The 57,671-nt window shown below is 71.7% G+C and carries 46 protein-coding genes and 3 pseudogenes (2 of these 49 cut by a window edge); 25 read left to right on the top strand and 24 right to left on the bottom strand.

The window, feature by feature from the left end; genetic code table 11:
- Positions 1-95, top strand: the end of a protein-coding gene (locus OV079_RS29010) for a hypothetical protein (RefSeq protein ID WP_267772200.1). The gene continues 577 nt to the left of window position 1, outside the view; only the last 95 of its 672 coding nucleotides appear in the window; its start codon lies beyond the left edge, outside the window; the stop codon is at positions 93-95.
- A 23-nt stretch (positions 96-118) separates the two neighbouring features.
- Positions 119-1,213, top strand: a complete 1,095-nt coding sequence (locus OV079_RS29005; RefSeq protein WP_267772199.1) for a WD40 repeat domain-containing protein — start codon at positions 119-121, stop codon at positions 1,211-1,213.
- 213 nt (positions 1,214-1,426) lie between these two features.
- Here OV079_RS29005 and OV079_RS29000 read toward each other — a convergent pair whose 3' ends face one another.
- Together OV079_RS29000 and OV079_RS28995 are read right to left on the bottom strand one after the other, a co-directional pair.
- Positions 1,427-1,621 (bottom strand): response regulator, encoded by a 195-nt coding sequence (locus OV079_RS29000; protein ID WP_267772198.1) that lies wholly within the window; start codon positions 1,619-1,621, stop codon positions 1,427-1,429.
- Between the two features lie 35 nt (positions 1,622-1,656).
- Positions 1,657-2,955, bottom strand: a complete 1,299-nt coding sequence (locus tag OV079_RS28995) for a hybrid sensor histidine kinase/response regulator (RefSeq protein ID WP_267772197.1) — start codon at positions 2,953-2,955, stop codon at positions 1,657-1,659.
- Between the two features lie 625 nt (positions 2,956-3,580).
- Here OV079_RS28995 and OV079_RS28990 point away from each other — a divergent pair.
- Together OV079_RS28990 and OV079_RS28985 are read left to right on the top strand one after the other, a co-directional pair.
- On the top strand, positions 3,581-4,186 hold the full coding sequence (locus OV079_RS28990) for a hypothetical protein (RefSeq protein WP_267772196.1): 606 nt from the start codon (positions 3,581-3,583) through the stop codon (positions 4,184-4,186).
- A gap of 353 nt (positions 4,187-4,539) precedes the next feature.
- On the top strand, positions 4,540-5,535 hold the full coding sequence (locus tag OV079_RS28985) for a sensor histidine kinase (protein ID WP_267772195.1): 996 nt from the start codon (positions 4,540-4,542) through the stop codon (positions 5,533-5,535).
- 312 nt (positions 5,536-5,847) lie between these two features.
- On the opposite strand, the gene OV079_RS28980 is transcribed toward OV079_RS28985, so the two are convergent.
- The 10 genes and pseudogenes from OV079_RS28980 to OV079_RS28935 form a co-directional block, all read right to left on the bottom strand.
- On the bottom strand, positions 5,848-7,890 hold the full coding sequence (locus OV079_RS28980; protein WP_267772194.1) for a hybrid sensor histidine kinase/response regulator: 2,043 nt from the start codon (positions 7,888-7,890) through the stop codon (positions 5,848-5,850).
- Between the two features lie 136 nt (positions 7,891-8,026).
- Positions 8,027-8,350: a circadian clock KaiB family protein gene (locus tag OV079_RS28975; RefSeq protein WP_267772193.1), complete on the bottom strand. Its 324-nt coding sequence runs from the start codon at positions 8,348-8,350 to the stop codon at positions 8,027-8,029.
- Complete coding sequence (gene kaiC / locus OV079_RS28970; RefSeq protein WP_267772192.1) at positions 8,347-10,071, bottom strand: circadian clock protein KaiC; 1,725 nt, start codon at positions 10,069-10,071, stop codon at positions 8,347-8,349. The genes OV079_RS28975 and kaiC overlap by 4 nt, the downstream gene beginning before the upstream one ends.
- Positions 10,072-10,450: 379 nt before the next feature.
- The gene (locus OV079_RS28965; protein WP_267778669.1) at positions 10,451-11,161 is read right to left on the bottom strand and encodes a sigma-70 family RNA polymerase sigma factor; all 711 of its coding nucleotides are present in this window, start codon (positions 11,159-11,161) and stop codon (positions 10,451-10,453) included.
- Positions 11,044-11,691 carry a hypothetical protein gene (locus tag OV079_RS28960; protein ID WP_267772191.1) on the bottom strand — a complete coding sequence of 216 codons (648 nt, stop codon included), beginning with the start codon at positions 11,689-11,691 and terminating at the stop codon, positions 11,044-11,046. Before OV079_RS28960 ends, OV079_RS28965 begins: the two co-directional genes overlap by 118 nt.
- Before the next feature lie 886 nt (positions 11,692-12,577).
- Complete coding sequence (locus OV079_RS28955) at positions 12,578-13,651, bottom strand: PAS domain-containing sensor histidine kinase (protein WP_267772190.1); 1,074 nt, start codon at positions 13,649-13,651, stop codon at positions 12,578-12,580.
- A gap of 10 nt (positions 13,652-13,661) precedes the next feature.
- Positions 13,662-14,270, bottom strand: coding sequence for a response regulator (locus OV079_RS28950; RefSeq protein WP_267772189.1), 609 nt, complete (start codon positions 14,268-14,270; stop codon positions 13,662-13,664).
- Positions 14,271-14,465: 195 nt separating this feature from the next.
- Complete coding sequence (locus OV079_RS28945) at positions 14,466-14,834, bottom strand: response regulator (RefSeq protein ID WP_267772188.1); 369 nt, start codon at positions 14,832-14,834, stop codon at positions 14,466-14,468.
- A gap of 141 nt (positions 14,835-14,975) precedes the next feature.
- Positions 14,976-16,222 (bottom strand): annotated as a pseudogene (locus OV079_RS28940) (hybrid sensor histidine kinase/response regulator); the annotation flags it as partial.
- 13 nt (positions 16,223-16,235) lie between these two features.
- Entirely contained in the window at positions 16,236-22,496 is a 6,261-nt protein-coding gene (locus tag OV079_RS28935) for a HAMP domain-containing protein (RefSeq protein ID WP_267772186.1), read from the bottom strand.
- A gap of 853 nt (positions 22,497-23,349) precedes the next feature.
- On the opposite strand from OV079_RS28935, the gene OV079_RS28930 reads away from it, so the two are divergent.
- From OV079_RS28930 to OV079_RS28915, 5 genes are all read left to right on the top strand, one after another.
- A complete protein-coding gene (locus OV079_RS28930) occupies positions 23,350-24,144 on the top strand; it encodes a tetratricopeptide repeat protein (RefSeq protein ID WP_267772185.1) in 795 nt (264 codons plus the stop codon).
- 26 nt (positions 24,145-24,170) lie between these two features.
- A complete protein-coding gene (locus tag OV079_RS56320) occupies positions 24,171-24,572 on the top strand; it encodes a hypothetical protein (protein WP_338088947.1) in 402 nt (133 codons plus the stop codon).
- 31 nt (positions 24,573-24,603) lie between these two features.
- Positions 24,604-25,830, top strand: coding sequence for a hypothetical protein (locus OV079_RS28925; RefSeq protein ID WP_267772184.1), 1,227 nt, complete (start codon positions 24,604-24,606; stop codon positions 25,828-25,830).
- A 30-nt stretch (positions 25,831-25,860) separates the two neighbouring features.
- Complete coding sequence (locus OV079_RS28920) at positions 25,861-26,949, top strand: hypothetical protein (protein WP_267772183.1); 1,089 nt, start codon at positions 25,861-25,863, stop codon at positions 26,947-26,949.
- A gap of 422 nt (positions 26,950-27,371) precedes the next feature.
- Positions 27,372-28,283: a hypothetical protein gene (locus OV079_RS28915; RefSeq protein ID WP_267772182.1), complete on the top strand. Its 912-nt coding sequence runs from the start codon at positions 27,372-27,374 to the stop codon at positions 28,281-28,283.
- A 52-nt stretch (positions 28,284-28,335) separates the two neighbouring features.
- Here OV079_RS28915 and OV079_RS28910 read toward each other — a convergent pair whose 3' ends face one another.
- A complete protein-coding gene (locus tag OV079_RS28910) occupies positions 28,336-29,229 on the bottom strand; it encodes a DUF481 domain-containing protein (RefSeq protein WP_267772181.1) in 894 nt (297 codons plus the stop codon).
- Between the two features lie 275 nt (positions 29,230-29,504).
- Entirely contained in the window at positions 29,505-30,242 is a 738-nt protein-coding gene (gene rpe / locus OV079_RS28905; protein WP_267772180.1) for a ribulose-phosphate 3-epimerase, read from the bottom strand.
- A gap of 77 nt (positions 30,243-30,319) precedes the next feature.
- Between rpe and OV079_RS28900 the strand changes: the two genes are divergently transcribed.
- Genes OV079_RS28900 through OV079_RS28890 form a run of 3 tightly spaced genes read left to right on the top strand, consistent with a single transcriptional unit; the run spans position 30,320 to position 33,152 of the window.
- A complete protein-coding gene (locus tag OV079_RS28900; RefSeq protein ID WP_267772179.1) occupies positions 30,320-31,351 on the top strand; it encodes an MFS transporter in 1,032 nt (343 codons plus the stop codon).
- Positions 31,240-31,584: an MFS transporter gene (locus tag OV079_RS28895; RefSeq protein WP_267778667.1), complete on the top strand. Its 345-nt coding sequence runs from the start codon at positions 31,240-31,242 to the stop codon at positions 31,582-31,584. Before OV079_RS28900 ends, OV079_RS28895 begins: the two co-directional genes overlap by 112 nt.
- Entirely contained in the window at positions 31,581-33,152 is a 1,572-nt protein-coding gene (locus OV079_RS28890; protein WP_267772178.1) for an Eco57I restriction-modification methylase domain-containing protein, read from the top strand. Before OV079_RS28895 ends, OV079_RS28890 begins: the two co-directional genes overlap by 4 nt.
- Before the next feature lie 54 nt (positions 33,153-33,206).
- Here OV079_RS28890 and OV079_RS58790 read toward each other — a convergent pair.
- The 5 genes and pseudogenes from OV079_RS58790 to OV079_RS28865 form a co-directional block, all read right to left on the bottom strand.
- A pseudogene (locus tag OV079_RS58790) lies at positions 33,207-33,870 on the bottom strand (glutathione S-transferase N-terminal domain-containing protein).
- A 208-nt stretch (positions 33,871-34,078) separates the two neighbouring features.
- Positions 34,079-35,353: a pectin acetylesterase-family hydrolase gene (locus tag OV079_RS28880; protein ID WP_267772177.1), complete on the bottom strand. Its 1,275-nt coding sequence runs from the start codon at positions 35,351-35,353 to the stop codon at positions 34,079-34,081.
- Between the two features lie 245 nt (positions 35,354-35,598).
- Positions 35,599-35,754 carry a hypothetical protein gene (locus OV079_RS28875; protein WP_267772176.1) on the bottom strand — a complete coding sequence of 52 codons (156 nt, stop codon included), beginning with the start codon at positions 35,752-35,754 and terminating at the stop codon, positions 35,599-35,601.
- A 251-nt stretch (positions 35,755-36,005) separates the two neighbouring features.
- Positions 36,006-37,106, bottom strand: coding sequence for an NADH:flavin oxidoreductase (locus tag OV079_RS28870; RefSeq protein WP_267772175.1), 1,101 nt, complete (start codon positions 37,104-37,106; stop codon positions 36,006-36,008).
- Positions 37,107-38,236: 1,130 nt separating this feature from the next.
- Positions 38,237-38,569 (bottom strand): DUF4180 domain-containing protein, encoded by a 333-nt coding sequence (locus OV079_RS28865; protein WP_267772174.1) that lies wholly within the window; start codon positions 38,567-38,569, stop codon positions 38,237-38,239.
- Positions 38,570-38,736: 167 nt separating this feature from the next.
- Between OV079_RS28865 and OV079_RS28860 the strand changes: the two genes are divergently transcribed.
- Complete coding sequence (locus OV079_RS28860; protein WP_267772173.1) at positions 38,737-39,282, top strand: hypothetical protein; 546 nt, start codon at positions 38,737-38,739, stop codon at positions 39,280-39,282.
- Positions 39,283-39,328: 46 nt separating this feature from the next.
- Here the strand turns inward: OV079_RS28860 and OV079_RS28855 are convergent, their stop codons facing one another.
- Together OV079_RS28855 and OV079_RS28850 are read right to left on the bottom strand one after the other, a co-directional pair.
- Positions 39,329-40,498: a ferritin-like domain-containing protein gene (locus OV079_RS28855; RefSeq protein ID WP_267772172.1), complete on the bottom strand. Its 1,170-nt coding sequence runs from the start codon at positions 40,496-40,498 to the stop codon at positions 39,329-39,331.
- 2 nt (positions 40,499-40,500) lie between these two features.
- Positions 40,501-41,103, bottom strand: coding sequence for a TetR/AcrR family transcriptional regulator (locus OV079_RS28850; protein WP_267772171.1), 603 nt, complete (start codon positions 41,101-41,103; stop codon positions 40,501-40,503).
- Between the two features lie 98 nt (positions 41,104-41,201).
- Here OV079_RS28850 and OV079_RS28845 point away from each other — a divergent pair, with 98 nt between their 5' ends.
- The 3 genes from OV079_RS28845 to OV079_RS28835 all read left to right on the top strand — a co-directional run bounded on the left by OV079_RS28845 (position 41,202) and on the right by OV079_RS28835 (position 43,155).
- Entirely contained in the window at positions 41,202-41,603 is a 402-nt protein-coding gene (locus OV079_RS28845; protein WP_267772170.1) for a hypothetical protein, read from the top strand.
- A complete protein-coding gene (locus OV079_RS28840; RefSeq protein ID WP_267772169.1) occupies positions 41,603-42,055 on the top strand; it encodes a DUF2062 domain-containing protein in 453 nt (150 codons plus the stop codon). The genes OV079_RS28845 and OV079_RS28840 overlap by 1 nt, the downstream gene beginning before the upstream one ends.
- Before the next feature lie 455 nt (positions 42,056-42,510).
- A complete protein-coding gene (locus OV079_RS28835; protein ID WP_267772168.1) occupies positions 42,511-43,155 on the top strand; it encodes a hydrolase in 645 nt (214 codons plus the stop codon).
- 70 nt (positions 43,156-43,225) lie between these two features.
- Here the strand turns inward: OV079_RS28835 and OV079_RS28830 are convergent, their stop codons facing one another.
- Complete coding sequence (locus tag OV079_RS28830) at positions 43,226-43,939, bottom strand: GTP-binding protein (protein ID WP_267772167.1); 714 nt, start codon at positions 43,937-43,939, stop codon at positions 43,226-43,228.
- A gap of 298 nt (positions 43,940-44,237) precedes the next feature.
- Here OV079_RS28830 and OV079_RS28825 point away from each other — a divergent pair, with 298 nt between their 5' ends.
- The 3 genes from OV079_RS28825 to OV079_RS28815 all read left to right on the top strand — a co-directional run bounded on the left by OV079_RS28825 (position 44,238) and on the right by OV079_RS28815 (position 47,580).
- Positions 44,238-44,492 (top strand): hypothetical protein, encoded by a 255-nt coding sequence (locus OV079_RS28825; RefSeq protein ID WP_267772166.1) that lies wholly within the window; start codon positions 44,238-44,240, stop codon positions 44,490-44,492.
- Positions 44,493-44,532: 40 nt separating this feature from the next.
- Positions 44,533-46,152 (top strand): lipoxygenase family protein, encoded by a 1,620-nt coding sequence (locus OV079_RS28820; RefSeq protein ID WP_267772165.1) that lies wholly within the window; start codon positions 44,533-44,535, stop codon positions 46,150-46,152.
- A 297-nt stretch (positions 46,153-46,449) separates the two neighbouring features.
- Positions 46,450-47,580: an LOG family protein gene (locus OV079_RS28815; protein WP_267772164.1), complete on the top strand. Its 1,131-nt coding sequence runs from the start codon at positions 46,450-46,452 to the stop codon at positions 47,578-47,580.
- A 177-nt stretch (positions 47,581-47,757) separates the two neighbouring features.
- On the opposite strand, the gene OV079_RS28810 is transcribed toward OV079_RS28815, so the two are convergent.
- On the bottom strand, positions 47,758-48,108 hold the full coding sequence (locus tag OV079_RS28810; RefSeq protein WP_267772163.1) for a hypothetical protein: 351 nt from the start codon (positions 48,106-48,108) through the stop codon (positions 47,758-47,760).
- Between the two features lie 409 nt (positions 48,109-48,517).
- Between OV079_RS28810 and OV079_RS28805 the strand changes: the two genes are divergently transcribed.
- Together OV079_RS28805 and OV079_RS28800 are read left to right on the top strand one after the other, a co-directional pair.
- Positions 48,518-49,816, top strand: coding sequence for a M28 family metallopeptidase (locus OV079_RS28805; protein ID WP_267772162.1), 1,299 nt, complete (start codon positions 48,518-48,520; stop codon positions 49,814-49,816).
- Positions 49,817-50,067: 251 nt separating this feature from the next.
- Entirely contained in the window at positions 50,068-52,698 is a 2,631-nt protein-coding gene (locus OV079_RS28800) for a M16 family metallopeptidase (protein WP_267772161.1), read from the top strand.
- An 81-nt stretch (positions 52,699-52,779) separates the two neighbouring features.
- On the opposite strand, the gene OV079_RS28795 is transcribed toward OV079_RS28800, so the two are convergent.
- The gene (locus OV079_RS28795; protein WP_267772160.1) at positions 52,780-52,998 is read right to left on the bottom strand and encodes a hypothetical protein; all 219 of its coding nucleotides are present in this window, start codon (positions 52,996-52,998) and stop codon (positions 52,780-52,782) included.
- On the opposite strand from OV079_RS28795, the gene OV079_RS28790 reads away from it, so the two are divergent.
- The 4 genes and pseudogenes from OV079_RS28790 to OV079_RS28775 all read left to right on the top strand — a co-directional run.
- The gene (locus OV079_RS28790; RefSeq protein ID WP_267772159.1) at positions 52,973-54,223 is read left to right on the top strand and encodes a hypothetical protein; all 1,251 of its coding nucleotides are present in this window, start codon (positions 52,973-52,975) and stop codon (positions 54,221-54,223) included. The genes OV079_RS28795 and OV079_RS28790 overlap by 26 nt on opposite strands.
- Before the next feature lie 145 nt (positions 54,224-54,368).
- Positions 54,369-55,250: a cation diffusion facilitator family transporter gene (locus OV079_RS28785; RefSeq protein WP_267772158.1), complete on the top strand. Its 882-nt coding sequence runs from the start codon at positions 54,369-54,371 to the stop codon at positions 55,248-55,250.
- A gap of 86 nt (positions 55,251-55,336) precedes the next feature.
- Positions 55,337-56,221, top strand: a pseudogene (locus OV079_RS58785) (SDR family NAD(P)-dependent oxidoreductase); the annotation flags it as partial.
- 1,292 nt (positions 56,222-57,513) lie between these two features.
- Positions 57,514-57,671: the start of a hypothetical protein gene (locus OV079_RS28775; protein ID WP_267772156.1), read on the top strand. Its footprint extends 376 nt past the window's final position; only the first 158 of its 534 coding nucleotides appear in the window; its start codon is at positions 57,514-57,516; its stop codon lies off the right edge, out of view.

The raw sequence follows: 57,671 nt of genomic DNA, 5'->3' as shown, positions 1-57,671 counted from the left end.
GGGAGCGCGTCGGCTTCAAGGACGGGGCGTTCGTCCACGCCCGCGAGCTGGGCTCGGCCAGGAGCGGGACCTCTCGCACGACCGCAGCCGGCTGACGTTTCACGGCGGCCTGGGCGACGTGCAGGTGTGGGACGTCGCGGCCGAGAGCACGGTCTTCGCGGTCACGCAGCCGAGCACGATCGGCGAGCATCCGGGCTGGCGCGGCCAGGCAGCGGCCTCCAGCGCGACCCACGCGGCGGCGATCGACTTCCACGACGCCGGCGTGACGATCTGGCAGATGGACCGCCCGGAGCAGCCGATCGCCAGAGTGACGGGCTACAGCCGCGGTCTGCGGCGCGTGATGGTGCACGGCGGGGCGCTGACGGTGCAGCGCACGCAGTCGGCGAACTACATCGATTCGGTGCAGGAGATCGAGCTGGCGAGCGGGGCGACGCGGACGCTGGCGCGCACGCTCGTCCGCGACGTGGCCCGCACGCGCGACGGGCAGCGCCTGCTGGTGCTGCACGAGCAGGGGCCGTCGATGCCGCTCGTGGTCGCGGTGCTCGACGCGGCCGGTGAAACGCTCGAGTCGGTCGAGGTCCAGCGGGCCGCCGGCGAGGTGACGGTGGCGCCGGGCGGAGCGACGTGGGGCGTCATCTCGCACTCGTATCCGGCCCAGTTGCGCGCCGAGCCGACCTGCCACGGGCAATGGCGCGCGTTCGGGGCGACGAAGTGGGCCAAGAACGTCAAGCTCAAGGGCCGCTTCCCGCGGCTGGCCCTGGCCGACACGGCGGCGGCGGTGATGGCCGACGAGCAGCTGGAGGTGGTCGGCATCCCCAAGGGGAAGGCGCTGCTGTCGACGCCGATCGCCAGGGGCGGGCGCGGAGTGGCGCTCAGCCCCGACGGTGCGTTCGTGGCGGTGGCCTCGTTCGGCGGGCCGCGGCTGATCCGCGTCGCCACGGGGGCGGTGCTCGAGCTGACGCCGGAGCTGCCGGGCGAGCGGAGCGCGGCGCTCAGCCTGTGTCTCACCGAGGAGTGGCTGTTCGTCGGCTACGACTCGGGCGCGATCACCCAGCACCGCGTGCCCACCGGCGAGCAAGTCGCGGCGCTCCACGGCCACACCGACGAGGTGCTGGCGCTGACGTGGGCCGACGGGGCGCTGTGGAGCGCGTCGGAGGACGGCACGGTGGTGCGCTGGGGCGAGCTCGGTTCTGCTGTCCTCGAGGACATGTGAGTGGCCGCCTCGCTCACGCTGGCGAGCGGCGAGGTTGGAAAGCCTCGCGGGCGGTCCGGCGGCGACATCGCCACGCATCACGGGTGAAGCGGCGGCGATCCTCGCAGGCCCGCCGAGTGGCGGCGACACGGGGAGGCATGCGCCCGCGAGCGTTCGTCGGAGCTCGAGGCCAAAGTCCGGCGCGTGCGAGCGGCGGCCCGACGCGGCCGGGGCTCATCCGCTGCCGAGGTCGTGGGCGTGGGCGTGGAACACCTTCGCCAGGTCCTTGAGGCCGACCGGCTTGGTGAGGTGGTGGTCGAAGCCGGCGGCGTAGGTGGCCTCGCGATCGGCCTCCAGCCCGTAGCCGGTGAGCGCGACGAGGATCGGCGGTCGCTCGCTCGACTGGCGCGCGCGGACCCGCCGCGCCACTTCATGACCGTCGAAGCCCGGCAGGCCGATGTCGATCAGCGCGATGCGCGGGGCGAATGCAAGATCCGCTCGACCCCCGACGGACCGTCGGCCGCCTCCTCCACCTCGTGGCCCGACAGCTCCAGCAGCTTGCGCAGCATCTCGCGCCCGTCCTTGTTGTCCTCGACGACGACGATCCGCTGCGGCGGCACCTTGGTGCGCGCGAGCTTCGGGGCCGGGCGCGCGGTCGGGCCGGCGGTGTAGCGCGGCAGGCGGACCAGCAGGCGGCTGCCCTGGTGCTCGCCCTGGCTGAAGGCCTCGACCGAGCCGTGGTGGAGCTCGACCAGCTGGCGCACGAGGGTGAGGCCGAGGCCGAGGCCGCCCTCGGCGCGGTGGGCGTCGCGGTGGCCCTGGACGAACAGGTCGAAGGCGTTGCGCAGCAGCTCGGGGCTCATGCCGATGCCGCTGTCGGTGACCTCGAGGGCGACGATGTCGTCGGAGGCGTCGACGTGGACGGCGATCGTGCCGTCGGTCGGGGTGAACTTGAGGGCGTTGCCGATCAGGTTGTCGAGGATCTGCCGCAGCCGCTGCGGGTCGGCCCGGACCAGGGCGGGCCGGGTCTCGCAGGTGACTCCGTGAAGGAGGAACTTGCCGGCGCTGCGCAGCGAGGCGACGTGTTCGCGCGCGAGCTCGCCGAGGTCGACGGTCTGGAGGTCGAGGCGGATCTTGCCGGCCACGACGCGGCCGACCTCGAGCAGGTCGTCGACCAGGTGCTTCAGGTGCGTGGCCTGCTGGGCGATGATGGCCCGCGCCCGCGCCGACTCGGACGGCTCCTGCTGGAGCACGTCGAGCGCCATGGTGATGACGTTGAGCGGGTTTCGCAGCTCGTGGCCGAGCATGGCCAGGAATTCGTCCTTGGCCTGGTTGGCGCGCTGGAGGTCGAGGAAGAGCTGGGCCCGCTCGCGCTCGGCGCGGGCGTTCTCGGTGATGTCGCGGGCGATCTTCGAGGCGCCGATGATGCGGCCGGTGCGGTCCTTGATCGGCGAGATGGTCAGCGAGATGGCGACGAGCTGGCCGTCCTTGCGCCGCCGCACCGTCTCGAAGTGCTCGACGAGCTGGCCGGCCCGGAGCTTGGACAGCACCATCTTCTCCTCTTCGATCCGGTCCTCGGGGATGATGAGGGTCACCGGCTGGCCGATCGCCTCCGCGGCCGTGTATCCGAAGATCCGCTCGGCCGCCGAGTTCCACGAGGTGATCATGCCGTCGAGCGTCTTGCTGACGATGGCGTCGTGCGAGTTGTCGACGATCGCGGCCAGACGGGCGCGCGATGCCTCCAGCTGCTCGAGCTGATCCATACTGCTGGGATCGTGCATGCTGATCGTCAGTGTCGTAGGTCCGGCGTCGGCTCGCAACGTCGTCGACTGCCGTCGTGAGTTCGTCGCCCACACGCGCGAGCCCTCGCGGTGAACGGTGGACGAACCACGCTTCGGGTGCTGCGGTGCGATGTGCGTCGCGAGGTCGCGTCGCGTCGCTGTGGCTGAGTCCGGTCATGCCGTCGGGCGTTGATGCCGCGCGCGCGCCGGGGCGGACGCAGCGCCGGCCGAGCACCCGCTCCCGCGCCGAACGAGCTCGTGCGGCCGGAGCGCGGCGCTCCGACGGGGACGTCGGCGAGGCTTGCCCAGGTGTCCGAAGGGACATGCGGGGGCCGCTGTCACAATCGCCGCGCCCTCACGACGATCGCAAGCGCACGCGCAGCGGGCCCAGGTGCGTGGGGTCGATCGCGCGAGGGGCCGGTGTACCTGCAACCTCGGGCGAGACGATTACGGCCGGACCCGCAGCCGGGGCCGAGCGTCACGACGACGGCGAGCCCGACGTGCGGGCGCCGGCACGCGTGGCCGACGACGTCGGTGGTGGGTACCTGCACGAGCGCGCGAGTCTGCGCGCGGCTGCGGCGGGCTCGGCTGCGGTATGGTGGAGGTCTTGAGCGAGGCGACCGCAGGCGATCCGTTTCGGCCCTTCGTCGTCGCGGTCGACGACGGGACGCGGCTGGTGCTGTCGCGCGGCCGGAGCCGCTCGGAGTGGGCGCTGCGCGTCGGCCTCTATTCGGCCGTGCTGCTGCTGGTCGGTCTGGAAGTGCTGATCGCGTACGTGGTGCTGACGCGGGCCGACTCGCTGGGCGTGGTGCTGCAGGGACTCTCGTATGGCGTCACCCTGTACATCATCCTGCGGGTGGTGCTGTTCTTGTTCCTCGTCGAGGGGCCGCGACGGATCGTGGTCGTCCGCGGCGAGCTCGAGCTGGTCTATCGCGGGGCGGTGCGCGTGATCAGCGAGCCGGTGCTGGGTCCGGTGGCGATCGTCGCGCGCACCACCGAGAAGATGACGAGGCACGGCGATGTCCGCTCACTCGTGCTGGAGGTGCGGACGTTCGCGCGGACGCTCGAGCTCGGGTCGCTGGAGCTGGACCCGGGCGGCGAGCCGACACGCGAGGCGGCCGCACGAGGCGCGGCCGCGCTGCTGGCGGCGCGGCTGGGCGTGCCGCTCGAGCTCGACGCGCCGCCGCCGGTTTGCAGCGAGACGGCCGGGTGATCCCTCCGGCCTCGGCGTGTTTTCGCCGCGACAGGGGTCACTCCGAGGACGTCGGAGTGCCTGGCTTTTGGGACATGTGCGACGAACGCGGCGCGTTGGCAGCGGATGACGACGATGCTCGGATGAAGACGACGAGGCGGGCGATCGGCGCGGCGTGGAGGTGGGGCTCTCGCGGATCGGCGCAGTCGAAGACGATCGCGTCGCGACGTGAGTCGGCGACGAACTCGACGATCGCGCGAAAATCACCCGCACAGACGCGTCGGGGCGGGCGAATTGACGGCCTGTGCGCGGCGCGGACGGCGGCGCGGAGCTTCACGCGCCAGTCGCGTCTGTGCCATATTGCGCGGCCGACGATGCCGGACCGGCAGTCTCCCCCTTCGTCTCGAGCCCACGCCGCGCGTCGCCTGCGCGAGCGCCTGCCCGCGTTCGTCGAGCTGTTCGACGGCGCCGAGCTGCTGGTGGAAGAGCTGGCCGAGCTGCTGGAAGCGACCGACGAGGCGGCCCCGGCCGACGCCGCCAGCGGGCACGGAGCCGGCCGGGCGCGCGAGGACGCCGGCCCCGAGGCGCTCGCCCGCGAGTTCGCGGCGCTGCGCCGGGCCGTCGCGGGCCACCTCGACCCGGCCGACCGCGAGGGCGCGGTCGGCGAGGCGCTGCACGAGCTGCTCGACTACCAGTACGCGGCCGCCACGGCGACGCTGCTGCGCGAGCGCGAGGCGCAGCTGCTGGAGATGGTGGCCCACGACATCAGCAACCCGCTGATGAACATCTGCCTGTGCCGCGATTACCTCACCGGGCTCGGCGGCGGCTCGCCGGAGCAGGAGATGGTGAGCGAGATGCTGCAGAGCGCGTCGCAACGCCTGCAGGACGTGACGCGCGGGCTGCACGAGGTGGCGGACCTGCGCGGGAGCCCGGAGCTGCTCGAGCGGACGCCGCTCGACGTGGTGGCGCTGGTGACGGAGGCGGTGGGCCGGGCGTCGTCGGCGTCGGCGCGAAAGGTCCGGATCGAGCAATCGCTGCAGCTGGGCGGGGCGTCGGTGCTGGGCGACCACGAGCGCCTGGTCCGGGCCATGGGGAGCGCGCTGCAGTCGGCGCTGCGGGCCGCCGGCGGGGACCGGGCGGTGACGCTGCGCGGCGAGGTGACCGGCGGCGAGGTCGTGCTGCGGATGAGCGACGTGATCGCCGACCTCGGCCGACCGTCCCTGGCCCGCCGCCGGACCACGACCGAGCTGTTCGTGGCCCGCAGCATCGTCGAAGCCCACGGGGGCCGGCTGTGGCACGAGCCGTCGCCGTCCGGCGGCGGCATGACCCTCGCCATCGGCCTGCCCGTCGCGGCCTCGCCGGGCGGTTGAGGTCGCTCGACCTGTCCGAAGGGGCAGGCCTCGCGGGCTCGGCGCTCGGCTGTCCGAAGGGGCAGGTCAGACCGCGGGCGAGGGCGCTCGGCTGTCCGAACGCGCAGGCCTGGCCGCGGGCGAGGCCGCTCGACCTGTCCGAAGGGTCATGTCGAGCGGGCGAGGCGGGCTCGGCTGTCCGAGAGGTCATGTCTGACCGTGGGCGAGGGCGCTCGGCTGTCCGAACGCGCAGGCCTGGCCGCGGCCGAGGCCGCCCGGCTGTTCGAGAGGGCGGGTCTCGCCGTGGCTCGGCGGGCTCGGCTGTCCGAACGGTCAGGTCTCGAATTCGCCGGCCTGGGGCGGGCGCAGCAGCGTCTTGAGCTTGGCGAGGCCGACCGGCTTGATCAGGTGGGCGTGGAAGCCGCTGGCTTGCGAGCGCTGGCGGTCCTCGGTGCGGCCGTAGCCGGTGAGGGCGATGAAGCGGGTCTCGGCGAACTCCGGCCGGGCGCGCAGGTCGGCGACCACGCCGTAGCCGTCGAGCAGCGGCAGGCCGATGTCGCACAGCACCAGCTGCGGCACGAAGGCGAGCGCGGTGGCGATCCCGCTCGGGCCGTCGGCGGCGGTCTGGACCTTGTGACCGAGCATGCCGAGCAAAGCGGCCAGAAGCTCGGCGGCGTCGCGGTTGTCGTCGATGACGAGCACGCGCAGGCTCGGCCCCGCGGCCGCGGCCTTGTCGACGCGCGGCGCCTCGGGCCCGACGCGCTCGCCGTCCCACAGCGGCAGGCGGACCACGAACTCGCTGCCGAGCCCGGGGCCGTCGCTGTGCGCCTCGACCTGGCCGCCGTGGATGGTGACCAGCCGCTTGACCAGCGCGAGGCCGATGCCGAGGCCGCCCTGCGAGCGGTCGAGCGAGCGGTGGACCTGCGTGAACAGGTCGAACACCTCGGCCAGCATCTCCTGCGGGATGCCGATCCCGCTGTCGCGCACGCGCACGACGGCGCGACCGCCCTCGCACTCGAGGCGCACGCCGATGTCGCCGCCGATCTCGGTGTACTTGGCGGCGTTGTTGACGAGGTTGCCGATGACCTGGGCGATCCGGGTGGAGTCGGCGCGCACCCACACCGGCTCGGGCGGACAGGCGAATTGGAGCCGGTGGCGCTTGGCGTCGACCGCCGGGCGGCTGGTCTCGATGCCGCGCAGCACCGCGGCGCCGAGGTCGATGCGCGCCATCTGCAGCTGGATCTTGCCGGTGTTGATGCGCGACACCTCGAGCAGGTCGTCGACGAGCCGCGTGAGCTGCTGGACCTGGCGCTCGATGACGTCGCGGCATTGATTGGCCAGCGGGTCGTCGAGCGCCTGCAGGTTCATGATCTCGAGCGACGACTGGATCGGCGACAGCGGGTTGCGCAGCTCGTGGGCCAGCATCGCCAGGAACTCGTCCTTGCGGCGGTCGACGGCCTGGAGCTCGCTCGCGCGCCGCCGCAGCTCGTCCTCGGCCTCGCGCAAAGAGGTGATGTCGGTCAGCGTGATCACCACCCCGAGCCGCTCGCCGCCGGCGACCACCAGCGGACCGGCGCCCAGCATCAGCTCGGCTCGCTTGCCCCCGGGCCGGTCGAAGCTGACCTCGAGGCCGCGCAGCGGCTCGCCGCGCCACACCGCGTCGAGGTCGACGCGCGTACCCGGAGCGTCGTGGCGCGCCAGCGCGAACACCCGCTCGAACCGCTGGAACAACGGGTTGGTGCCGCACAGGTCGTGCGCCGCCCGGCTCGCGCGCAGCACGGTGCCCTCGTTGTCGCACACGACCACCGCGTCGGCGACCTGCTCGAGGATCGCCCGCGCGGTCGCCTCGTCGGCGATCAGCCGCTCGCGCCGCTTCTGCTCGCTGAGGTCGACGACGAGGAGACACACGCCGGCGACGCCCTCGTGCAGGGCCCGCACGCCGAGGACGATCGGCAGGCGCTCGCCGTCGGCCCGCCGCAGCATCACTTCGCTCTCGGCCAGCGCGGCCAGACCGTCGCGCAGCAGCGCCTCGAACACCGGCAGGCCCGGCGGGTCGATGTGCTGCTGCAGCGGCTGGCCGAGGATCGCCTGCCGCTCGCGGCGCAAGAGGCGCTCGAACTGCGTGTTGCAGGCGAGCACGACGCCGTCGATCGTCAGCGCGGCGGAGGCGTGGTGCATCTGATCGACGAGCAGCCGGTAGGGCTTGTCGGCGGCGTCGAGCGTGAACACGCGCGGCGGCTCGCTGTCCTCGGCGTCGCTGATCACGAGCGCGTCGATCTCGCCGCCCTGGATCGCGCGGATGGTCTCCTGGGCCTCGGCGAGGCGGAGGCGCAGCTCCTCGAGCTCGCGCTGGGCGGCGGCGAGGGCGTCGCTCACGGCGTCACCCCCGCGACCGGCCGGCGGAGACGGAGGAGCTGGCCGAAGAGACAGGTGTTCGTGCCCGCGGCGGGGCGGGCGCGGCGTGCCTGGTCGGAGGGACAGGCGCGAGCGGCTGGGGCGGTGGGGCGGTCGGTCATGGCGTGGAAGCAGGCACCAGCTGCAGGCCGATCAGCGCTTTCTCGATGTTCGACAGGTCGCCGATGACGCGGCGGATCGGGTCGGGCAGCTTGCGGACGAGCGTCGGGATGGCGACGATCTCGTCTTGCTTGGCCAGCTTCGGGTGTTTGTGCAAGTCGATGACCTCGATCCGGTAGCGGCCGGCCAGGTGCTCCTCGCAGATCTTCTGGAGGTTCTGCAGCGCTTGCATCGACTTGGGGGTCTGACCGGCCACGTACAGCCGCAGCTCCCACACATCAGGGTCGGGGGACCCCGCGGGTACCTCGTGCTCGCTGTTCATGCGGTCTCCTCTTGTTCGGTGTGGGCGTCGGCGCGGCGGCTGAGGGCCATGCCGAGGCGGTCATCGGTGAGCCGGCGGTCGACGGCCTCCTCCGCGGACAGCAGGAGCTCGAGCTCGAGCTCCTGGCTCTCGGCCTCGGCCCGCAGCGCGGCGATCTGGGCGTCGAGCGTCTGCCGCTTGCGATCGATCTCTCGTCGCTTGCGCGCGATGGCCTGGCGGCGCGCCTCGGCGGCCTCGCGCTCCTTGGCCTCCTGGGCCAGGCGCATCGAGCCGGTCAGAACGCCCTCGGGGCCGATGTAGACGTCGCGCAGCTCGACGCCGTGGCTGGTGAGCAGGAACTCGCGGACCTGGTTGGAGTGGGGCGTGCCGCGCGACTTCAGGACGTGGAGGCCGCGGTTGCGCTCGCCGCCGAGCTCGACGTCGCGCAGGAGGATCCATGTATCGATCAGCGACGAGATGTTCTGCTCGGTGGCCTCGAGCAGCGCCTTGCCGCCGCTGATCAGGCTGAGAAACACCGCGGTGATCTGGCGGCTCTTGAGGAAGTCGACCAGGCGCAGCAGCATGGCGTGGGTCTCGCCCGGGGTGCCGACGACGATAAAATTGCTGATCGGGTCGATGACGACGAGGTGCGGGTCGAACTCGCGGATGTGCTTGAACATCGTCGCCAGGTGCATCTCGAGCCCGTGGAAGGTCGGGCGCGTCGAGACGAAGTGGAGCATCCCGTTGGCGAACCAGGGCGCCAGGTCGAGGCCGATCGACCGCATGTTGCGCAGCACCTGCTGCGGCGACTCCTCGAACGAATAGTAGAGGCAGCGCTCGCCGCGGGCGCAGCAGGCCGCCGCCATGTGCGCGGCGATGCTCGACTTGCCGGTGCCGGCGGTGCCCGACAGCAGCACGCTGGTGCCGCGGTACACGCCGCCGGCGAGCATGGCGTCGAGCCGCTCGATGCCGGTCGACACGCGCTCGGTCGAGGCGACGTGGTCGAGCTTGAGCGAGCTCAGCGGCAGCACCGAGAAGCCGTCGCTGTCGATGAGGAACGGGTACTCGTTGGTGCCGTGATGGGTGCCGCGGTACTTGACGATCCGCAGCCGCCGCGTCGACACCTGGTCGAGCATGCGGTGGTCGAGCTGGATCACGCAGTCCGACACGTACTCCTCGAGGCCCTGGCGGGTGAGGGTGCCGTCGCCGCGCTCGGCGGTGATGACGGCGGTGACGCCCCGGTCCTTGAGCCAGCGGAACAGCCGCCGCAGCTCGGAGCGCAGGATCGCCTCGTTGTCGAAGCCGCCGAACAACGTCTCGAGCGTGTCGAGCACGACGCGCTTGGCGCCGACCATGTCGATCGCCAGGCCCAGGCGGATGAACAGGCCCTCGAGGTCGAACTCGCCGGCCTCCTCGATCTCGCTGCGGTCGATATGGATGTGCTCGACCACCAGCCTGTCGCGCGCGGCCAGGTCCTCGAGGTCGAAGCCGAGCGAGCGCACGTTGGCGGTCAGGTCGTCGGGGGTCTCCTCGAAGGCGAAGAAGACGCCGGGCTCGCCGAACTCGGTCGCGCCGCGGACCAGGAACTCCATCGCCATCAACGTCTTGCCGCAGCCGGCGCTGCCACACACCAGCGTCGGCCGCCCGCGCGGCAGCCCGCCCCCCGTGATGTCGTCGAGGCCGTGGATCCCCGTGGGAGCCTTGGGGATGCTCTGGCGTTCACTAGCGGTGCTTCCGATCATGAGGTTGCCGTGTCGCGAGGCGTGCCGAGCGCAGTCGGCAATGGCCAGTTTAGGGCGACCGATGGACGAGCGGCAACCTCGAAAGTAGGCCGAGCAGACTCGGCTATGTCACGGCGGGGCAGGCGGGCCAGGACGACGGCGACGGCGCCGTCATTTCTTCGTTGCCGGGCTCAAGAACGGCGCGCGCCAACGGGGTTCCGTCGCCGCAATCGCTCATGCGGCGAACTCGTACGTAAGGGACATGGTCCAGCTTGCCGGCCCGCTCGCGGGCTCTCCGACCGAGGGTTTTGCCGAGCAAAAAGCCGCGAGCCGGGCACCCCGCGGTGGGGGCGTCCGGCTCGTGGTCGGGGGGTCGTAAGGGGGTCGAGAGAGGAACTCTTTACATGAGCTGGCGGCGCTCGAACTCCGAGCGGAGCTTGCGCAGCGCCTGCTCCTGCAGCTGACGGATGCGCTCGCGCGAGAGCGAGTAGTTGGCGCCGATCTCCTTGAGGGTGAGCTCGGGCTCGCCGTCGAGGCCGACGCGCTTGCGGAGGATGTCGGCCTCCATCGGCGAGAGCTTGTCGAACACCTCGAGGAGGGCGTCCTGCAGGAGGGCGGAGTCCATCAGCTCGTAGGGGGTGGCCTGGCTGGCGTCGACGAGGGTGTCGGCGAGGCTGCTCTCGCCGTCGCGGGTGGCCGGGAGGGAGAGGCTGAGCGGCTGGTCGATGAGCGACCAGCTCATCCGCTGGATGCGCTCCATGCTGATGCCGGTGGCCGAGGACAGCTCCTCGTCGGTGGGGGTGCGGCCGTACATGACCTCGTACTCGCGGCGGGCGCGATTGACCTTCTTGCAGGCGTCGATCATGTGGAGGGGCAGACGGACGCTGCGGTCGGTGTCGACGATGGCGCGGGTGATGGCGTAGCGGATCCACCAGGCCGCGTAGGTGGCGAAGCGGCAGCCGCGGGTGGGGTCGAAGCGGTCGACGGCCTTCATCAGGCCCATGTTGCCGTCCTGGATGAGGTCCTGCAGCGGGATCGAGCTGCGGGCGAAGCGGCGGGCGATGGCGACGACGAGGCGGAGGTTGGAGCGCACGAAGGCGTTCTTGGCCAGCATGACCGCGTTGTGGGCCTTGCGGGCGGCGGCGACGTAGCGGACGAAGGGCGCGCTGTCGCGGTAGGGGGCTTGACCTTCATGTTGGTGGCGACGCCGCGGTCACCCTCGAGGCCGGTGAGGTCGGCGAGGATGGAGTCGGCGACGACGCTGTCGACGTCGGCGAACACCAGGCGATCGATGAGGGCGTTGCGCGCGGCGTTGAAGGCCTCCTCGTGGCTCTTCAGGACGCGGTCGCGGAGGGCGCGAGAGGTCTTCTCGACGGCCTCGAGCACGGCCGGCGGGACGGCCTCGGCCGACAGACGCTCGCCGATCAGGGCGCAGATGGCCGAGACGAACGGCGGGTAGCTCAGGAAGGCGGCCCACATGGCCTTCTTCAGCTCGACCAGGCGGGTGGCCGCAGCCATCTCCTCGTCCTTCCCCATCACCGTGACATCGGCGAGTTCGCGGAAGTACCGCGCGGTCGTCGCACCACCGATCGGCGCATTGAACGTGCAATCATTCCCGGAGTTGGTGATTCGATTCAGCATTGTGGACCCCTCGTCTGACCTCCAATAGATTCGCAATGATCAGATAAAGAGGACGTAAAGAAGAGGGGCAGTTCGCATCAAGATCTCGTAAGGAACGCTGTTAAGTGCGGTATATGCGCGGTTTTTCTTCGACTTTACTCGACTTTGTCCGACTGAGACCTCGTTTCGTGACGGCCAGAAATGGGGCTAAAACCGGCTTTGTCATCAGGTAAAACCCTAAAATAATATTGCCAATGACTTCGAAAGGCCCGACTCGAGGCGATGGAGATCGCGGCGACGGTCGGCGAGTCACCACATTTGAGAATGTGGGGTCGCCGTCGAGGCGGAATCATCATACGGGCTGGATCGGCCCGGAAGGGGCCCCAGGGGCGCGTAGAAGGCTGTTTCGATCCGCGGGCCTGCGTCGAGGGCCGGGCCGGCGGACGCGGCGGGGGAGCGCCCCGCGCACCGGAGCCGGAGCACCGCTGAGCTCGCCGAGGCGGGGAGGCGGTCGTCCACGCGACGGTATCGCTCGCGGCAGAAAATGCGGTCGCGGTCGCGAGGTCGCGCGGCTGCTGTCGCGGGCGGAAGCAGGATGCCGGATGCTGCGTCGCTCGCAGCGAGGTGCGAGCGAGGTCGGGTCGGCGTGGCGTCGCTCTTCGGGCGCGGTCGGAGGTCGCGCGACAGGTGCGGACGGGGAGGTCGTTGCAGCCGTGTCGCTCGTCGTGGGGGGCGCGGTCGATGCCGTCGCTCGCGAGTGTCGCTCGCTCGTGGGACGGACGAGGAGCGATGCTGCCGCTCGCGAGCGGTCGCTCGTCGTGGGACGGACGAGGAGTGATGCAGCCGGTCGCGAGTGTCGCTCGTCGTGGGACGGACGAGGCGGCCGAGCGTGCCGTCGTCGCGGGCGCTACGCGGGCGGGCGTCGCGGCAGGTGGACGTGCATCAGGTTGCCGCCGGCGTCGCTCGACTCGAACGCGATCGTCCCGCCGTGGGCGAGCACCAGCTGGCGGGTGACGAACAGGCCGAGGCCGAGGGCGCGGGCCCCGTGGCGGCGGGCGGGGTCGGTGCGGCGGAACGGTTCGAACACCGAGTCGCGCACGCTCTCGGGGACGGCCGGGCCGAGGTTGTGGACCGTCAGCTCGACGGCGTCGGGGGCGTCGCCGACGGCGCGCACGGTGATCGTGGTGCCGGGCGTGCCGTGATCGATGGCGTTGCCGACCAGGATGGTGACGACCTGCAGCAGGCGGTCGAAGTCCCAGGTGCCGCGCAGGTCGCCGACGGCGTCGAAGCGGACCCGCGTCTTGCCGTTCGGCAGCTCCTCGATCGCCTGCTCGACGATCTCCCGCAGGTCGGCGGCGACCGGGCCGATCGCGATCCCGCGGCCCAGTCGCACCTGCGTCAGGTCGAGCAGCTGCTCGATGAGGCGACCCATGCGCTCGCCGCTGGCGAGCACGCGCTCGAGCGGGGTGCGGACCGGCTCCTCGCGCGCGCGCAGGAGGGCCAGCTGGGCCGAGACCATCATCGCGTTCAGCGGGTTGCGCAGGTCGTGGCCGAGGATCCCGAGCATCATCTCGCGGAAGGTCTCGACGTCCTTGCGCTTGTGGATGTCGGCGGCGACGCCGACCCACTCGAGCCGTTCGCCGCGCGCGTCGGTCACCGGGGCGGCGCGCAGCAGCGTCCAGGCGGGCTGACCGTCGGGCCGCGGCAGGCGGACCTCGAGCTCCCACGCGGCGCCGGCAGCGAAGGCCGCGCGCACGGACGCCTCGACGTGCTCGCGGTCTTCGGCGTGCACGCCGGCGAGCAGCCCGCGCTCCAGCCATTGCTCGCGGCTCACGCCGGTCAGCGCGCGGAAGCCCGGCGAGTCCTCGAGCGGGCGGTCGCCGTCGGGCGCCAGCCGCCACACGGTCTGACCGGTCGCCTGCGCCAGCGCGGTGAAGCGGCGCTCGGCGGCGCGGGTGTCGTCGTCAGCGGTGCGGCTCATCGCGGGCTCCTCATCGACGCTCCAGCAGCTTGCGCAGCGCCTCGCGCAGCGCGCCCAGATCGATCGGCTTGCGCAGCACGATCGCACCGCCGGCCTCGACGCGGCGCTCGGCGGTCACCAGCAGCACGGGGATCGGCGCCAGGCGAGGGTCGCGGGCCTTGGCCTCGCGGAACTCCTTGCCGCCCATGCGCGGCATCTTGAGGTCGAGGACGATGACGGCCGGCAGCGGCGTGGCGGGCGCGGCGAGCAGCTCGAACGCCTCGACGCCGTCGGCGGCGGCCAGCACGCCGTAGCCCTCGTCGACCAGGAAGTCGCGCAACGACTCGCGGACCATCTCGTCGTCGTCGACGACCAGCACGTAGTCCCTCGGCGTCGCCGTCGCCGGGTTCTGCCCCGGCGTCTCCGAGCGGCGCTGGCCCTCGGCGAGCATCCACTTGTCGACCTCCGACAGCTTCAGCTTCCACAGCTTGCCGATCTTCTGCGCCGGTAGCCCGCGGCGCTCGATCCAGCGGTAGATCGAGTCCTTGCGCACCCCGAGGTGCGCGGCGACCTCGTCGATCGACGCCCATGGCTCCGAGCGCGGATCGTCGTCGCGGGGAGGGCGAGGCGGTGCGGCCATGCGCAAGATTGCTACCGCGGACGCGGAATTCACTCAATAGTCGTGAAAACACGGTACTGAAGTGCGGCAATGACGCGGGCGCGGCCGCGCCGGTCGCGGGCGGGCGGACGGCCGTCCGAGGCTGTCTCAGAAGACAGGAACTGACGCCTGTCCTCGGGACAGGTCTGGCGGCCCCGGGGCGCGCGGCAGGCGGGGTCAACCGACGCTCTTGCGCCCGGCGCTGCGGTGTTGGTCCATCAGCCGGCTCAGCTTGGCGAAGTTGACCGGCTTGACCAGGTGGGCGTCGAAGCCGGACTGCTGGGTCCGCGTGCGCACGTCCTCCTGGCCCCAGCCGGTGACTGCGATCAAGAGAACGTCTTCGGCCCACGGCTGCGAGCGGATCCACGAGGCGGCGCCGAAGCCGTCGAGCTTCGGCATGCCGAGGTCGAGGAAGATGACCTCGGGGCGGAATCGGTCGGCGGCGTCGATGCCCTGCTGGCCGTCGTAAGCGGTCTCGACGATGTTGCCGCTCACCTTGAGCAGGCCGGCCAGGCTGAGGGCGGCGTCGACGTTGTCGTCGACCACGAGCACCTTGCGGGCCGTGGGGCTCGGGGCCGGGGCCGCCGGGGTTGTCGGGGCCGGCTCGGCGGCGGTCTCCCGGCGCAGCAGCGGCAGCTTGACGGTGAACTCGCTGCCCCTGCCGGGCCCCTCGCTGTGGGCGGCGACCGAGCCGCCGTGCAGCTCGACCAGGCGGCGGACCAGCGCCAGGCCGATGCCGAGGCCGCCCTGGGCCTGGTGGACGGTGCGGTCGACCTGCGTGAACAGCTTGAACACTTCGGGAGCATCTCGCCGGAGATCCCGGTGCCCGAGTCGGCGACGCGGATCAGCACCAGCGCGTCGGGGCCAGCGAGCTCGACGGTGAGGCGGATCTGCCCGCCCTCCGGGGTGTACTTGGCGGCGTTGTTGAGCAGGTTGCCGACGACCTGGGTCAGGCGCGTGCGGTCGCCCTCGATCCAGATCGGGTCCTCGGGGGCGCTGACGGCGATCTGGTGGCGGCGGGCGTCGATCAGCGGGCGGGTCGTCTCGAGCGCGCGGCTTATCACCGCCGCGACCTCGAGCGGGGCGCTCTGCAGCTTGATCTTGCCCTGGGTGATCCGCGAGACGTCGAGCAGGTCGTCGACCAGGCGGTGCAGCTGCTCGGTCTGGCGCTCGATCACGTCGCGGCACCAGCGGATCTCGGGGTCGTCGATCTCCTTGACGCCCATCAGCTCGACGGCGCTGTGGATCGGGGCCAGCGGGTTGCGCAGCTCGTGGGCCAGCATGGCCAGGAACTCGTCCTTCTGGCGGTCGGCCTCGCGCAGCTGCTCGTGCGTGTGCCGCAGCGCCTCCTCGGCCCGCAGTCGCTCGGCGACCTCGGCGGCGAGGGTGCGGTTGGCCTCGGCCAGGCCGGCGTTGGCCTGCTCGAGCACCGCGTTGAGCTGCTCGAGCTCGCGGGTCTTCTCGGCCTGCAGGGTGGTGTTGGCCAGCGCGAGCTGGGCGTTGGCCTGCTCGAGCTCGCGGTTGGCCCGCACCAGCTCCTGGCGCTTGAGGTGCAGCTCGACCAGCACCGAGACCTTGCCGCGCAGGATCTCCGGGACGATCGGCACGTACACGTAGTCGACCGCGCCGAGCTCGTAGCCGCGGAGGGCGTCGAGGTCGGTGATGTTGTGGCCGGTGACGAAGATGATCGGCGTCCGCTCGAAGCGCGGGTGCTGGTGGATCATCGCCGCGGTCTCGAAGCCGTCCATCTCCGGCATGCTGACGTCGAGGAGGATGACGGCGAACTCCTCGCGCAGCAGCTTCTGCAGCGCCTCGACGCCCGAGGACGCGCGCACCAGGTTCTGCTCGAGCGGCGCGAGGATGGCCTCGTAGCTGAGCAGCCGGGCCGGCTGGTCGTCGACGAGGAGGATGTTGACTCGGTCGCGCGCGGTCATGACGACACCTCCGTCACCTGTGGAGCCAGATCCGCAGCAAGGACAGCAGTTGCTCGGTGTTCACCGGCTTGGCGATGTAGTCGGACGCGCCGGCCTCGAGGCACTTCTCGCGGTCGCCCTTCATCGCCTTGGCGGTGAGGGCGATCATGGGCAGGCGCCGGAGCCCGGGATCTTTGCGGATCCGCCGCATCGTCTCGTAGCCGTCCATCTCGGGCATCATGATGTCCACGAGGGCCAGCGCCAAATCCGGGGTGGATTTGACGATGTCGATGGCCTCCTGGCCGGTCGAAGCGCTGATGACGCGCATGCCCTGGCGCTCGAGCAGGGACGACAGGGCGAAGATGTTGCGCACGTCGTCGTCGACCACGAGGACCCGCTTGTTGACGAGCACCTCGTTGTTGTCGTGCAGGCGCTCGATCATCCGCTGCTTGTTGAGCGGCAGCGCCGTGATGTCGCGGTGGAGCACCAGCGCCGTCTCGTCGAGCAGGCGCTCGGGCGACTGCACGTCCTTGAGGACGATGCTCTTGGCGACCTTGCGCAGCTGGCTCTCCTCGACGGGCGACAGCTCCTTGCCGGTGAACACCACGACCGGGAGGTCGCGCATGGTCGGCTCGTGCTGCAGGCGGGACAGCAGCTCGAAGCCGGACATGTCGGGCAGGCGCAGGTCGAGGACCACGCAGTCGAACGGGCGCTCGCGCAGGGCGACCAGGGCGGCCGAGCCGCTGTCGACGGCGGTGATCTTGACGTCGTCGTGGCCGAGCAGCTCGGACAGGCTGCGGCGCTCGACTGCGTCGTCCTCGACGATCAGCAGCTCGCGCGGCTTCTTGTTGGCGAACCGCTTCATGCGGTCGAACGCGGCCGCGAGGCTGTCGCGCGACAGCGGCTTGTTGAGGTAGGTGAAGGCGCCGCGCTCGAGCACGTGCTGGCGCTCGTCGTCGAGCGTCAGGATCTGCACCGGGATGTGGCGGGTCGCCGGGTTCTGCTTGAGCTGGCTCAGCACCGCCCAGCCGTGGACGTCGGGCAGGAAGATGTCGAGCGAGATCGCGGTCGGGCGGTACTGGATCGCCAGGCTGACGGCGTCGGCGCCGCGCAGGGTGACGAGGCCCTTGTAGCCGCGCTCGCGCGCCACCTCGAGCAGGAGGTGGGCGAAGTGCGGGTCGTCCTCGACGATCAGCAGCGAGTTGTCGCCGGGGCTCAGCAGGTCGCGATCGTCGACGATCTGCTCGCGCGGGGGCGCGTTGGCGGCCGGGGCGGTCAGGGCGTGGGCGTGGTGCTGCGGCCGCTGGGGCAGCTTGCTGGCGGCCGGGCCCTGGTACTGCAGCGGCAGGTAGAGGGTGAAGGTGCTGCCGCTGCCGATCACGCTGTGCAGCTTGATCTCGCCGCCGAGCAGGCCGGCGAGCTCGCGGCTGATCGCCAGGCCGAGGCCGGTGCCGCCGTACTTGCGGGCGGTGCCGGCGTCGGCCTGCTGGAACGCCTCGAAGATGATGCGCTGCTTCTCCGGCGGGATGCCGATGCCGGTGTCGCTGACCGAGAACGAGACCACCCCGGGCGCGCTGCTGAGGACCGGGTGCTCGGGGTTCCAGCCGCTGGCGACCAGCTTGACCTCGAGGCGGACGCCGCCGCGCTCGGTGAACTTGAAGGCGTTCGACAGCAGGTTCTTCAGCACCTGCAGCAGGCGCTTGGGGTCGGTGGTGATCGCCCGGCCGATGTTGGCGGCGAAGTCGGTGGTGAGGGTGAGGCCGCGGTTCTCGGCCTCGTGGCGGAAGTTGCGCTCGACGGTGTCGCGCAGGCTCGAGAACGGCAGCTCCTCGGAGTCGACGGTGACGGTGCCCGACTCGATCTTCGACAGGTCGAGGATGTCGCTGATCAGGTTGAGCAGGTCGGTGCCGGCGCCGTGGATCGTCTTGGCGAACTCGACCTCGCGCTCGTTGAGGTTGTGCTCGATGTTGTCGGCCAGCTGCTGGCCCAGGATCAGGATGCTGTTGAGCGGCGTGCGCAGCTCGTGCGACATGTTGGCGAGGAACTCGGACTTGTAGCGCGAGGTCAGCGCGAGCTCGGCCGCTTTCTCCTCGAGCGCGCGGCGGGCCTGCTCGATCTCCTGGTTCTTGCGCTCGACCTCCGCGTTCTGCTCGGCCAGCAGCTTGGCCTTCTGCGCCAGCTCCTCGTTGGTCTGCTGCAGCTCCTTCTGCTGCGCCTGCAGCTCGCCGGCCAGCTGCTGCGACTGCATCAGCAGGCCCTCGGTGCGCATGGTCGCCTCGATGGTGTTGATGACGATGCCGATGCTGCCCGTGAGCTGCTCGAGGAAGGCCAGGTGCGAGGCCGTGAACTCGCGCAGCGAGGCCAGCTCGATGACCGCCTTGACCTGGCCCTCGAACAGGACCGGCAGGACGATCACGGTGCGCGGGCGGGCGGTCAAGAGGCCCGAGCTGATGACCACCGACTCGTCGGTCACCTGCGACAGCAAGATCCGCTGGCGCTCGAAGGCGCACTGGCCGACCAGGCCCTCGCCGACGGCGTACTGGCGCGGGTTCTTGGGGTCGCGGGCGTCGGCGTAGCTGGCCAGCTGGGTCAGCGCGGCCTCGCCGTTGAGGCCGTCCATCACGTACATGACGCCCTGCTGGGCGTCGATCAGCGGCACCAGCTCGGACAGCAGGCGCTGGCCCACGGTGATGAGGTCGCGCTGGCCCTGCATCATGCGGGTGAAGCTGGCGAGGTTGGTCTTGAGCCAGCCCTGCTCGTTGTTGCGCTCCGTGGTGGCGCGCAGGTTGTCGATCATCGCGTTGATGTTGTCCTTGAGGTCGGCGACCTCGCCGCGCGCGTCGACCTGGATCGAGCGGGTCAGGTCGCCCTTGGTCACGGCGGTGGCGACCTCGGCGATGGCGCGGACCTGGGTGGTCAGGTTGGCCGCCAGGAGGTTGACGTTGGCGGTCAGGTCCTTCCAGGTGCCGGCCGCGCCGGGCACGTTGGCCTGGCCGCCGAGGCGGCCCTCGACGCCGACCTCGCGCGCGACCGAGGTGACCTGGTCGGCGAAGATGGCGAGCGTGCCGGTCATGTTGTTGATCGTGGTCGCCAGCGCCGCGACCTCGCCCTTGGCCTCGACCGTGAGCTCCTGGCGCAGGTCGCCGTTGGCCACCGCGGTCACGACCTTGACGATGCCGCGCACCTGGTTGGTCAGGTTGGCGGCCATGACGTTGACGTTGTCGGTGAGGTCCTTCCAGGTGCCGGCGACGCCCTTGACCTGGGCCTGACCGCCGAGCTTGCCCTCGGTGCCGACCTCGCGGGCGACGCGGGTCACCTCGGCCGCGAACGCGTTGAGCTGGTCGACCATCGTGTTGATGGTGTCCTTGAGCTGGAGGATCTCGCCCTTGACGTCGACGGTGATCTTCTTCGACAGGTCGCCGCGGGCGATCGCGGTCGTGACCTCGGCGATGTTGCGCACCTGCGAGGTGAGGTTCGACGCCATCGAGTTGACGTTGTCGGTCAGGCCCTTCCACGCGCCGGCCACTCCGGGCACCTGGGCCTGGCCGCCGAGGATGCCCTCGGTGCCGACCTCGCGGGCGACGCGGGTCACCTCGGCGGCGAAGCCGTTGAGCTGGTCGACCATCGTGTTGATGGTGTTCTTGAGCTCGAGGATCTCGCCCTCGACGTCGACGGTGATCTTGCGCGAGAGGTCGCCGCGGGCCACGGCGGTGGTGACCTCGGCGATGTTGCGCACCTGCGAGGTGAGGTTCGACGCCATCGAGTTGACGTTGTCGGTCAGGTCCTTCCAGGTGCCGGCGATCCCGGGCACCTGGGCCTGGCCGCCGAGCTTGCCCTCGGTGCCGACCTCGCGGGCGACGCGGGTCACCTCGGCGGCGAAGCCGTTGAGCTGGTCGACCATCGTGTTGATGGTGTTCTTGAGCTCGAGGATCTCGCCCTTCACGTCGACGGTGATCTTGCGCGAGAGGTCGCCGGTGGCGACGGCGGTGGTGACCTCGGCGATGTTGCGCACCTGCGAGGTCAGGTTCGAGGCCATCGCGTTGACCGAGTCGGTGAGGTCCTTCCAGGTGCCGGCCACGCCGGGCACCTGGGCCTGACCGCCGAGCTTGCCCTCGGAGCCGACCTCGCGGGCGACGCGGGTCACCTCGCTGGCGAAGCCGTTGAGCTGGTCCACCATGACGTTGATGGTGTTCTTGAGCTCGAGGATCTCGCCCTTCACGTCGACGGTGATCTTGCGCGACAGGTCGCCGCGGGCGACGGCGGTGGTGACCTCGGCGATGTTGCGGACCTGCGAGGTGAGGTTCGACGCCATCGAGTTGACGTTGTCGGTGAGGTCCTTCCAGGTGCCGGCGACGCCGGGCACCTGGGCCTGACCGCCGAGGTTGCCCTCGGTGCCGACCTCGCGGGCGACGCGGGTCACCTCGGCCGCGAAGCCGTTGAGCTGGTCGACCATCGTGTTGATGGTGTTCTTGAGCTCGAGGATCTCGCCCTTGACGTCGACGGTGATTTTTCTAGAAAGGTCGCCGCGGGCCACGGCGGTGGTGACGTCGGCGATGTTGCGGACCTGCGAGGTGAGGTTCGACGCCATCGCGTTGACGTTGTCGGTGAGGTCCTTCCAGGTGCCGCCGGCGCCCTTGACCTGAGCCTGACCGCCGAGCTTGCCCTCGGTGCCGACCTCGCGGGCGACGCGGGTCACCTCGGCAGCGAAGCCGTTGAGCTGGTCGACCATCGTGTTGATGGTGTTCTTGAGCTCGAGGATCTCGCCCTTGACGTCGACGGTGATCTTGCGAGAAAGGTCGCCGCGGGCGACGGCGGTGGTGACCTCGGCGATGTTGCGCACCTGCGAGGTGAGGTTCGAGGCGAGGCCGTTGACGTTGTCGGTGAGGTCCTTCCAGGTGCCGGCGACGCCGGGGACCTGGGCCTGACCGCCGAGCTTGCCCTCGGTGCCGACCTCGCGAGCGACGCGCGTCACCTCGGAGGCGAACGAGCGCAGCTGCTCGACCATCGTGTTCAGCGTCTCCTTGAGCTGGAGGATCTCGCCGCGCACGTCGACGGTGATCTTGCGCGAGAGGTCGCCGCCGGCGATCGCGGTGGCGACCTCGGCGATGTTGCGCACCTGCGCGGTCAGGTTCGACGCCATCGAGTTGACGTTGTCGGTGAGGTCCTTCCAGGTGCCTGCCACGCCGGGGACCTGAGCCTGACCGCCGAGCTTGCCCTCGGTGCCGACCTCGCGGGCGACACGCGTGACCTCGGCGGCGAAGCCGTTGAGCTGGTCGACCATCGTGTTGATGGTGTTCTTGAGCTCGAGGATCTCGCCCTTGACGTCGACGGTGATCTTGCGCGAGAGGTCGCCGCGGGCGACGGCGGTGGTGACCTCGGCGATGTTGCGCACCTGCGAGGTCAGGTTGAGCGCCATCGCGTTGACCGAGTCGGTGAGGTCCTTCCAGGTGCCGGCGACGCCGGGCACGATCGCCTGACCGCCGAGCTTGCCCTCGGAGCCGACCTCGCGGGCGACGCGCGTCACCTCGGAGGCGAACGAGCGCAGCTGGTCGACCATGGTGTTGATCGCCTCCTTGAGCTGGAGGATCTCGCCGCGCACGTCGACGGTGATCTTGCGCGAGAGGTCGCCGCTGGCGACGGCGATCGTCACCTCGGCGATGTTGCGCACCTGGGCGGTGAGGTTGCCCGCCATCGAGTTGACGTTGTCGGTCAGGTCCTTCCACACGCCCGACAGGCCGGCCACCTGGGCCTGGCCGCCGAGCTTGCCGTCGGTGCCGACCTCGCGAGCGACGCGCGTCACCTCGCTGGTGAACACGCTCATCTGGTCGATCATCGTGTTGACGATCGTGGCCGAGCGCAAAAACTCGCCCTGCAGCGGCCGACCCTCGACGTCGAGCCGCATGGTCTGGGTCAGGTCGCCCTTGGCGACGGCGCCGATGGCCCGGCTCACCTCGGCCGTCGGCCACAGGAGGTCGTCGAGCAAGGTGTTGACGGAGTCCTCCATCTCGCCCCAGGCGCCGGCCCGGTTGTGTCCGCGCACGCGCTGACGCGTCTGGCCGCGCTTGCCCACGACCTCGCCGATCCGCTCGAGCTCCCCGGCCATGACCCGGTTGGCGACGATGATCTGGTTGACGGTGTCGGCGATCTTGCCACCCAGGCCCGTCCAGTCGCCCGGGAGCTCGGCCGAGAAGTCGCCGTCGCGCACGGCCTGCAGCACGCGCAGGAGCTGCCGCTGCTCAGGGGTGCCGATGCCAGTCAAACCAGCGCCGCTCTCGGTCGCGTCCGTGATGGTCATGGTCGAGCTCTCCGTCGCCGAGAGACCCGAAGGGCCCTCGCGTCCCAGGAGGATACGCAGCTTTCGCATGCGCCGTCCCCCTCGATCATGACAGCGCCGAAAGGCGCGCCCGCCGCGATGCCACCGAAAACTTGGGAAGATCCCGAGTGTTACCGCCGGCGAGACGACCGCGCCCGCCGCCGAGCGGACCCCCACGGCGCCGGTTCGCCGGGGCTCACGACGTGGCGTTCGCACACACCCGCAGCCGCAGGTCGCGGATGTGGGCGGCGAGCGGACGCGGCGATATCATGAGGTGTTTGATGAGACATGTTTGAAGGGACATGTCGGGCACGGCGCGACGAGACGCGGTCGCCACGCCCTGACCCGGCGATCGCGGTCGCGCGCCGGCGAGGCGGCTGGGGGGCGGAGTGGACCGTCGGCGCTCGCGTAAATGTGTGTAGTCCCTGTTCAGGGTTGGCTGCCGGCGGTGGCCCGGAGGTCTTCGCGGCGCGGGCGACGATTCGGTCGGCGGGGCCGGCGGAGGCCGTTCGGGCGGTGCCGGCGAGAGACAGGACGAGAGGGCGAGGGACCTCGGGGCGGCGATGATGCGTGTAGTCCCTGTTCAGGGTTGCGATCGCCGGAGCGAGGCGTCCGCAGCGGCGATGCACGGTGAGTGCAGGCGACGGGCGCGGGCGTCATCCTCCCCGGGGCTCGCGAAGGTCGATGGCGAGGAGGCCCATTCCTTGCGGTGGCGTCGCGAGGCGAGGCGCGTGGCCGCACGAGGGAGAGAGCAGATCGCTCGCGGCGAGGGCGACGGGCTGCCCGCGCCCGCGGAGGATTGACCCTCCCGGGGGTGGGCCACGCTCGCGCAAATATGCGCACGGACCGGCGTCTCCCGCTGCTGGCTGCGGGCCTCCTGGCGATCGTGTCCGCCTGCTCGGGGACGACGCAGGAGCCGGCGCCGCCGCCCGGACCGCCGCCGCTCCGCTGCGAGCCGGCGGAGTGCAACGATCAGGGCATGCAGGCGCTCGGGCTGCAGCGCCCGGACGAGGCGGTGCGCCTGCTCGATCGGTCATGTTCTCTGGGACATGCGGCCGGCTGCTCGAACCTAGCCGGGGTGCTGCGCGGCGGGGTCGGCGGCGGGCCCAGGGACCCGGCCCGCGCGGTCGGCCTGTACGACCGCGCGTGCCGGCTCGGCTTCGCCGCGGCCTGCGCGACGGTCGGATCGATGCTGGCCGAAGGGACAGCCGTGCCGGCCGACCCGCCGCGGGCGCTGGGCATGTTCGAGCTCGGCTGTGTGAAGCAGGACGCGTTCGCGTGCTTCACCGCGGGGCTGTTCTACGAGGCAGGTCGCGGGCTGCCGGCGCGCGACCCGGGCCGCGCGGCGGGCTCGTTCGCGCAGGCGTGCGGGCTCGGGCACGCGACGGGCTGCTTCAACGCGGGGATCTTGCTGTACGACGAGGCGAACGGGCAGCCCGGCGAGAACGCGCGCGCGGTCGAGTTCTTCGCCCGGGCGTGCGCGGGGCCCAGCCGGCGGGGTGCCTGCGCGAGGGGCTGGCGGCGCTGCGCGGGGTCGGCACGGCGGCGGACACGACCCGGGCGGCCGGCCTGTTCGCGCGCGCGTGCGAGGGCGGGGACGACGACGCGTGCGGCCTGGCGGCGCAGCTGAAGAAGTCGCGCGGGCGCAAGATCGAGGTGGCGCTGACGAGCCGCGCGCCGACGCTGACGATGGCCGGGCTGACGGTCCACGAGCTGTCCTGCCGCATGCCGCAGACCGACCCGCTGGCGCTGGCGGAGGCGCTCGAGGGCGTGGCGGCCCACAAGGCGGCGCTCGACGCCTGCGCGCCGGCCGGGGCGGCGGTGGCGGTGGCCTGGAGCTACCGCGGCGGGCGGGCCGGGCTGGTGCGGGTCGACGCGGCCGATCCCAGGCTGGCGGGCTGCGTGCGCAAGGCGGTCGAGCGCGCCCGCTCGAGCCTGACGGCCAGCTGCGCGGCGACGGTGCTGATCGGCGAGGCCGCAGGGGCCCGCAAAGCCCTGGCAGAGCGCCGTTCCGCGAGCGCGGGCCCGCCCGCGCCTCCGCTGGCGCAGGCGCGTTGACAGGCCGTGCGCGCGGCCCGTAGCGTGGGGCATGCGCCTGAGTTCGGGTTGGGGTGTCGCCGTGGTCGTGGCCGGGGTGCTTGCGTGCGGCGGGGAGCCGACGGCGACCGACACGGACTCGGGCACGGGCGCGGACTCCGGGACGACCGGCGAGGCGATCGTCCTGGCGGACTTCTTCGACCTGGCCGAAGAGACATATTGTGATTGGGCGGTCCGCTGCGGGGCGTTCGCCGCGGCGGCGGACTGCCGCGCGGTCGAGTTCTTCGAAGTGGCCTACCCGCCGCGGCTGCTGGCGGAGGCGCGGCTCGACGACGGCGCCGGCGGGCAGGCGGTCGAGTACTTGCTGGCGTCGGAGGCGGCGGGGCGGCTGGTGTTCGACGCGGCGGCGGCGGCGAGCTGCCTGGCCTACGTCGAGGCGCGCGGCTGCGAGATGCCGGGCACGTACGTGGCCGACGAGGCCGAGCTGGCCGGGCAGGCGGCCTGCGACGCGATCTTGCGCGGGACGATGGTGGTGAACGGGCCGTGCCTGCTGTCGGTCGAGTGCGCGCCGCAGGAGGCGGCGACGATGGTGTGCGGCTTCGACCCGAGCTGCACCGAGGCGTGCTGCCTCGGCGGCTGCCGGCCGCTGGCGTCGCTGCCGATCGGGACGCCGTGCAACGGCAACAGCCGCTGCCAGGCGGGCAGCTTCTGCGGCCGCGACGGCAACACCGGGATGTTCACGGTGTGCACCGCGAAGCAGCCGGTCGGGGCGGCCTGCCAGGGCTTCGACGAGTGCGTCGCCGACGGCTACTGCGACTTCAACACCGGCGAGTGTCGGGCGCTGCTCGGTGAGGGGGAGTCGTGCGCCGACTTCGGCGACGTCGGCTGCGAGCCGGGGCTGTACTGCGCCGACCCGGGCTTCGTCAGCGACGGCCGCTGCTACGCCTACGCGCCGCTCGGCGGGGCCTGCCTGCCCGACTGGTACCTCGGCTGCAGCACGCTCGGCTCGTTCTGCGACCCGCAGGGCCAGTGCGCGGCGGCGCCGGGCCCGGGCGATTCGTGCGCGACCGGCCCGTGCGACCTGACCAGCAGCTGCGACTGGTACTCGCAGAGGTGCGTGGCGCTGGCCCGCGAGGGCGAGCCGTGCGGCGACTCGATCCGCTGCGCCGGGGCCCTGCAGTGCGACGGCTGGGACCCGGCCTCGGCCCGCTGCCGGGCGCCGCAGCTCGCCGGCGCGTGCGCGGTGCCGGGCGAGGACGAGCTGCCTCAAGGAACATAACGCTTAGGACATGTCTTGGAGGACATTGATATGAGGAAGACGATCCCCGGGTTGGTGCTAGGTTCGCTGCGGCGGCGGTGCGCCCAGCCGGCGACGCCCGAGAACTTCGCCGGCGAGTACGAGGAGGCGCTGTGCGCCTGGTCGACCGGCTGCTCGGTGTTCCAGTCGCGCGGGCAGTGCCGCGACGCGCTGGTGTGGGACTCGCACGGGCGCTTCCAGTACCTCCTGAGGGCGCTGGAGGCCGACCGGGTGGCGTTCGACGCCGAGGCGGCCGAGGCCTGCCTCGAGCAGGTGAGCGCGCTGGCGTGCGAGGGCGACCTGCTCGATCGGGTGCTGTTCAGCGTCGGGCCGACGGCGGGGCCGGAGGTGTGCCGCGACGTGTTCGTCGGCAAGGTCCGCAACTACGACCCGTGCCTCAACTCGGAGGAATGCGCCGGCGATGCGGTGTGCGGGTTCCCGCCGGGCGGCTGCGAGGAGGGCACGTGCTGCGCCGGCGCGTGCCGGGTGCTGAACACGGGGGCCGGGCCCGAGATCGGTGACCCCTGCAACGGCTCCGACTGCGACGACGACGCCTTCTGCGCCCGCGACCCGAACACGTTTTTGTTCACGGTCTGCACGGCGCGCCGCGGGGTCGGCGAGAGCTGCTCCGACAACACCGGCGCGTGCGCGGAGGGGCTGTTCTGCGACTTCCAGAACTTCACGTGCAAGGAGCTGGTCGCGAGCGGGGGCGACTGCTCCTCGGGCGAGAGCTGCGCCGAGGGGCTGCGGTGCTATCGCGACCGCGACGACCGGAGCACCTGCCGGGCGCTGCCGAACGAGGGCGAGAGCTGCATGGCCTTCAACTACCCGCCGTGCGCGCGCTTCGACAACTACTGCGACGCGTCGAACCGGTGCGCCAAGAAGCCCGGGCCCGGCGAGGCCTGCGCCGACTGGGAGTGCCTGCCCTACGCGGAGTGCCAGCCGAACGCGGGGGCGCAGGTCTGCGTCCGCCGCGGCAGCGAGGGCGAGGGCTGCGGCCCGGACTCGGGCTACGTCCAGTGCATCGGCCATCTGCAGTGCGGCGAGGACCAGACCTGCGCCGCGCCCGAGGCCGAGGCGGGGTGCGAGGTGCCCGAGTGAAGCGGGTGGCCTGAAGGACAGGTCCGCTCGCGGGGGATGTCGCCGCAGCCGCAAAGCGTTCTGCGGCGATTCCTCTGCGCCGCCTTGGTGACCTCGCTGTTCCCGACAGCGACTGATGGCCGAGTCCCCGATGCGGGATATGAGACGCTCTGCGAGGGCGAAGCCCGGGTGGCGAGCTCGAGGCCACTCTGAAGGAGTTCCGGCCCAACGACTTCAAGGCCAGCAGCCGCGTTTGGCAGATCTACCTCCGGCCCGAGACATGATCGCCGACTGGTCGCGCCCGGTCGGCGTTCGCGCTATGCTCGGAAGCCTCGAGCGCCTGCCTCATGCGCACCTGGTTCCTCGCAATCCTCGTAGCGACGAGCGCTTGTCGAGACGAGAGCACACGCCAGGGCCAGGCCATTCCGGGGACCGCGGGAGACGTGGTCGAACTCCCGCCCGAGCGGACCGAGAGACCGACGCCCGCGCTCGCGGAGCGCGGCGCCGACGAGGTCCCCGAGGGTCAAGGGTCCGGCCTCGATGTAGGCGCCGCGTCCCAGGCCGAGGCGGACCCGGTCCGCGGGGTCGCCGTCGCGTGGTTCGACTCGAGCCTCGCGCAAGACGAGCTGATCCTGCTGTGCGACTCGACCGCGCCGTGGGTGCGCTCCGACCTCGACGGAGCGACCTCGTGCGTACCCGACGGACAGCCGGTGTATGTGATCGGCCCTGACGGCGTGGAGCGATGGTCCGTGCGAGCACGCGAGCGAGAGGGTCGCTTTCTCGCGCCCGAGCTCGTCCGCCCCGAAGCCCGGTATCCGCCGGCCTCGATGCCCGAGCTGGTCCTGAACGAGCCTCCTCGCGCCGCGAACCCGCGCCTGGTCGCGCTCCGGACGGCAGGGCCGACGAGGCTGACGCGCGCGGCCGCGGGTGCGGTGGCGAGCGCGGCGGCGGCCGCCCACGGCGAGCTGGAGGCCGGCGACCTGCCGCTCGTCGCAAAGGGCGAGGTTCACGGCGAGTTCGGCGGCGGAGCGGACACCGTCGCCCTCTTTCAGGTCGGCGAGTCCGCGCCCGATCTCGCGGGTCATCAGGTGCTGGTCGCCATGTCGCAAGGGAAGCCCGTGAGCTTGTTCGGCGCTTCACCGCTGGAGTGGAGCGGGTACGAGCTCGTCGGCGCGACCGACCTCGACGGCGACGGCCACCAGGAGCTCCTGTGGTGGGCCAGGGCGGAGGGCGTCGGTATCGGCATCAACCTCACCTATTTCGCGAATGGCGAGCACAGGCTCCGCAACCTGTTCGCTTGCGAGTGCGGCGGTGCGTTCCGGGCGGCCTATCCGCTTCGCCGCGGGTCGATGTGATTCGCGGACGGACTGCCCTCGGTGGCGAAGTGCCCCTGTCGTCCGTCCCGGCTCAGATGAACTTGAACACCAGGCTGAACGAGGTGATCGTGTCGAGCTTCTTGATGCCCGGCAGCGGGGCGTTGTCGTAGCGCAGGGTGAAGCTGGTGGCGAAGGCGAAGCGCTTGCCGAGGGCGGTGGTGAGGGCGATGTCCCAGTTCACCCACGACTTGCTGCGCGCCTTGCCGCCGTCGGTCTCGACCGGGTTCGAGCGGAACGGCGCGAACGCCTGGATGTACTCGATGCCGGTGGTGAAGGTCACGTACTCGGACAGCAGGTTGCTGTAGCCGAGGAAGACGCGGCCCGAGTGGGTGGCGACGCTCGGGCGGGCGGCGCAGGTCGGCATCGCCGAGGTCGTGTTCGGCACGTCGAGCACCAGGCTGGTGCCGGCCGGGCACTGCGAGTTGTCGGCGCCGCGACGGACCCGCCGCTGGTCGTACAGGAAGTCGTAGCCGACCTCGGCCCACAGGCGGTGCTTGGGCTGGTTGACCATGTAGAACGCGAAGCCCGGGTCGACGCGCATGCGCATGTTGAGCCCGAGGAACGGGTCGAAGCGGGCGGTCAACATGGTGAAGAACGTGACCCGCGGGTGGAAATAGACGTCGTAGCGGACCCGGCCCTGGACGTTGCCGGCGGTCAGCTGGCCGGTGCGCGCGCCGTCGGGCTGGCGGATCGCCGCCTGCGCGTAGTTGCCGAGCAGCTGCGCCTGGAACTCGTGGATCTTGCGGCGGATCCGGAACCGGCCGCCGCCGGTCAGCGCGGCCGAGCGGGCGTTGCCCGAGGTGAACAGGCCGCCCGCCGAGATCTCCGCCTCGGTCGCGTCCATCGGCTCGCTGGTGCCGGAGGTCGCGAACTTGGTGTCGTCGAGGTTGCCGGCGCCGCTGCTGGCCGGGGCCTGGGCGCCCACGGTGCCGGTCGTCTTCGCCGTCGAGGCGGCGGTGCCGGCCGGCGGCGGGGAGCGGGCGCAGGTTCGGCGGCCGGCTCGCTCTCCTCGGCGGGCGCAGGTTGGGCCGGCGCAGGCGTGGGCGACTGGGCTGCGACGTCGCCGGCGGCTGCGAGGACGAGGGCGAACGCGACGAACGAGGGGAGACGAACGAGCGACGGCATGGCGGAATCGGCGCGCTCGTTTGTGACACCGATTGGGCTTTCAGCCAACTTCTCCGGCAGCGACGGGACGGCCGGTCAGGTGCGCCAGATCATGGCGGCATCGGCGGTTCCCCGAAGGGCCGCGATGGCGGCCGCGTAGTCGCGGCCGAACTGCGGGCTGCGCAGGACGCCCGTGCCGGACACGAAGGCGTCGGCCCCGTCGGCCGCGATGTCGGCGATGGTGTCGACCGTGACGCCGCCGTCGACCTCGATGCGGGTCGGCAGGCGGGCGGCGGCGATCATGGCCCGCAGCTCGCGGATCTTCGGCCGCACGGCCGGGATGAACTGCTGGCCGCCGAAGCCGGGGTTGACGCTCATCACGAGGACGACGTCGCACAGGTCGAGCACGTGGACCAGCGACGACACGGGGGTGTGCGGGTTCAGGCTGACGCCCGCCAGCACCCGCCCGCCCGCCTTGCGCGAGAGGCTCCGGATCTGCTGCAAGTTGCGGTGCAGGTGGCGGCAGGCCTCGACGTGGACGGTGATGATGTCGGCGCCGGCGTCGGCGAAGGCCTCGACGTAGCGCTCGGGCTCCTCGATCATCAAGTGACAGTCGAGCACGCGCGAGGTGTGCGGGCGCAGGGCCTGAACCACCAGCGGGCCGATCGTGATGTTGGGGACGAACCGGCCGTCCATCACGTCGACGTGCATCCAGTCGGCCCCGGCCCGGTCGAGCGCGACGACCTCCTCGCCCAGGCGGGAGAAGTCGGCGCTGAGCAGCGAGGGGGCGATCACCGGCGCGAGGCGTTCGGACGGGGCTGTATGTTGGGACATGTCTCTCCGGGCATGTGCGAGCGAGCGGCCGCGCGGGAGTGGTAGCACAGTCGGGCGGGCGTGGGTAAACTGGCCGGGTGAGCGAAGACCCCAGGTCGCCCGCGCCCCCGCCCGGATGGGGCGCGGTGGTCCGCGGCAACGTGCTCGCGGTCGGGGTGGTCAGCCTGCTCACGGACCTGTCGAGCGAGATGATAAGTCCGCTCCTGCCGGTGTTCGTGGCCGGGCTGGTGCCGGCCGACACGGCGGCGGTGACGCTGGGGCTGATGGAGGGCCTCGCCGAGGCGACCGCGAGCCTGCTCAAGCTGGTGTCGGGCCGCGTCAGCGACCGGCTCGGCAAGCGCAAGGCGCTGATCGTGGCCGGCTACGGGCTGTCGACGCTGGCGCGCCCGCTGTTCTCGCTGGCGACCACCGGCGGCCACGCGATCGCCCTGAAGTTCGTCGATCGCGTCGGCAAGGGCGTCCGCACCAGCCCCCGCGACGCGCTGATCGCCGACGCGGTGCCGGCCGCGCGGCGCGGGCTGGCGTTCTCGTTCCACCGGGCGATGGACCACGCCGGCGCGGTGCTGGGGCCGCTGCTGGCGCTGGCGCTGCTGCATGTGCTGCTCGGCTACGGGTTCTGGCGCGGCGACGCGGCGATCCCGGCGGAGGAGGAGCTGGCGGCGCTGCGGATCGTGTTCGCGGCGGCGCTGGTGCCGGGGCTCCTGGCGGTGGCGGTGATCGTGTTCGCGGTGCGCGAGATCGTGCCGGCGGCGGCGCCGACGAGCGGGCCGGGGGCGGGCGCGGAGGGGCTGCCGCGCCGCCTGTACGGGTTCGTGGCCGCGGCGGCGCTGTTCGCCCTCGGCAACAGCAGCGACCTGTTCCTGCTGCTCTACGCGCACGAGCGGTTCGGCCACGGGCTCGGGCAGCTGATCGCGCTGTGGGTGGCGCTGCACCTGGCGAAGATGGCGAGCAGCGTGCCGGGGGGCTGCTGGCCGACCGGATCGGGCGCCGCGCGGCGATCCTCGGCGGCTGGAGCCTGTACGCGCTGGTCTACCTCGGGCTCGCGCACGCCGACGCGGCCTGGCAATTGTGGGGGCTCTTGCTGGTCTACGGGCTGTACTTCGGCCTGACCGAAGGGGCAGCCAAGGCGCTGGTCGCCGACCTCACGCCGAGCGCGCAGCGGGGCGCGGCGTTCGGGCTCTACCACGCGGCGGTCGGCCTGGCGGCGCTGCCGGCGAGCCTGCTGTTCGGGGTGTTCTGGGCGGCGCTCGGGCCCCAGGCGGCGTTCTCGATCGGCGCCGGCCTGGCGCTGGCGGCCGCGCTGGTGCTGCTGGCGGTCACGCGCCCGGGATCGCCGGCATGAACGAGGCCGCGCGGGCGCACGAGCGCGGCCTGGACCCGGCCCGGCGCAAGCGCGACGGGGTGTTCTACACGCCGGCGCCGCTGGTGGATCGGCTGGTGGGCGACGCGCTCGGACGGGCGCTGGCGGCCGCGCCGACGACGGCGACGGTGCGAGTGGTCGACCCGGCGTGCGGCGCGGGGGCGTTCCTGATCGCGGCGGCGCGGGCGCTGCTGGGCCGCGGCGAGCAGATGGCCCGAGAGACAGGTGCGGCGTGGGGGGCCGAGGAGCGGCTGGCGCTGCTGCGCGCGTCGATCTTCGGGGTCGACGTCGATCCGGCGGCGGCCCTGCTGGCGCGCGCGGCGGTGGCCGAGCTGGCCGAGGCTGTCCCCGAGGACATGTCCGAGAACATCAAGGTGGGCAACGCGCTGCTAGGGGCCGACGCGCCGGCCGAGGCGGGCCCGCCGTTCGTGTGGGCGGCCGAGTTCCCGGCGGCGGCCGAAGGCTTCGACGCGGTGCTCGGCAATCCGCCCTACGTCGACGCCGAGGCGATGACGCGCCACCACGCGGCGCTGCGCCGCCACTGCGCCGGCCGCTTCGAGGCGGCGCGCGGCAACTGGGACCTGTTCTGCGTGTTCATCGAGCTCGGCCTGCGGCTGTGCGCGCCGGGCGGGCACCTGGCGCTGGTGGTGCCGAACAAGCTGGCCTCGGCCGACTACGCGGCGGCGGCCCGCCGGCTGCTCACGCGCGAGGCCCGGGTGCTGGCGCTGTACGACCTCAGCGAGGCGCCGCCGTTCGCCGCCGGGGTCTATCCGCTGGCGTTCGTGGCCCGCCGCGGGGCCGGCGAGGCGCCGCCGCCGACGCTGGCGCGCGGAGCCGGCGACGGTGAGGAGATGTCCTTGGGGACAGGTCTGTCCGAGGGGCCGTGGCCGATCTCCGGGCGCGGCGACGCGGCCTGCGTGGCCCACATGCGCGCGGTCGGCCAGCCGCTCGGCGAGCTGGCCCAGGTGTGGGGCGCGGCCACGGTCGCCGAGGCCTACGCGATCGCCGAGCTCATCGTCGAGGGCGAGGTCGGCCTGCGCGTGGTCAACAGCGGGACCATCGACCGCTGCGCCGAGCTGTGGGGCAAGACGCCGCTGCGCTACCTCGGACGCAGCTTCCTCCGCCCGGTGATCGCGGCGCCCGAGCGGCTGCCGCCGCGCCGCCTGGCCCAGGCGCGCACGCCGAAGCTGATCGTGGCCGGGATGACGCGCTCGCTCGAGGCGACGATCGACGCCCGCGGCGAGGTCCTGGCCGGCAAGTCGACGACGATCTGCTGGTGGCCGGCCGACCTGCGGGTGCTGGCGGCGATCCTTCACAGTCGCGCGCTGGACGACTATTATCAGCACGTCCACGGCGGCGACCGCCTGGCCCGCGGGTACCTGCGGATCGGGCCCCGCCAGCTGCGCGGGCTGCCGATCCCGGCGCCGTACGAGTGGGACCGCGCGGTCGCGGCGGAGATCGTCGGGCTGGTCGACCGCTGGACCGCCGGCGACGCCTCGGTCGCGCCGGCCCTCGACGCGCTGGTCGACGCGCTGTACGGGTTGGCTTGAGGTGGCGCTTCGGACATGTTTTCATGAACATGTCCGAAAGGCCATAGGAGGCGCTCACACGAGCAGCTTGTCGCGGATGTCCTTCAGCTTGTCGTCGGTCGGCTGCGGCTCGGAGGGCGGGACGTTGCGGCCGCGGAGCACGGCGGGGCGCTCGCCGATGTCGCGGAGCCAGCGCTGGAGGTTGTCCAGGCCGTCGACGCCGACGCCGGCCCAGTCGTGGCCGCGGACCCACGGCCAGGTCGCCATGTCGGCGATCGAGTAGTCGCCGCCGAGGTACTCGGCCTCGCCGAGCCGCTTGTCGAGCACCTCGAACAGGCGCCGGACCTCGCGCTGGTAGCGGCCGATGGCGTAGGGGATCTTCTCCGGCGCGTAGCGGAAGAAGACGTTGGCCTGGCCCATCATCGGGCCGACGCCGCCCATCTGGAACATGAGCCACTGGATCACGCGGCTGCGCGCGCACGTCGGCGGGCAGGAACTGACCTGTCTTCTCGGCCAGGTAGATGAGGATCGCGCCCGACTCGAACACCGCGAAGCCGCCGGCGTCGCGGTCGACGATCGCGGGGATCCGGCCGTTGGGGTTGATGGCGAGGAACTCCGGCTGCTTCTGGTCGCCGCGGGTGAGCGAGAGCGCGTGGACCTCGTAAGGGAGGGCCATCTCCTCGAGCGCGATCGAGACCTTGTGCCCGTTGGGCGTGGCTGCGGTGTAGAGGTCGATCATCGCCCTGCTGTAGCAGATGCGCCCGGCCATCCGACAGGGCTCAGGCGATTCTCGCGAGCCGGCGGCGACTCCGCCGCGCCGCGCGGGTCAGGTGCGACGTCGCGGCCGCGGCGGGAGCGGTCGGACGGTCACCGAGGGGTGGAGAAGTCGCCTACAGGGGGTGATCCTTCGGGCATGTCCGATCGAGCATGTCCGATGGGGCACGCGGTCACGGGCCGACGTGACCGGCCTCGCCGGCGAGGAGGTCGGCGAACCAGTCGACGAAGCGGACGCCCTGGACGTAGGTGTTGGAGAAGGGGGTGCCGACCGTCCACACGTGGTCGCCGCTGCCGCCGACGAAGTAGGTGCTCCACACGCCGGCGGGCTCGGCGACGTAGTGGTCGCGCAGGTCGACGAGGCCGGCCTCGAACTCGCCGGCGGGGACGTTGATGGTCTTCGGCATGCACTCGTCCTCGCCGTAGCCGAAGAAGAAGCGGATCGTCACGTCCTGCGTGGAGGAGACGAGGCCGAGGTGCTGCTTCGGGTGCTTCTCGCCGAGGTAGCGGGCGAGGTTGACGAGGCCGCCGCCGGCGCTGGGGAAGCAGTCGTCGCAGTCCGCCGGCAGGGCGTCCTCGAGGCCCCACAGGTCGTTCCACTGCTGCTGCAGGCACGGCGCGAGCACGTCGTTGGCGAGCGGCGGGCCGGAGTCGTCGAGCAGGGTGACGCGCGCGTCGGGGAAGGCGCGGGCGATCCGGTCGTAATGGATGCCGGCGCCGAAGCCCCCGGCGCTCACGCCGGTGACGAGCACGTTGGGCGCGGCCTCGAAGGTCGGGACGATGCGGTCGAGGTAGGCGGTGACGTTGCGGTAGCCGACGAACTTCTGCACACCCTCGACGCCGGGGACCTCGACGTCGGTGCGATTGCCGGCGTGCACGTCGCCGGTGCAGTAGGGGACGTAGACGATGTTCCAGTCGTGGATCGGGTTGTCGGTCCATTCGGCGTCGAAGAGCCCCATGCCGTCCCACCCGAACGCCCAGGTGTGGTCGAAGCTCGCGTCGTTGTTGGCGCAGGTCAGGGCGTTGAAGCAGGCGCCGCCGCCCTCGAAGAAGATGGCGAGGCCCGGGCCCTTGCCGTAGCGCAGCCAGATCCCCGTGCTGCTGCCGTCGCGACACTGCGAGTCGGGGAAGGGGACCCAGCTCCAGCGGCCGAATTCCTCCCACGGCAGCTTCTCGCCGTCCCACACCTCGGGCTCGGGCATGACGTCCTCGCCGGTGGTCGAGGTGCCGCCGGTCGTCGTCGCGGTCGCCTCGCCGGGGCCCGTGGTCACGCCGCTGGTGCCGGTGGGCGCGTCGCCGGTGGTGGTGGTCGTGTCGTCGGTGTCGCCGGTGCTGGTGCCGCTGGGGGTCGGCTCGCCCTCGCTGCCGGCGACGGGCTCGGAGCAGGCCATCACCTGCATCGACAACAATAACGAGGAGGTGAGGAGGATACGCGACGAGTCGGCCATAGGGGTGGATGGGCGCGCGGCGCAAAACAGAGGAAGCGCCTCAAAGCAGGCGGCCCGGAGCAACGCGAGCCAGGAGAGGGGATAGCAGAGCGATCGGCGAGTTGCGAGGCGAACGCGGTTTGCGGCGCGCGTGCGTCGACGCAGGTGCGAGGCGACCGGACAGGGATGATGCGGCCCACCTCGGCGGTCACGAGAGATAGTGCGCCTCGCGGGCCCGACAATTGCGGCGTGCCGAGGGGCGCTGCTCACGCGTCGGGGAAGCACGCGAAGCCGACGTAGAAGCGGCCGGGCCCCTCCAGGAAATAGACTTCCTCCTCGCCGTAGTCGTGGCGGGTGCGCGGGCACTCGGGCTCGATCCGCTGACCTCCGTGGTCGGGTCGCTGCCGCCGTCGTCGCCGCACGCGCCGACACACATCAAGGTCCATGCCATGAGTCCGCGATACACACTTCGATGCACCATCATGCCGGTCCGTCGACGAGGCGCGCCGCGGGTTATTCGGCGAATGGATGGTCGTCGTGGCGGGCGCCGACGCGGCATGGTCACGCCGGAGCGCGACGGACCCGGTGACGGTTCGCCGCGATGCCGGAGATGGAAGCGCCGGCGGGCCTGCGCCCGCGGATGCGGAGAAACCGACGCGCGCGACCCGAGAGGTCACGCGTCGCGCACGATGGTCTTGAAGCGGCGCAGGTAGTCGACGAAGGCGTCGCTGATCGCCAGGTCGTGCAGCTGGGCGGGAGTCAGCGGGCCGCGCTCGGGCTGGTACGACGGGTCGGCGGCGCGCTGCGGCCAGTCGGGGTTCAAGATCGCAACCTTGCCGAGCGCGACGAAGTCGGCGCCGCGCTCGAGCTCGGCCTCGGCCTCGGCGCGGGTCCAGATGTCGCCGGCGACGACGAGCGGGACGTCTTTCGGCAGGGCCGCGCGGAACAGCGGGACAGGGTGCTGGTCGGGGCGCTTGGCGGTGTTCTTCTTGCTGTCCCACAGCGAGACGTGGAGGAAATCGACGCCGTCCTCGGCGAGCCAGGCGGCGAGCTGCAATGATTCGTCGAGGTCGAGGCCGCGGGCGTAGCCGAAATCTTCGGGGGAGATCCGCGCACCGACGAGGAAATCCCCCGGGGTGGCGGCGCGGACCCGACGAGCGACGGTGCGAATGAGGCGAGCGCGATCGGCGAAGCTGCCGCCCCATTCGTCGGTGCGCTGATTCATGGTGCGGCTGAGGAATTGACCGAGGAGGTAGCCGTGGGCGCCGTGGAGCTCGACGCCGTGGAAGCCGGCGGCGGCGGTGCGACGGGCGGCCTGTTCGAAGGCGTCGATCGCGGCCTCGATGTCGGACACCTCGGCGGCGCGCGGGACCTCGAATTCGGGCCGCCCCGCCTCGGTGAAGCTGCTGGCGCTCCACGGCTGCCGGCCGGTCAGCCGCGAGGGCGAGCGCACGCCGCCGTGATAGAGCTGGACGAGGCCGAGCGCGCCGGCCCGGGCGATCGCGGCGGCGAGCTCGCGCAGGCGCGGGAGCTGGTGATCGCCCCACACGCCGAGCTGACCGTCGAAGCCCTGGCCGTCCTGCGAGACGTGCGCGGCGCAGGTCTCGACGACGCCGAAGCCGCCCTCCGCCCGCCGCTCGAGCCACCGCTGCTCGGCGGTCGAGAGGACGCCGTCTTCGTGGCTCTGCTGATTGGTCAGCGGGGCGAGCCAGACGCGGTTGCGCGCGACGAGGCCGTTGCGCAGGCGAATCGGGGAGAGGAGGGCGCTGCTCATGCAAGGCGGTTAGAGCACGACGCGGGGCGATGCGACGGGAGGAGGCGCGTTGCGGCCGTGACAAAAATCGCGGGAAGATATGGCTGGGATCGCCAGGATGTGAGGCGATTGCCGACACGAGAGGGGTCGGGGAGGGATGGGCAGTGCGGTGATTCGCGCGGCGCCGGGAGGCCCGTCGATGGCGTGCGTGCGGCCGTGATTGGCGGAACAGGACGAAGACGACGCTGACTCCGAAGAATCCAACGCTGACGGCGAGCACGGGTCCGACCCGAACGACGCGGATTCCACCGGCGCCGAAGACACCGCCGAGACCGAAGCTGCCAGCGACGACGACGACGCGGACGTGTCCGGAGCGGAAGGCGCGAGCGACGACACCACCGACGCTCCCGGACGGCCAGACAGCCGCACCAGATCCGGGCCACGCGGACGCCGATCCGGCGCGCGTAGGCGGCAAAACTCGTGGTCTCGAGATCCGACCGCGACAACGCTGCGATCGCATCACGAGACGGCGATCGAGATCACGCGCGACAGCTCGGCGGGTCGTGAGGCTTGTCCGCGGGCGTGGCCGCGCGTGCGCCAGCGGGCACGCGATCGAGCCTGCGCGTGCGGCCGCCCGCGGGCGCGGCGTCGGCGAGGCTCCGAGCCGCGGTCGAGCGTGTCGTGCGGGGAACGGCGGCTCCACGAATGCGGCCAGGCCGCGAATGTCATGAGTGCGAGCGGGGCCGAATCGTGGCACCGCGCGGGGCGGCGTCGATTGCCACCCGGTGCAGAATGCTCGGCTCTCGGAGCGGATGGCGCGGCTCGACGCATCGAGGCCGATGACGGCGTGCTTTCGTCGCACGCGTCGCGCTCGAGCGAGGCGCGCGGAGTCGGCGGCGCGGCCGCTCAGCCCGGGTCGTCGACGGCGCGCGGCGCATCAAGGCCCGCGCCGGCGTCCGTTCACGGAGGATTGTGGGCAGTCGGCCGCTCAGCCCGGGTCGTCGTCGGTGGCGGCGCATCAAGGCCCGCGCCGGCGTCCGTTCACGGAGGATTGTGGGCAGTCGGCCGCTCAGCCCGGGTCGTCGACGGCGCGCGGCGCATCAAGGCCCGCGCCGGCGTCCGTTCACGGAGGATTGTGGGCAGTCGGCCGCTCAGTCGGCCTCGCCGGCGAGGCGGCGCTCGAGCTCGGGCCAGTCGGCGAAGAACCACACGTCGTCGCCGCGGTTGGCCTCGCGCACGTAGTCGCGGAGGGCGTCGCTGTCGATGAGGGCGAGCGAGAGGTCGCCGAGGAGGACGAGGCGGCGGCGGTAGGTGACGAACTTCTGGGCGAACTCGCCGGCCATGCGGGTGCGCAGGACCAGGAAGTCGGGGTGCAGGCGGGCGACCGGGACGACGACGGTGTCGGCGTCGACGGCGGAGGCGTCGCCGATGAGCTGGATGGCGTCGTCGACGGCGCCGATGCTGGGGCCCGAGTCGGGCAGCACGAGGACCAGGGTCGCACCGATCTGGCGGAGCTGGGGGCGGTCACCGGCGCATGATGCCTGCAGCAGGCGGCGACGTCGCGGCGCGCCCCGCGTGCGAATGCGCGCGACGCTCGTACCGCGATCGGACGCGACGCGCGAGGCCGGCGGCCGGCGGCTATGGTGGGAGCATGGGGCGTCATTTTCTGGTCGGCCTGGCGCTGTGGAGCGGGTGCGGCGAACGGCCGGGGGAGAGCGCGAGCGAGGGCTCGACGTCGACGACGGGTGCAGAAGGCCCCGCGACGACGAGCGCGGCGGACGAGACGAGCGAGGAGCCGGCGGGGGGCGGGCCGTATGTGGCGGAGGGGCTGTTCGCGTGCCTCGACAACCCGCTGTGCTCGCGCTGGGACTGTATGGGCGGCTGCGAGGCGGCTGGCCCCGAGGGCATGTGCGCGCTGGCTGCCCTGTACGACCGGACGACCGGGGTGATCGAGGTGGCGCGGTGCGACGGGCCGTGCGCGCTGCACCGGCTGATCCCCCGCGGCCAGGGGACCGACGACGTGCGCTGGCAGTGGCGCTCGCAGACCCGGCCGCCCGGCTACGCGGAGATCGTCGACTGCGTGCTGAAGCCGCGCGAGTTCTTCGAGGCGTGCCTGATCGCCTTCACGCCGGAGTGCGCCGACCCGGCGGCCTGGGTCGAGTACTGTCAGCCGTCCGCCGAGGTCTGCTTCGATTGACCGACGTGTCCTGCGGGACATATGATATGTCCCGCAGGACAGGTGCTCAGTTGAGCGCGACGGGGGTGTCGGAGTCGCGGATCAGGTCGCCGGCGGTGATGTCGGGGGCGGCGCGCTCGTTCTCCCACTCGAGCAGGCCGAGGGCGGCGTAGTGCGGGCGGACGCGGTCGGTGAGCAGGCCGATGCGCTTGAGGTTGGGGACCAGCCGGCGGAACATGGTCTTGCGGAAGTTCTGCATGTACGACGAGCTGAGGATGAGCTCGTCCCACTGCTTGCGCGTCATGGCGTGGGCGTAGAACTCGTCGTAGAACTCGTGGGCGAGGAAGCGGTTGCGCATCAGCACCGCGACCTCGAAGGCCCAGTCCTCGCGCTCGCGGCGGTCGGGCTCGGGCAGCTGATGATAGAAGTCGCGCAGCGACAGCACGCCGTAGTGGACGTGGCGGGCCTCGTCGGTGATGACGTACTTGAGCAGCTCGCGCAGCAGCGGCTCGCGGCTGGTCTGGCGCAGGGTGCCGAACGCGGCCAGGGCCAGGCCCTCGACCATGATCTGCATGCCGAGGAACTTGAGGTCCCAGCGGCCGTCGGTCATCAGCGCGTCGATGAGGGTGAACAGGTTGTCGTTGACGGTGTAGAGCTTGCCGAGCTTGTCGTTGAGGTAGCGGTAGAAGACCTCGACGTGGCGGCCCTCGTCGACCACCTGGGTGCTGCCGTACAGCTTGCCGTCGACCCAGTGCACGGCCTCGGTGACCTGGCAGGCGGCGAACAGGGCGCCCTGCTCGCCGTGCAGGAACTGCGACAGCATCCACGCCAGCAGCGCGTGGCGCTGGACTTGCTGGCCGCGCACGTCGAGCTTGCGGTAGGCGGGGATGCTCGGCAGCGGCGACAATTGCTCGGGGAACAATTCCCGGCGCGGGTCGAACGGGTCGACGTCGATCGACCAGTCGAGGTCGGTGGTCGCGTTCCACTGCGAGGTCTTGGCGATCTCGTACAGGCGCGCCATCTCGGGCTGGGTCCGCTGATACGTCCAGTCGAAGTGGGCCTTGTGATTGGCCTGCATCTCGCTGGTGCTGCTGCGCCCGCCGTGGAGCACGAGCCCGCGGATCGCCGGGCCCAGCAGGTTCAGCGCCACCTTGACGTTGCCGCTGCGTAGCACCTTCTGTAAGACCGTGCTGGGGTTGTACGCGCTGGCCTGATTGAGCAGCTCCTTGACGTGCATCGTTACTCTCCGCTGGTGTTCGAGAAGAAGAGCGCGCGGGCGAGGACCCGCGCGTGGACCTGGTCGCCCCACAGGGCGTGCTTGAACTCGCGGGCCGACGTGCGCAGCACGAGGTCGCTGGCGATCTGCAAGATCGCCGCGCGCACCGGCAGGTCGGCGCGGATGTGGCGGCGGCCCTCGATGCGGGCGAACCGCTCGGTCAGGTCGAGCAGCGGCACGACCTGCTCGAGCAGGACGACGCGCCCGGGGCCCTGGCCGTCGAGCAGCTCCCACACGAGGATCCGCGCCAGCTCCGGGTGCTCCTCGAGGAAGTTCGTGTACGTGTCGATGATGGCGTCGAAGCGGTCGGAGAAGCTCGAGGGCTGCAGCATCGCCTCGGTCAGCGCGGCGCCCAGGCGCTGGAAGGTGCGCCGCACCACCGCGTTGTAGAGCAGCTCCTTCGACGGGAAGTGATAGAGGAGCGACGGCCGCCGGATGCCCGCGGCGGCGGCGATGTCCTCGAGCCGGGCGCCGCGGAACCCGTGCTGGGCGAACACGGCGTCGGCGGCGTCGAGCAACCGCTCGGGCGTGGCCGTGGTGTTGCTCCCCGCTGCCGGTCGACCCATCGCCGTCGACCATATCTACTCCTGAGTAGATATGCAAGCGTGCTTGTCCGAACCGGAGTTCGCGATCACGCTTGGGGCCGATTTCGGAGGACAAATCCATGCGCGGACACACAATTCAGGCGCTCGCGGTCGTGCTCTCGGGGCTTCTGGCCGGCTGCGGCGACTCGGCGGCGAGCAAGCGCGCGGCCGAGGAGACGAAGGAGGCGGTCGACGCCGCCGCCCGGGCGGCCAAGGCGGCCGGGGAGAAGGTCCGCGTGGGCGCCGAGAAGGCGGTCGACGTGGTCGAGTCGGGGGCGAAGGTGGCCGGCGAGAAGATCGAGGAAGGGGCCGAGGACGCGGCCAGGCACATCCAGCACGGGGCCGACAAGGTCGAGCAGGGCGCGCGCGAGGCCCTCGAGAAGGGCAAGGAGGAGTTCCGCGAGATCAAGGGCGCGGCCAAGGCCGGGGCCCGGGCCGCGAACGCGGAGCTCGAGAAGAACGACAAGCACGAGACGAAGTGATGGGGCGGGTCCGCACCTGGGTCGCGGGGCTGCTGGCGCTCAACGGCACGCCGCAGGGAGTGGCCGGAGGGTTCGCCCTCGGGGTCGGGCTGTCGCTGATCCCGATCCCGTTCGCGGGCATGCTGCTGGCCCTCGCCCTGGCGCCGCCGCTCAAGCTCAACATCCCGGCGACGTACCTCGGGACCGCGGTCGTGAACCCGGTCACCGGGGCGGTGTTCTACGCCGGCGAGCTGTACCTCGGGCTGGCGCTGATGGGCCGCCCGCTGCCGTCGTGGGCCGAATTGCGGGCGCTCGACGGCGCCGGCTGGTGGGACCTGTTCACGTCGATGCTCGGGCCGTTCGCCCTCGGCGCGGCGGTGGCGATCCCGACGCTCGCGGGGCTGTCGTACACGCTGGTGTACGTGGCGGTCCGGCAGTGGCGACGCACGCACGTGGCGGCGAAGGACGCGTGACGGGCCGCGGCGACGACCACGGGAGTTGCGCGGACCGGCGCGAGCGCGGATCGCCCGGCTGCTGACCGCCGCCGGCGAGCGCGGGGCGGGTCGATCGGCTGGCCTCGGAGACATGTCCTGAGAGACATGCGAGCGAAGACTCGGCGACGACGCCGGGCGAGACGATCGCGCGAGGCACCGGGGCGACCTGCGCGGGGCCGGGGCGCGCCGGGCGACGAGGAGCGCGCCGCGCGGGCGGGGTATCGGCGCTGTCTCGACGGACAGGTCGACGGAGTCGGGCGCACGGGCGCGCCGCGGCGGCCGCGGCCGACCGCGCGAGGACGAGCGGCGACGCGGCCGAACCGGGGCCGGGCCGCGTTCGCGGCCGGAGCCTCGCGCGCCGCGTCCCGTGGCTATGGTGTCCGGTCGCAGGCGGCGATCCAGCGCGCCTGCGTACCTGTTCGAAAGGACACATCATGGACACCGAACGCGCAAAAATGAAGTACGACCGCCTGTCGAAGGACGAGGCGGCCCTCTTGATCATCGACCACCAGTCGGGCCTGTTCCAGCTGGTCCACGACCAAATCCCCGAAGTGTTCGCCCGCAACGTCTGCGCCCTGGCCGACATCGCCAAGGTGTTCAAGCTACCGGTCGTCGTCACCACCAGCAAAGAGGACGGCCCGAACGGGCCGCTGATGCCGGACCTGCGCGAGCGCCTGACGAACGCGAAGGTCGTCCGCCGCGAGGGCGAGATCAACGCGTGGGACAACGCCGAGTTCGTCAAGGCGGTCAAGAAGACCGGGCGCAAGCAGCTGATCGTCGCCGGCATCACGACCGACGTGTGCGTCGCGTTCGCGGCCCTGTCGGCGCTCGAGGCCGGCTACAAGGTGTACGTCGTCGGCGACGCGTCGGGCTCGCTGTGCATCGGCTCGTCCATCGGGGCGATGGTCCGCATGGTCCACGCCGGCGTCCAGCCGATGTCGTGGTTCGCCGTCGCGTCGGAGCTGATGCGCGACTGGCGGGACGACCAGGGCGGCGGGTTCAAGAAGCTGATGGCAGAGCACGTGCCCAACTACAAGCAGCTGATCGACTCGTACGAGGCGAAGAAGCAGGAAGACTGAGCGCCGCGGCCCCGCGGGGGCAGGCGCCGCCGGTCGCGGCGACTGCCTGTCCTTCGGGACATGTCTGCAGTCACACGCGCGGCCAGCCGCCCGAGCTGCCGGCGGCGATCGGGTAGCGGTCGCCGCTGCCCTCGTACTCGGCGCGCAGCGGCTCGAGCAGGTCCTTGACGACGACCCGCAAGGTGTCCATCACGCCGACGCCCTGGGTGGCGATGGCCTCGATCGTCGGCAGGCCGTTGGGGTTGATCGCCTCGTCGAGCGCCTCCAGCGTCGACAGGACGATCGGCTGCGAATGCCCCGACTCGGGCGGCCGCAGCGCGGGACCCTCGACGAGGTCGCGCTTGTTATACTGCAGCACCATCGGCATGACCGCGCTGTCGACCCCGAGGTCGTCGAGCATGGTGAGCAGCTGCTGCATCGACTCGACGTTGTCCTCGAAGCGCACCAGCTCGCCGCCCTCCTCCTGGGTGTCGGCGACGAACACGACCGCGTCGACGCCCTTGAGCACGAGCTTGCGCGAGACCGGGCTCATGACCGGCCCGGGGACGGTGACGAGGTGGAGCCGCACGCGGTAGCGATCGGCGATCCGCGGCAGGGTGTCCGGGGCGAAGTCGAACGAGAGCATCGGCTCGAGGTCGCCCGCGATCTCGTCGAGCCGCCCGCGCAAGGCCGGCCGCGTCTTGCGGTGGATCGTGCGGATGTTGGTCGACTTGCCGGCCAGAGCCGGGCCGAAGTACACGACCTTGACGCCGATCTCGCCGGCCTTGGTGTTGATGAAGGACACCGACCTCGAATATTCGGAAATCCCGGCAGAACAGGCAAGGGGGCCGCGTGTGCGTGCTTTGCGCGGTTTCGCGCAGAGCCCGCCGTCCGCGTCCTGATTGCCGATCGCGGACGGCCTTGGGCGCGGTCGGAGGATTCGCGGGCCGGCAAGGACTGCGCGCCGTCGGCTCGAACCGGCGTCCGGTCGCGCGAGCGCGGTGATTCGCGGGGCCGAGGGCTGGCCGGGCGGCGGACACCGGCTGTCCGTCTTCGGCCAGCCCGGCCCGGACCGGCGTGCCACGATTGACAGTCGAGGTGCCATGAATCCGATCGCCGACATCGTCCCGCAGTTCGACCTCCTGCCGCCGCAGCTCAGCCTCCCGCAGGCCGATCCGGACGCCCCAGGGCGCGAGCGCCGGCTCGAGCTGGCCCGCGAGGCGTACCGCTACAGCTACGACAAGGCCAACATCCGCGGGCTGGCGATGTGCGAGGCGCTGGCGGACGCGGAGCGGCCGGACGCGGGTGGCGGCGCGGGCTGGCCGGGGTGGCGGCGCGGCTGGTGGTCAACGCGGTGAAGGTGTCGGGGCTGCCCGAGCCGACGCAGCTGGCGAGCTGATGCTCGCGGTCGAGAGGGACGGGCTGGAGGGCGGGCTGCGCGAGGTGGGCGAGGTGGTGGTGGCCGGCGAGGCGGGAGCGTCGATCTCGCGGCTCGCCGACTACGCGGGGCTGTTCCACGAATGGCGACTGCCGGCGGAGGTGGCCGAGCTGCACGTCGATTCGACGTTCGCCCGCATGCGCGTCGCCGGGCCCAACCCGGCGTGGCTGCGCCGCGTCGATCCGCAGGCCGGGCTGCCGCCGGACTTCGCGGTCGAGGCCGAGCACTACGCGGCGGCGGTGGGCGCGGGCGATTCGCTGGCGGCCGCGCTGGCCGAGGGTCGATTGTTCACCTGCGAGTACCGCGAGCTGCTGGACGTGCAGCCGGGCTCGGTGCCGGTGCCCGCGGGCATCGAGATCGACTACGCGACCGACCCGGCGGGCTGGAACGCGGCCTACAGGGCCCGCGAGGCGGCCTACGCCGGCAGCGGGCGCGAGAAGGCCGTGGTGGCGCCGCTGGCGTTGTTCGCGGCGATCGACGGGCGGCTGCGGCCGATCGCCGTTCAGCTGTTCCCGCAAGGGCACCGCGGCCGCCGTTATCCGGTGTTCACGCCGCGCGACGGGCTGGCGTGGACGGCGGCCAAGGCGGCGGTCCACGCGGCCGACGGCACGGTCCACGAGACGATCAGCCACCTCGGGCAGACGCACCTGGTGCAGGAGGCGTTCTGCCTGGCGGTCCACAACAACCTGTCGGCGCGGCATCCGCTGCACCGCCTGCTGGTGCCGCACTTCGAAGGGACGCTGTCGATCAACGCGAGCGCCGACAAGTCGCTGGTGTCGCCGGCGGGCTACGTCGACAAGCTGCTGCTGCCGACGATCGGCGGGGCCATTCAGCTGTGCGGCCAGGCGGTGCAGTCGTATGATTTCAACGCGTCGATGTTCCCGCGCCAGCTGGCGGCCCGCGGGGTCGACGACGCGGGAGTGCTGGCCGACTATCCGTACCGCGACGACGGCTTGCTGGTGTGGGCGGCGATCGAGTCGTTCGTCCGCGACTACGTGCATCACCACTACGCGAGCGACGAGGCAGTGGCCCTCGACGGCGAGCTGCAGGCGATGGTGCGCCAGGTGGGGGCGTATCGGGCGACCGACGCGGCGGGCCGGCTGGTCGGCGGGGGCATCCGCGGGGTCGGGGAGGACGGGCCGCAGGTGCGGACGCGCGGCTACCTGATCGCGATGATCACGCAGATCGTGTGGAACGGCAGCGCCCAGCACGCTGCGGTGAACTTCCCGCAGGCGGACCCGATGGCCTATGCGCCGCACTACCCGCTGGCGCTGCGCGGCCCGCTGCCGGCCGGACCGGGGGTGTCGGAGGCCGAATACATGCAGATGCTGCCGGACCACGAATCGGCGCACATCCAGCTGTTTATTTTGAAATTGCTGGGGACGCATTACCATGGCCGGCTCGGCCACTATTCGCGCGGACCGGTGAGCTGGTTCGGACCGGGCGCAGGCAAGGAGCTCGAGGCAGCGTTCGGGCGCAAGCTGGCGGCGGTGGAGCAGACGATCCGCGAGCGCAACCTGCGGCGACCGAGCTACCGCTATCTGCTGCCCTCGCAGATCCCGCAATCGATCAACATCTGAAAAGCTGGCTCATGTGCCTTGAAGACTGCCGACGCGGCCGTGCTCGAGCGCCCCAGCACCGAGGCGCGCAGGGCCCTCCGAGCGAGGCGCCGGCGCGATCTCGGCCGCGCTGGCGGATGCATGCCCGGTCGGAGGGTCCACGCCGCCGGCGACCTCGATCCGGCGAAGATCCTCGACTCGGGCAATGGATAGAGAACGGTGTTCGCTCGGGGCTTCGTTTTCACGCCGTAGGAGCGCAGGATTGTGGGGCGAGTCGATTTACGGTAGGGTCCATGCTCCTCGTGATGGAGAGGTGGCATGAAGCTCGAAATTGATACACCGGCAAAGGTAAAGGAATGGCTCAAGCACCCGGGACCCGCGGTCTTTCAGGGCCAGGATCTGCGAGCCGATTCCCATGACATCGCGGCTCGACCCCTGGTCGGCTGCGTATTCCTGGGTTGTCGGTTCGAACCGGCGCTCGCGCAAGCGGCCGCGGCGGCCGGTTGTTTCGTCATCCCGCGGCGGGATGATCTGCCGTTCGATCCGTTCACACCCGGGTTGTATGGGCCCGACGAGTTGTTCGACGCCCTCTTGAAGGGCGGCGAGTACAAAGATTGCCTCGACTGGAAGATCTACGACTCGTTCATCGATCCGGCGACCCGAGAGGAGCGCCCGGCGGATGTCGATGTGATCCTTCTTCGAAGATTGCACGATGCTTCGATCGCCGAGGCGCTGGATGATCTACTCACGCAGGACCGAAAGCTGAAGGCGATCGCTATCATGGGAGGCCATGACGTGCCGCGAGACGCGCCGATCTTCGCGACCGTGGCTCGACTCGCGCTGGATCTGGGCGTCGCTGGCTACACCGTCATCACTGGAGGCGGGCCGGGCCTGATGGAGGCCGGCAACCTCGGTGCCTACTGCGCGGGCTACGCTGAGCCTGCCGCGCGCCTGGGTGAAACGTTGGGGAAGCTCAAGGGTGCTCCGACGTACAATCATCCCGATTGGTTGACCGTCGCCTACAAGGCCCGAGTGGAGATGGGTCTACCCGACGCGCCGGACAAGAGTCGGAACATCGGCATTCCGACGTGGTTCTATGGTCACGAGCCGCCGAACGTGTTTGCCACGGACATCGCCAAGTACTTCGAGAACAGCGTGCGCGAGGAGGGTCTCCTCGCAGTGGCGCTCGGCGGCATCATCTTCGCAGAGGGTAACGGCGGCACCGTACAGGAGATCTTCCAGGATGCCTGCCAGAACTATTACAGGACATACAAGCGGGTGAAGAGCCCGATGGTGCTGTTCGGGGTCGACTATTGGGCCCCCGCCGACATGGTCCGGCACAATCCCGCCGACAAGCGGAAGAAGGTGTATCCGTTGCTCGAGAATTGGCGACCGAGAAAGGTTTTTCCGACTATCTCCTCATTACCGATGAGGCTGCCGCGATCTTGAAGTTCATCCAGAGCCATCCTCCGACTTGAGATGTCGTTCCTCGGCTGCGACGAGCCGAGATTCGGTTCCTGCGGCCTCTTCTCGAAGAAGGTCAGCCGGCGGGCGCGTTCCGGATCGACCCTCGCTGTGAGCGGCGAGCTGTGACGCGACGAGCTCCGAGGAGCGGGCCTCGCAGCGCTACGAGGTCGGGGCGCCCACGAGGGTCTGGTCGCTCTCGAACACCATCGCCTGGCCGTGGCCCAGCGGGATGGCCCACACCTCGCGCTCGCCGGCCTCGTAGCCCCGGCGCAGGCCGGCGGGGTCGCAGCAGCGCAGCACCCAGCCGAGGCCCGGGGGCAGGTCGGCGGCCAGTCGCTCGACGATGTAGTCGTGGATGCTCGGCCACACGCCGCGGAAGGCCCGCTCGGCGGCCGCGAGCACGCTCGCGTCGGTGGTCTTGAGCGCGAGCACCAGCCGCTCGCGAAAATCCAGCGGCGCGCCGGTCGGCGGCGGCTCGACCACCTCGACGTCGATCTCTACCTCGAGCATCGCGCCCCCTTCGGGACTTGCGGGCGGTGAGGCGGGGGACCGTTGCGGGTATATGCAGCGAAATGGCGGTTGATCATACCGACCTCCCGATTCGGAGGGAGAATGTAGAAAGCGGCGCGGCCGCGAGCAACACGAAGTTCGGTATACGGGCACACAAATCGCCGTGTCGGTGATTGCGCAGGGGCTGCCCGGATCGGGGAGAGAACTGCGGTCTTCCGACCCCGATGACGGGCCGACGGGCACGATGCGGCGAGGCCTGGGCGAGCGCGGGCCGCGAGCGTCGAGACGGGCCCGACGCGGGGAACGGGCCCGGGGCGCGGGTCGGAACGCCGAGACGGCGCAATGCGGGGAGCGACCTCGGGGAACGCGCGGGTCCGGCGGGCTCGGCGTCTGTGTTACGGTCGAGGGCATGGCGCCTGGTCGTCTCCTCGTCGCTGCCTGTTTGCTGGTGGCCTGCGGCGAGCGGGTCGGAGCGGGGCGGGTGACGCCGGCGCCCGACGCCGAGGCTGCGCCCCCGGAGGTCGCGCCCCCGAAGCCGCCGGCGGACCCGAACCCGCCGACGTCCTGCGCCGGCGAGGGCGACGAGGCGGCGGCGCTGCGCTGCTGGGTCCGGCTGCTCGCGGGCCCCGGGTGCGCCGGACGCGACAACGGCAGCCCGGGCGGGGCGACGGCGCGGGCGGCGATCGTCGCCGGGCTGCAGGCGTACGGGCTCGAGATGGCCGGAGAGACAGGGTCTTTCGAGCAGCCGCTGCCGCGCGGGGCCAACGTGCTGGCGCGGGTGCCCGGGCGCGACCCGGCGCGGGCCGGCGAGCACGTGGTGCTGGCGGCCCACTACGACCACCTCGGCGAGCACGGCGGCGTCGTCCATCCCGGCGCCGACGACAACGCCAGCGGGGTGGCGGTCGCGCTCGCGGTCGCCCGGCGGCTGGTCGCCGACCCACCGGCGCGCAGCGTGCTGCTGGCGGCCTTCGACGCCGAGGAGCCGCCCGACTACCGCACGCCGACGATGGGCTCCGAATACTTCATGGCGCACCCGACCGTCGCGCGCGAGCAACTGGTCGCGGTGGTCTGCCTCGACCTGCTCGGCGGCGACCTGTGGGACGGCCATCGCTCGCCGCTGTACGTGATGGGCCGCGAGACCTTCGCGCGGCGGCCCGAGCCGGCGCTGGCCGACGACCCGCGGCTGCCGGTGCGGGCGATGCACCTGCGCCTGGTCGAAGATCTGCCGCACGGGCGGCAGGCGTTCAGCGATCACGGCGCGTTCTTTCAGCGGGAGATCCCCTCGCTGTTCGTCTCGACCGGGCGCTCGCCGCATTACCACCAGCCGAGCGACACGCCGGACACCCTGAAGTACGACAAGATGCTGGCGGCGGTCGCCGTGGTCGAGGCGCACGTACGTGTCCTCGCGGACATGCCCGATCGGCCAGCCTGGGCGCGCGACCAGCCGGTGCGGGCCGCCGACGCCGCGGTGCTCGCCGAGCTGCTGGCCGCGGGGCTCGGCGAGGGCGGGGCGCGCGGGACCGACGAATTCACCGGGGTGGCGCGGGCGCGCCTGCAGGCCGACCTGGTGCGCGCGCGGGCGCTCGCCGCGGGCGGTCGCGAGCCGAGCGAGTCCGAGGCGCGCGAGATCGTGCAGATCAGCCTGCGCGCGCAGTGCCTGCTCGCGGTCGACAGCGAGATGCCGACCGCCGCGTGCCTGCTGCTGTGATCCCCGGACCTGGAGTCGGGCTCGTGCGCTGCGTCGCGATTTGCGGGGTGCCCGTGCCCTGGCGGCTGTGATACGCAGGCACGGCTGTGCCCGTCGTGACCAAGAACGAGCCCCTCGCGGCCGCTGCGGCCGCTGCGGCGCCGACGGTGCGGCGCCGCGGTCGGGTGGCGGCGACAGGAGTGACGCGAGCGGCGGGGTATGTGCATTCGGCGGTTCGCGCCTCGCGGTATTCGCGAGCGCTGAGCGGGTGGATGGTCCTGCTGGCGATCGTCCTCGTCGGTTGTGGGAGCACCCGATTGCCGCGGGCGGCGCGAGGGCCGGAGGGCTCGTGGCGGAGCTTCGCCAACGGCCTGCGGCTGTACGTGGCGCCGGATCCGTCCGCCGAGCTGGTGCGGGTCCACATGCGGGTGCGCGCGGGGGGCCGCAACGAGACGCGGGCGCAGGCCGGGCTGGCGCACTTCAGCGAGCACGTGGCGTTCGTGCGGACGCTGGCCGACGGGCGGACGATGCTGGCGGCGCTGGGGGAGGAGGCGCTGGCGTACGAGGGGACGACCGGCGCCGACTCGGTCGACTTCATGGCGACGACCGTGGCCGCGCACCTGCCGACGGTGCTGGGGCTGTTCGCCTCGGCGCTGGAGGGGTCGTGCAGATTGCGGCCCGAGGTGTTCGCGCGCGAGCGCAACGTCGTGCTGAGCGAGATCGAGACGCGCATGCGCGGGTCGGCCGGGGCGTACGATCGATTGCTCGCCAGCGTCTATTCGCCGGACCACCCTTATGGCCACGTGCTCGGCGGCACGGCGGAGACGGTGTCGGCGCTGACGGCGAAGGACGTGTGTGATTATTTGCGCGGTCGCTTCACGCCGGGCAACACGTCGATCGCGATCACCGGCGGCGTGACCGAGGCGGGCGCGCTGGCGGCCGCCGAGGCGACGCTGAAGCCGCTCGCGCGGCGCACGACGCTGCCGGAGGTCGCGGTGCCGGCGGTCGCCGCCGCTGGCGGGCGCGAGACGCTGGCCGGGCTGCCCGGCGGGTGGGGCAGCGCGCTGGTGCTGCACCTCCCGCCCGCGGACAGCGCGGACGGACGGCTCGCGGCGATCCTCGCCGAAGCGGTCGAACGCGAGGTCCGCGAGGTGGTCGCCGCGTCCGGGCGGATCTCGAGCCTCGAGGTGCATCGCCTCGGCGGCAGCGCTGCGCCTGCGGTGATCTTCATCGCCACCGGGGAGGCCGAGGTGCGGGCGTTCGCCGAAGAGCTCCTGGCGGAGGCGGTCGCCCACGTGCGCGGCGACGCGGCCGACAAGCAAAAGGTCGAGGCGCTGCGGCGCCGGCTGCGGATCGCGGCGGCGACGCGGTTCGAACGTCTCGACGCGCGAGCAGAGCGCCTGGTCGAGGTCGCCGACGGGTCGCGGCGCGGGACGCTGGCCACCGACCTGCGGGCGATCGACGGGCTCACTCGGGCCGCGCTGACGCGGGTGGCGAAGCAGGTGCTGGCCCCGGGGCGCACGCGGGTGTTCGCGCTCGAGCCGTCGACGACGCGCGCCGGGTCGGGGGTCACCGCGGTGACGCGATTGACCGACGACGCCCACCCCGTCACCGCCCGGCCCGACGTCGCGGCCAAGTTGCTCAGCGAGATCCCCGCGAATCGTCGCACCAGCAGCTTCACTCTGGCCAATGGCCTGACCGTGGTGCTCGCGCCGTCGTCGAGTCCGCTGGTCGACGTGCGCCTGGTGATCCGGGCCGGGGCCGTCGACGCTCCCGAGCACCCGCTGCTGCCCGCGCTGGCGGCGGCGCTGCTGGCCCCGCCGAAGCAGGGCCCGCACGCCAGAGAGGTGGCGAAGTTGATGGCCGGCGGGGCCGAGACGGACGTGTTCCTCAACCTCGACCTGACCATCTTCAAGGCGCGCGGGCTGGCGAGCGAGGCCGAGCATTTGTTGCGCGGGCTGGCGGCGTGGGTGATCGCCGGGGGTCATGATTATTCCGAGCGCGCGGCGATCGTCGACAAGATCTACCGCCAGATGGATCAGCAGCGCGACGCCGAGACGACGCGGCGGACGATCGCGCGCGGGGTCCTCGATCCATGCGTCGAGCCGTTGTTCCTGGACCGCACGCTCGACGACGTCAGCGACGCGGCGATCGCCGCCTTCCGCCGGCAGCACTTCCGCGCCGGGCGGGCCACGCTGGTCGTCGCCGGCGGCTTCGACGAGGCGGCCACGCGGGCCGAGGTGGAGGCGGCGTTCGGCGGTCGGCAAGCCCCGTGGGGCGAGCGCGCGACCCCGCCGGCGCGTCCGGATCGCCCGGCCCCGCGCGTGAGGTCGAAGGTCATGCACCTGGCGACGCCGACGACGAGCGCGCAGGTCGGGGTGGTGCTCGGGTTCCTGGTGCCGAGCGAGCTACGCGGCGAACCTGGGACGGTGGCGCTGGTGCGGCAGCTCCTCGAAGACGCCGTCGACGGCGTGCGCCAGCGGCTCGGGGTCACGTACGGCTTCAGCGTCACCCGCGAAGAGGTGTGCGACGCCGAGATGGTGGTGATCGGCGGTGAGATCGACGCGGCGCACCTCGACCAGGGGATCGCCGAATTGCGGCAGGCGCTGGCGCGCCTGCGCACGACCGAGGGGGTCGCCGCCGGATTGGCGGCGGCGCAGCGGCCGGTCGCGGCGCGCATCCTGGCCGGGGCTGCCGACAGCGCCGCGATCGCCGAGCGCCTCACCTACACCGTCGTGCACGGCCTGCCGCTCGATTACTACCGCGGCGAGGCGCGCGAGGTGGTCCTGGCCCGGCCCGACGCGATCGCCGAGCTGATGACCCGGTTGCTCGCGCCGGGCAGCCTGTTCGCGGTCTGCATCGGCCAGTCGACCCAGAGCTGTGAATCGTTGAGCTCGCCGTGAGCGCGGAGGACTGCATTCGCGCGCGGTTGGCAGGCGGCGCGAAGCCTGGCATACGCGAAGGATGCGCGTGCTCTCGCACTGTCACGGAATGATGGGTCTGATGGGGTTCGCGGCGGTCCTGATCGGCTGCGGTGATTCGGGGGAGCCGATCGAGAGCGCGTCGACGGCGGCGAGCGGGGGGCCGGCGAGCAGCGGCGCGAGCACCTCCGACATGACGAGTACCGACGCGACGAGCGCCACCGCCGCGACTGCGTCGACCGGCGCCACGACGAGCGTGACGACCGCGACGCCGACGACCACGAGCGCGACGACGACCACGACGGCGCCGGCCACCACCGACGCGCCCGACCCGACCGGCTGCGTGCCGGCCGACTGCGCCGCGGCGGGGGCGGTCTGCGGCGAGCTGGCCGACGGCTGCGGCGGCACCATGAACTGTGGGACATGTCCTGGAGACCAGGTGTGCGGCAACGGCGTGCCGCCGGGCCAGTGCGGGGCGGCAGCCTGCAAGCCGGCGGAGGCGGTGACGATCGAGGGCGGGGGGCGCTGCGCCGACCTGGCCCAGGCGTGGACCGCGAGGGGCATCAACGCCGGGTACTACCCGTTCCGCGCGGTCGCGCCGGTGCTGCAGTACTCGGGTGATTTCTCGGGCGATCCGAACCAGGTGTTCGCGCCGGGCCCGACGAGCAAGGGTGTGGTGCTGCAGGCGATCCCGGCCGGCTCGTACATCGGCCTGTCGACCACGGGGCCGTGGTACATGCCGGCGGGCGACTGTCAGAGCGGCGACACCTGCGGCAACGAGGACATCGCCGCCTGCACCGACAGCGCGCCGCCGCTGCGGGCCGGGATCGCCGGGTTCTATTGGGGGTACGCGTATTCGGGGGCGAGCCACATGCAGGGGTGGATCTACCACGACCCGGCGGCGATGGTGTTCGCCGGCTTCGACCCGGCGCACCCGTGCGCGCGGGGGCCGGCGGGGCTCGACTACGAGGCCAGCGCGGCGTGCGGCCAGCCGACCGCGTGCGCCGGCGACAACATCACCTGCGGCGCGGCCAACCCGTGCAGCGAGGGCGCCGACGACTGCGGCCGGCTCGAGTGCGGGGCCATGAGCGGCGGCGCCCTCACGCCGACGGCCCACCGCAAGATCGTCAGCTACCCGGCGGGCACTCACAAGTGCGGCAAGGACGTGCCGCACCCGTCGATCACCTGCTTCGCCAACGGCAACGACCCCGACTTCTTCCTGGTGTACCCGTTCGGGGCCTATCTGTACTGGGCGCAGAACAGCACGACCAAGCACTGGCTGCACTACGGCGACCGCGTGCAGTCCTATTATCATACGCGCGACGCGCAGGGGGTGCTGTGGGACTTCGTCGAGGTGATCTCGAGCGGGGCGCCGACGCTGACGCCGGCGAGCGACGGCGCGGGGGCCGGCGGCGGCTGCTCGGCGCAGAACCCGGGCGCGTGCACGCCGTGCCAGAACGGCGGCACGTGCGGATGGGTGCAAGAGGTGTTCCTGAAGCCCGAATGAGCCGGGCCGCGGGACGCCGGCTCGGGGCGGCGAGTCGCTCGCGCGCGCTGGCGATCCGCGGCCGCGAACTTGAGAGTCGATTGAGAAAATTCTCAGCGACGCGGCGGCGATCGCCGGCCGCGGGGTGCGTGCTACGATTGCCGCCGTGAAGCGCGAAGTTCGGGCCGTCCAGGTCGCCATGGCCAACGCGATTGTCGGCGCCGTGGCCAAGTTCGCCGCCGGGATCGCCAGCGGCAGCATGGCCCTGCTCTCCTCGGCCGCGGACTCGCTCGGCGACCTGTTCGTGTCGGCGGCCAACATCGTGGTCCTGCGCGTGTCTCACCGCGCTCCCGACGCGGCGTACAACTACGGGCACGCCAAGATCGAGGGGCTCGGGGCGATGTTCGAGGGCGGCTTCATCTGCGCCGCCGGCGGCTTCATCATCTATCAGGCGATCGCCCGCGCGATCGCGGGCGAGACCGGCCACGACTCGTTCCTCGGCATCGTCGTCATGCTGCCGCTCCTCGGCCTGACCCTCGCCACCGTGGCGTACCTGCGGAGGGTCGCGCGCGAGACCGGCAGCCTGGTGCTCAAGGCCGACGCGCTCCACTACACCGTCGACATCTGGACGAACCTCGGGGTGCTGGCCACCTTGATCCTGGTCGAGCTCACCGGCGAGCCGCGCATCGACACGGTCGTCTCGATCGCCCTCGCGCTGTACCTGATGTACTCGGCCACGACGATCATCCGCGAGGGCTTCGACGTGATCATGGACCGCAGCCTCGATCCCGCGCTGGTGGTCGAGCTGCGGCAGCTGCTGATCGCCTGCGACAAGATCGAGTCGTTCCACGACTTCAAGACCCGCGGCGGCAAGCTGCCGGTGGTCGACTTCCACGTGGTCGTCGACCCGGACATGACCACGCGGGCCGCCCACGACCTGTTCCTCGAGCTGCAGGCGGGCGTGCGCGCGATCGTCGGGCCGGCCACCAAGGTGCTCGTGCACGTCGATCCTGCGCCGCGCGAGTCCAGGAGCGGCTGGCTCCACTGAGGGGGCCGAGGGCCGCGCCGGGCCCGGTCGACCGCGAGCGGGTCGCCGCGCTGGGCCGGCGCCGGCAAAGCTGCTATGGACCGGACATGAAGAGCTTCACCGACAAGGTCGCGGCGATCACGGGCGCCGGCTCGGGCATGGGCCGCACTCTGGCGCTGGCGCTGGCGCGCCGCGGCTGCCACCTGGCGCTGTCCGACGTCAACGAGATCGGCCTGGCCGAGACGGCGGCGCTGCTGCGGGACGCTCGCGTGAAGGTGACGACCCAGCGCGTCGACGTGGCCGACCGCGAGGCGGTCTACGCGTGGGCCGACCAGGTGGCGCGCGAGCACGGCAAGGTCAACCTGATCTTCAACAACGCGGGGGTCGGGCTCGGCGCCACGGTCGAGGGCATGCGCCTGGAAGACTTCGAGTGGCTGATGAACATCAACTTCTGGGGCGTGGTCCACGGCACCCGCGCGTTCCTGCCCCACCTGAAGGCGAGCGGCGAGGGCCACGTGGTTAACACGTCGTCGGTGTTCGGCCTCATCGGCGTGCCGTCGCAGTCGGCCTACAACGCGGCCAAGTTCGCGGTCCGCGGCTTCACCGAGTCGCTGCGCCAGGAGCTCGACATCCTCCGCTGCGGCGTCTCGGCCACCAGCGTCCACCCCGGCGGGATCAAGACCAACATCGCCCGCGCCGGCCGCATCGACCCGAGCATCGCCTCGCTCGGCGCCGACCCGGCGAACGCGAACCTCAAGTTCGAGAAGAACTTCATCACCACCGCCGAGGTGGCCGCGGAGACGATCCTCCGCGGGGTCGAGAAGAACAAGCGGCGCGTGCTGGTCGGCCCCGACGCGCACTTCATCGACCTGATGGCCCGGCTGCTGCCGTCGCTGTATCAGCGGCTCACCGTGGCGGTGGCGCGCAAGCACATCTACTTTCGCCGCGGACGACGGCCGCGGCGGCGACTGCGGAGATGCGGTCGTGGGACGGTGTGGGCCGGGCTGGGCGGTCCCCGGGCCGGGCTTGGCGAGGCCAGCCCCGAAATCATGGGCGGCTCACGGAAATCGTCGGGGCCGGGAAATCACGGCTACATGGTCGTGTCATCCGCGGGTTCTCCCAACTCTCTGTTGTTCGCCGGGGTGCTGCTCGCCGGCAGCGTCGGCTGTCCGGGGCAAGGCGATCTCGGCGTCTATACCGACACCGACGCCCAGCAGTCCGGGTCCGGGTCCGGGTCGTCGTCCGGGGGGTCCGCCGGCGACTCGTCGCCCTCGACCGGTTCGCCGGACGACGCGCCCTCGACCGGCGTCTCGACCGTGGGCAGCACCGGCGAGCCCGTCGACACCGAGTCCACGACGGCGGGCGAGTCCACCGGGATCGAGACGACCTCGGAGGACGGCACGACCGGGGACGGCAGCACGACCGGCGCCGAGCGGCCCGCGCGCTGTCTGGAGCCCGATCCGTCGCTGCTGTCGTACTCGGTGTTGTACTTCGATCCATGGCCGGGCGGCGACGCCCTCGACCAGGAGTTCGACGGCGAGTGCACGCTGTTCGACATCACCGAGGACTCGAAGCTGCACCTCCTGTTCGACTGCGGCACGACGGCGGCGACGATCGACCTCGTGGCGTCGCCGGCGGACCTCGGCGACCTGCCGCCGCTGAATCAGTCGTATCGGCTGAAGTGGGTCGCGCGCGCGGCCTCGTGGGCGAGCAATTGGTGGTTCACGCTGTCGACGGTCGGCCCGGCGCCGACGCTGCTGCTCGCCGGGATGGAGACCCAGGAGCTGTTGCCGGCGGGGATGCCGGACTTCTTCGCGCCGCTGACCCTGGCGCACGACGGCAGCGAATGCGGGCAGGCGACCGATTGCGACGACCCGTGGGACCCTCTGCTCGTCGAGATGTCCCAGGGCGGGCCGACCGTGCCGGTGACGCACAAGACGCGCTCGGACGTGGGCGACTATCGAGTGGTCGTCAACCTCGCCGGCCGCTTCCGCGACCTCCACACCATGGCCCGCGAGTGCCTCGAATGGACCGACCCCGTGCCGCAGGGTTTTAATATGATGATGATCCACCGCGGCGACTGACGGCGAGGACGCCGGAGGCGCACGAGGCTGGCCGTGAGAGCTCGATGCGGTCGACCTGGGCAGCCCTCCGGCTCGGTGACGACGCAGCCACGAAGGCGGCGGCGAAGGTCGCTGCTCGCGCATCGGGTGACGCGGGGCGCACGAGGGGTCTCTTCGAGGCGATGAATGGTGGGCGTCGGCGGGCCGAGCTCGATGGCGCGATGCGATCGATCCACGCGCCATTGTGCGGGCGGGCGGTGCTCGTGGTCGAGGATCGGGCGCCGCCGGTCGAGCGCATCGCGGTCACGCGGATCGGCGAGCGCGACGAGCCGGTGAGCGGCGCGCCGGGGAAGCGCCAGCGCGAGCTCGGCCGCGCCGT

It is taken from the genome of Nannocystis pusilla (assembly GCF_026626665.1).
Classification (GTDB): domain Bacteria; phylum Myxococcota_A; class Polyangia; order Nannocystales; family Nannocystaceae; genus Nannocystis; species Nannocystis pusilla.
The sequence above is the reverse complement of the archived record's forward strand: the minus strand, read 5'-3'. Positions and strand labels throughout refer to the sequence as shown.

Excerpts from the sequence above, each read along its gene's own strand:
- OV079_RS28850 (WP_267772171.1), bottom strand. The coding sequence starts at position 41,103 with ATGGGTCGACCGGCAGCGGGGAGCAACACCACGGCCACGCCCGAGCGG.
- OV079_RS28855 (WP_267772172.1), bottom strand. The coding sequence starts at position 40,498 with ATGCACGTCAAGGAGCTGCTCAATCAGGCCAGCGCGTACAACCCCAGC.
- OV079_RS28935 (WP_267772186.1), bottom strand. The coding sequence starts at position 22,496 with ATGACCATCACGGACGCGACCGAGAGCGGCGCTGGTTTGACTGGCATC.
- OV079_RS28860 (WP_267772173.1), top strand. The coding sequence starts at position 38,737 with ATGGGGCGTCATTTTCTGGTCGGCCTGGCGCTGTGGAGCGGGTGCGGC.
- OV079_RS28930 (WP_267772185.1), top strand. The coding sequence starts at position 23,350 with ATGCGCACGGACCGGCGTCTCCCGCTGCTGGCTGCGGGCCTCCTGGCG.
- OV079_RS28985 (WP_267772195.1), top strand. The coding sequence starts at position 4,540 with ATGCCGGACCGGCAGTCTCCCCCTTCGTCTCGAGCCCACGCCGCGCGT.
- OV079_RS28835 (WP_267772168.1), top strand. The coding sequence starts at position 42,511 with ATGGACACCGAACGCGCAAAAATGAAGTACGACCGCCTGTCGAAGGAC.
- OV079_RS28995 (WP_267772197.1), bottom strand. The coding sequence starts at position 2,955 with ATGGATCAGCTCGAGCAGCTGGAGGCATCGCGCGCCCGTCTGGCCGCG.
- OV079_RS28805 (WP_267772162.1), top strand. The coding sequence starts at position 48,518 with ATGGCGCCTGGTCGTCTCCTCGTCGCTGCCTGTTTGCTGGTGGCCTGC.
- OV079_RS28880 (WP_267772177.1), bottom strand. The coding sequence starts at position 35,353 with ATGGCCGACTCGTCGCGTATCCTCCTCACCTCCTCGTTATTGTTGTCG.
- OV079_RS28825 (WP_267772166.1), top strand. The coding sequence starts at position 44,238 with ATGAATCCGATCGCCGACATCGTCCCGCAGTTCGACCTCCTGCCGCCG.
- rpe (WP_267772180.1), bottom strand. The coding sequence starts at position 30,242 with ATGTCCCAACATACAGCCCCGTCCGAACGCCTCGCGCCGGTGATCGCC.
- OV079_RS28920 (WP_267772183.1), top strand. The coding sequence starts at position 25,861 with ATGAGGAAGACGATCCCCGGGTTGGTGCTAGGTTCGCTGCGGCGGCGG.
- OV079_RS28820 (WP_267772165.1), top strand. The coding sequence starts at position 44,533 with ATGCTCGCGGTCGAGAGGGACGGGCTGGAGGGCGGGCTGCGCGAGGTG.
- OV079_RS28870 (WP_267772175.1), bottom strand. The coding sequence starts at position 37,106 with ATGAGCAGCGCCCTCCTCTCCCCGATTCGCCTGCGCAACGGCCTCGTC.
- OV079_RS28975 (WP_267772193.1), bottom strand. The coding sequence starts at position 8,350 with ATGAACAGCGAGCACGAGGTACCCGCGGGGTCCCCCGACCCTGATGTG.
- OV079_RS28925 (WP_267772184.1), top strand. The coding sequence starts at position 24,604 with ATGCGCCTGAGTTCGGGTTGGGGTGTCGCCGTGGTCGTGGCCGGGGTG.
- OV079_RS28810 (WP_267772163.1), bottom strand. The coding sequence starts at position 48,108 with ATGCTCGAGGTAGAGATCGACGTCGAGGTGGTCGAGCCGCCGCCGACC.
- kaiC (WP_267772192.1), bottom strand. The coding sequence starts at position 10,071 with ATGATCGGAAGCACCGCTAGTGAACGCCAGAGCATCCCCAAGGCTCCC.
- OV079_RS28840 (WP_267772169.1), top strand. The coding sequence starts at position 41,603 with ATGGGGCGGGTCCGCACCTGGGTCGCGGGGCTGCTGGCGCTCAACGGC.
- OV079_RS28845 (WP_267772170.1), top strand. The coding sequence starts at position 41,202 with ATGCGCGGACACACAATTCAGGCGCTCGCGGTCGTGCTCTCGGGGCTT.
- OV079_RS28955 (WP_267772190.1), bottom strand. The coding sequence starts at position 13,651 with ATGAGCCGCACCGCTGACGACGACACCCGCGCCGCCGAGCGCCGCTTC.
- OV079_RS28960 (WP_267772191.1), bottom strand. The coding sequence starts at position 11,691 with ATGCTGAATCGAATCACCAACTCCGGGAATGATTGCACGTTCAATGCG.
- OV079_RS28815 (WP_267772164.1), top strand. The coding sequence starts at position 46,450 with ATGAAGCTCGAAATTGATACACCGGCAAAGGTAAAGGAATGGCTCAAG.
- OV079_RS28800 (WP_267772161.1), top strand. The coding sequence starts at position 50,068 with ATGGTCCTGCTGGCGATCGTCCTCGTCGGTTGTGGGAGCACCCGATTG.
- OV079_RS28950 (WP_267772189.1), bottom strand. The coding sequence starts at position 14,270 with ATGGCCGCACCGCCTCGCCCTCCCCGCGACGACGATCCGCGCTCGGAG.
- OV079_RS28890 (WP_267772178.1), top strand. The coding sequence starts at position 31,581 with ATGAACGAGGCCGCGCGGGCGCACGAGCGCGGCCTGGACCCGGCCCGG.